Origin of the sequence: Streptomyces sp. NPDC057682, assembly GCF_042799575.1 — a bacterium.
In the GTDB taxonomy this organism is placed as follows: Bacteria; Actinomycetota; Actinomycetes; order Streptomycetales; family Streptomycetaceae; genus Streptomyces.
The window spans coordinates 108,885-163,993 of sequence record NZ_JBHVIN010000012.1; the positions used below are offsets into that span (position 1 = coordinate 108,885).

Annotated in this window: 54 protein-coding genes and 1 pseudogene (2 of these 55 cut by a window edge); 30 read left to right on the top strand and 25 right to left on the bottom strand. The window is 73.0% G+C overall.

Annotated elements, in window-relative coordinates; translation table 11 throughout:
* On the top strand, positions 1-1,142 hold the 3' portion of the coding sequence (locus tag ACFVDM_RS22520) for a PAS domain-containing protein (RefSeq protein ID WP_383642763.1). 196 nt of this gene lie to the left of the window's left edge; only the last 1,142 of its 1,338 coding nucleotides appear in the window; its start codon lies beyond the left edge, outside the window; it ends in the stop codon at positions 1,140-1,142.
* Positions 1,143-1,164: 22 nt separating this feature from the next.
* Here the strand turns inward: ACFVDM_RS22520 and ACFVDM_RS22525 are convergent, their stop codons facing one another.
* Positions 1,165-1,920: an SIS domain-containing protein gene (locus ACFVDM_RS22525; protein WP_383642766.1), complete on the bottom strand. Its 756-nt coding sequence runs from the start codon at positions 1,918-1,920 to the stop codon at positions 1,165-1,167.
* A 217-nt stretch (positions 1,921-2,137) separates the two neighbouring features.
* Between ACFVDM_RS22525 and ACFVDM_RS22530 the strand changes: the two genes are divergently transcribed.
* Positions 2,138-2,830 (top strand): metal-dependent transcriptional regulator, encoded by a 693-nt coding sequence (locus ACFVDM_RS22530; protein WP_383642769.1) that lies wholly within the window; start codon positions 2,138-2,140, stop codon positions 2,828-2,830.
* Between the two features lie 613 nt (positions 2,831-3,443).
* Positions 3,444-4,337 carry an alpha/beta fold hydrolase gene (locus tag ACFVDM_RS22535; protein ID WP_383643238.1) on the top strand — a complete coding sequence of 298 codons (894 nt, stop codon included), beginning with the start codon at positions 3,444-3,446 and terminating at the stop codon, positions 4,335-4,337.
* Between the two features lie 36 nt (positions 4,338-4,373).
* Here ACFVDM_RS22535 and ACFVDM_RS22540 read toward each other — a convergent pair whose 3' ends face one another.
* The 3 genes from ACFVDM_RS22540 to ACFVDM_RS22550 all read right to left on the bottom strand — a co-directional run bounded on the left by ACFVDM_RS22540 (position 4,374) and on the right by ACFVDM_RS22550 (position 7,584).
* Positions 4,374-6,026: a transporter gene (locus ACFVDM_RS22540; protein ID WP_383642772.1), complete on the bottom strand. Its 1,653-nt coding sequence runs from the start codon at positions 6,024-6,026 to the stop codon at positions 4,374-4,376.
* Positions 6,023-6,823 (bottom strand): ABC transporter ATP-binding protein, encoded by an 801-nt coding sequence (locus ACFVDM_RS22545; RefSeq protein ID WP_383642775.1) that lies wholly within the window; start codon positions 6,821-6,823, stop codon positions 6,023-6,025. Before ACFVDM_RS22545 ends, ACFVDM_RS22540 begins: the two co-directional genes overlap by 4 nt.
* A gap of 83 nt (positions 6,824-6,906) precedes the next feature.
* Entirely contained in the window at positions 6,907-7,584 is a 678-nt protein-coding gene (locus ACFVDM_RS22550) for a bifunctional DNA primase/polymerase (RefSeq protein ID WP_383642778.1), read from the bottom strand.
* Between the two features lie 300 nt (positions 7,585-7,884).
* Here ACFVDM_RS22550 and ACFVDM_RS22555 point away from each other — a divergent pair, with 300 nt between their 5' ends.
* Together ACFVDM_RS22555 and ACFVDM_RS22560 are read left to right on the top strand one after the other, a co-directional pair.
* Complete coding sequence (locus ACFVDM_RS22555; RefSeq protein ID WP_383642781.1) at positions 7,885-9,267, top strand: transcriptional regulator; 1,383 nt, start codon at positions 7,885-7,887, stop codon at positions 9,265-9,267.
* Between the two features lie 177 nt (positions 9,268-9,444).
* Complete coding sequence (locus tag ACFVDM_RS22560) at positions 9,445-10,929, top strand: hypothetical protein (protein WP_383642784.1); 1,485 nt, start codon at positions 9,445-9,447, stop codon at positions 10,927-10,929.
* 34 nt (positions 10,930-10,963) lie between these two features.
* On the opposite strand, the gene ACFVDM_RS22565 is transcribed toward ACFVDM_RS22560, so the two are convergent.
* The gene (locus ACFVDM_RS22565; RefSeq protein WP_383642787.1) at positions 10,964-12,244 is read right to left on the bottom strand and encodes an ABC transporter substrate-binding protein; all 1,281 of its coding nucleotides are present in this window, start codon (positions 12,242-12,244) and stop codon (positions 10,964-10,966) included.
* Positions 12,245-12,418: 174 nt separating this feature from the next.
* On the opposite strand from ACFVDM_RS22565, the gene ACFVDM_RS22570 reads away from it, so the two are divergent.
* Both ACFVDM_RS22570 and purU read left to right on the top strand, forming a co-directional pair.
* Entirely contained in the window at positions 12,419-12,865 is a 447-nt protein-coding gene (locus ACFVDM_RS22570) for a hypothetical protein (protein WP_383643241.1), read from the top strand.
* A 28-nt stretch (positions 12,866-12,893) separates the two neighbouring features.
* On the top strand, positions 12,894-13,772 hold the full coding sequence (gene purU, locus ACFVDM_RS22575) for a formyltetrahydrofolate deformylase (protein ID WP_383642790.1): 879 nt from the start codon (positions 12,894-12,896) through the stop codon (positions 13,770-13,772).
* Positions 13,773-13,841: 69 nt separating this feature from the next.
* On the opposite strand, the gene ACFVDM_RS22580 is transcribed toward purU, so the two are convergent.
* Both ACFVDM_RS22580 and ACFVDM_RS22585 read right to left on the bottom strand, forming a co-directional pair.
* The gene (locus ACFVDM_RS22580; RefSeq protein WP_383642793.1) at positions 13,842-15,302 is read right to left on the bottom strand and encodes a zf-HC2 domain-containing protein; all 1,461 of its coding nucleotides are present in this window, start codon (positions 15,300-15,302) and stop codon (positions 13,842-13,844) included.
* Positions 15,299-15,880, bottom strand: a complete 582-nt coding sequence (locus ACFVDM_RS22585) for an RNA polymerase sigma factor (protein WP_383642796.1) — start codon at positions 15,878-15,880, stop codon at positions 15,299-15,301. Before ACFVDM_RS22585 ends, ACFVDM_RS22580 begins: the two co-directional genes overlap by 4 nt.
* 303 nt (positions 15,881-16,183) lie before the next feature.
* Between ACFVDM_RS22585 and ACFVDM_RS22590 the strand changes: the two genes are divergently transcribed.
* Together ACFVDM_RS22590 and ACFVDM_RS22595 are read left to right on the top strand one after the other, a co-directional pair.
* Complete coding sequence (locus ACFVDM_RS22590) at positions 16,184-16,558, top strand: STAS domain-containing protein (protein ID WP_383642799.1); 375 nt, start codon at positions 16,184-16,186, stop codon at positions 16,556-16,558.
* 105 nt (positions 16,559-16,663) lie between these two features.
* On the top strand, positions 16,664-17,182 hold the full coding sequence (locus ACFVDM_RS22595) for an EF-hand domain-containing protein (protein ID WP_383642802.1): 519 nt from the start codon (positions 16,664-16,666) through the stop codon (positions 17,180-17,182).
* 423 nt (positions 17,183-17,605) lie between these two features.
* Here ACFVDM_RS22595 and ACFVDM_RS22600 read toward each other — a convergent pair whose 3' ends face one another.
* On the bottom strand, positions 17,606-19,144 hold the full coding sequence (locus ACFVDM_RS22600; RefSeq protein WP_383642805.1) for a class I adenylate-forming enzyme family protein: 1,539 nt from the start codon (positions 19,142-19,144) through the stop codon (positions 17,606-17,608).
* Positions 19,145-19,286: 142 nt separating this feature from the next.
* Here ACFVDM_RS22600 and ACFVDM_RS22605 point away from each other — a divergent pair, with 142 nt between their 5' ends.
* The 4 genes from ACFVDM_RS22605 to ACFVDM_RS22620 all read left to right on the top strand — a co-directional run bounded on the left by ACFVDM_RS22605 (position 19,287) and on the right by ACFVDM_RS22620 (position 23,669).
* Positions 19,287-20,480, top strand: a complete 1,194-nt coding sequence (locus tag ACFVDM_RS22605; protein WP_383642808.1) for an amidohydrolase family protein — start codon at positions 19,287-19,289, stop codon at positions 20,478-20,480.
* A gap of 6 nt (positions 20,481-20,486) precedes the next feature.
* Positions 20,487-21,644, top strand: a complete 1,158-nt coding sequence (locus tag ACFVDM_RS22610) for an acyl-CoA dehydrogenase (protein WP_383642811.1) — start codon at positions 20,487-20,489, stop codon at positions 21,642-21,644.
* Between the two features lie 7 nt (positions 21,645-21,651).
* Complete coding sequence (locus tag ACFVDM_RS22615; protein WP_383642814.1) at positions 21,652-22,602, top strand: acyl-CoA dehydrogenase family protein; 951 nt, start codon at positions 21,652-21,654, stop codon at positions 22,600-22,602.
* 485 nt (positions 22,603-23,087) lie between these two features.
* The gene (locus tag ACFVDM_RS22620) at positions 23,088-23,669 is read left to right on the top strand and encodes an ATP-binding protein (protein WP_383642817.1); all 582 of its coding nucleotides are present in this window, start codon (positions 23,088-23,090) and stop codon (positions 23,667-23,669) included.
* Here the strand turns inward: ACFVDM_RS22620 and ACFVDM_RS22625 are convergent.
* The gene (locus ACFVDM_RS22625; protein WP_383642820.1) at positions 23,588-24,514 is read right to left on the bottom strand and encodes a cyclase family protein; all 927 of its coding nucleotides are present in this window, start codon (positions 24,512-24,514) and stop codon (positions 23,588-23,590) included. The genes ACFVDM_RS22620 and ACFVDM_RS22625 overlap by 82 nt on opposite strands.
* An 83-nt stretch (positions 24,515-24,597) precedes the next feature.
* On the opposite strand from ACFVDM_RS22625, the gene ACFVDM_RS22630 reads away from it, so the two are divergent.
* Positions 24,598-25,515, top strand: coding sequence for an SDR family oxidoreductase (locus tag ACFVDM_RS22630; RefSeq protein ID WP_383642823.1), 918 nt, complete (start codon positions 24,598-24,600; stop codon positions 25,513-25,515).
* 132 nt (positions 25,516-25,647) lie between these two features.
* Positions 25,648-26,697 carry a Zn-dependent alcohol dehydrogenase gene (locus tag ACFVDM_RS22635; RefSeq protein ID WP_383642826.1) on the top strand — a complete coding sequence of 350 codons (1,050 nt, stop codon included), beginning with the start codon at positions 25,648-25,650 and terminating at the stop codon, positions 26,695-26,697.
* Between the two features lie 45 nt (positions 26,698-26,742).
* Here ACFVDM_RS22635 and ACFVDM_RS22640 read toward each other — a convergent pair whose 3' ends face one another.
* A complete protein-coding gene (locus ACFVDM_RS22640) occupies positions 26,743-27,741 on the bottom strand; it encodes a GlxA family transcriptional regulator (RefSeq protein ID WP_383642829.1) in 999 nt (332 codons plus the stop codon).
* Between the two features lie 204 nt (positions 27,742-27,945).
* Between ACFVDM_RS22640 and ACFVDM_RS22645 the strand changes: the two genes are divergently transcribed.
* Positions 27,946-29,145 (top strand): MFS transporter, encoded by a 1,200-nt coding sequence (locus ACFVDM_RS22645; RefSeq protein WP_383642832.1) that lies wholly within the window; start codon positions 27,946-27,948, stop codon positions 29,143-29,145.
* A gap of 69 nt (positions 29,146-29,214) precedes the next feature.
* On the opposite strand, the gene ACFVDM_RS22650 is transcribed toward ACFVDM_RS22645, so the two are convergent.
* Together ACFVDM_RS22650 and ACFVDM_RS22655 are read right to left on the bottom strand one after the other, a co-directional pair.
* Positions 29,215-30,432: an acyltransferase gene (locus tag ACFVDM_RS22650; RefSeq protein WP_383642835.1), complete on the bottom strand. Its 1,218-nt coding sequence runs from the start codon at positions 30,430-30,432 to the stop codon at positions 29,215-29,217.
* A 40-nt stretch (positions 30,433-30,472) separates the two neighbouring features.
* Positions 30,473-31,129, bottom strand: a complete 657-nt coding sequence (locus tag ACFVDM_RS22655; RefSeq protein ID WP_383642838.1) for a TetR/AcrR family transcriptional regulator — start codon at positions 31,127-31,129, stop codon at positions 30,473-30,475.
* Positions 31,130-31,226: 97 nt separating this feature from the next.
* On the opposite strand from ACFVDM_RS22655, the gene ACFVDM_RS22660 reads away from it, so the two are divergent.
* The gene (locus ACFVDM_RS22660; RefSeq protein WP_383642841.1) at positions 31,227-32,579 is read left to right on the top strand and encodes an MFS transporter; all 1,353 of its coding nucleotides are present in this window, start codon (positions 31,227-31,229) and stop codon (positions 32,577-32,579) included.
* Here ACFVDM_RS22660 and ACFVDM_RS22665 read toward each other — a convergent pair.
* Positions 32,569-33,183: a flavin reductase family protein gene (locus ACFVDM_RS22665; RefSeq protein ID WP_383642844.1), complete on the bottom strand. Its 615-nt coding sequence runs from the start codon at positions 33,181-33,183 to the stop codon at positions 32,569-32,571. The genes ACFVDM_RS22660 and ACFVDM_RS22665 overlap by 11 nt on opposite strands.
* A gap of 231 nt (positions 33,184-33,414) precedes the next feature.
* On the opposite strand from ACFVDM_RS22665, the pseudogene ACFVDM_RS22670 reads away from it, so the two are divergent.
* Positions 33,415-34,155 (top strand): annotated as a pseudogene (locus ACFVDM_RS22670) (phosphatase PAP2 family protein); the annotation flags it as partial.
* Between the two features lie 90 nt (positions 34,156-34,245).
* On the opposite strand, the gene ACFVDM_RS22675 reads toward ACFVDM_RS22670, so the two are convergent.
* Complete coding sequence (locus tag ACFVDM_RS22675) at positions 34,246-34,932, bottom strand: response regulator (RefSeq protein WP_383642847.1); 687 nt, start codon at positions 34,930-34,932, stop codon at positions 34,246-34,248.
* 73 nt (positions 34,933-35,005) lie between these two features.
* Positions 35,006-36,454 (bottom strand): sensor histidine kinase, encoded by a 1,449-nt coding sequence (locus ACFVDM_RS22680; protein WP_383642850.1) that lies wholly within the window; start codon positions 36,452-36,454, stop codon positions 35,006-35,008.
* A gap of 143 nt (positions 36,455-36,597) precedes the next feature.
* On the opposite strand from ACFVDM_RS22680, the gene ACFVDM_RS22685 reads away from it, so the two are divergent.
* Positions 36,598-37,161 carry a Uma2 family endonuclease gene (locus ACFVDM_RS22685; RefSeq protein ID WP_383642854.1) on the top strand — a complete coding sequence of 188 codons (564 nt, stop codon included), beginning with the start codon at positions 36,598-36,600 and terminating at the stop codon, positions 37,159-37,161.
* Positions 37,162-37,190: 29 nt separating this feature from the next.
* Here the strand turns inward: ACFVDM_RS22685 and ACFVDM_RS22690 are convergent, their stop codons facing one another.
* The 3 genes from ACFVDM_RS22690 to ACFVDM_RS22700 all read right to left on the bottom strand — a co-directional run bounded on the left by ACFVDM_RS22690 (position 37,191) and on the right by ACFVDM_RS22700 (position 41,906).
* Positions 37,191-38,102 carry an enoyl-CoA hydratase/isomerase family protein gene (locus tag ACFVDM_RS22690; RefSeq protein WP_383642856.1) on the bottom strand — a complete coding sequence of 304 codons (912 nt, stop codon included), beginning with the start codon at positions 38,100-38,102 and terminating at the stop codon, positions 37,191-37,193.
* A 136-nt stretch (positions 38,103-38,238) separates the two neighbouring features.
* A complete protein-coding gene (locus ACFVDM_RS22695; protein ID WP_383642859.1) occupies positions 38,239-40,467 on the bottom strand; it encodes an acetate--CoA ligase family protein in 2,229 nt (742 codons plus the stop codon).
* Between the two features lie 248 nt (positions 40,468-40,715).
* Positions 40,716-41,906, bottom strand: a complete 1,191-nt coding sequence (locus ACFVDM_RS22700) for a flavin-containing monooxygenase (protein ID WP_383642862.1) — start codon at positions 41,904-41,906, stop codon at positions 40,716-40,718.
* 147 nt (positions 41,907-42,053) lie between these two features.
* Here ACFVDM_RS22700 and ACFVDM_RS22705 point away from each other — a divergent pair, with 147 nt between their 5' ends.
* The 4 genes from ACFVDM_RS22705 to ACFVDM_RS22720 all read left to right on the top strand — a co-directional run bounded on the left by ACFVDM_RS22705 (position 42,054) and on the right by ACFVDM_RS22720 (position 45,323).
* Positions 42,054-42,506, top strand: a complete 453-nt coding sequence (locus tag ACFVDM_RS22705; protein ID WP_383642865.1) for a DoxX family protein — start codon at positions 42,054-42,056, stop codon at positions 42,504-42,506.
* Complete coding sequence (locus ACFVDM_RS22710) at positions 42,503-42,925, top strand: Zn-ribbon domain-containing OB-fold protein (protein ID WP_383642867.1); 423 nt, start codon at positions 42,503-42,505, stop codon at positions 42,923-42,925. The genes ACFVDM_RS22705 and ACFVDM_RS22710 overlap by 4 nt, the downstream gene beginning before the upstream one ends.
* Positions 42,926-43,535: 610 nt before the next feature.
* Positions 43,536-44,303, top strand: a complete 768-nt coding sequence (locus ACFVDM_RS22715; protein ID WP_383642869.1) for an SDR family NAD(P)-dependent oxidoreductase — start codon at positions 43,536-43,538, stop codon at positions 44,301-44,303.
* Between the two features lie 237 nt (positions 44,304-44,540).
* Complete coding sequence (locus ACFVDM_RS22720; protein ID WP_383642872.1) at positions 44,541-45,323, top strand: thioesterase family protein; 783 nt, start codon at positions 44,541-44,543, stop codon at positions 45,321-45,323.
* A 129-nt stretch (positions 45,324-45,452) separates the two neighbouring features.
* On the opposite strand, the gene ACFVDM_RS22725 is transcribed toward ACFVDM_RS22720, so the two are convergent.
* Positions 45,453-46,520 carry a hypothetical protein gene (locus ACFVDM_RS22725; RefSeq protein WP_383642875.1) on the bottom strand — a complete coding sequence of 356 codons (1,068 nt, stop codon included), beginning with the start codon at positions 46,518-46,520 and terminating at the stop codon, positions 45,453-45,455.
* A 248-nt stretch (positions 46,521-46,768) separates the two neighbouring features.
* On the opposite strand from ACFVDM_RS22725, the gene ACFVDM_RS22730 reads away from it, so the two are divergent.
* Together ACFVDM_RS22730 and ACFVDM_RS22735 are read left to right on the top strand one after the other, a co-directional pair.
* The gene (locus tag ACFVDM_RS22730) at positions 46,769-47,413 is read left to right on the top strand and encodes a DUF6232 family protein (protein WP_383642877.1); all 645 of its coding nucleotides are present in this window, start codon (positions 46,769-46,771) and stop codon (positions 47,411-47,413) included.
* A 174-nt stretch (positions 47,414-47,587) separates the two neighbouring features.
* A complete protein-coding gene (locus ACFVDM_RS22735) occupies positions 47,588-48,241 on the top strand; it encodes a hypothetical protein (protein ID WP_383642880.1) in 654 nt (217 codons plus the stop codon).
* Positions 48,242-48,247: 6 nt separating this feature from the next.
* Here ACFVDM_RS22735 and ACFVDM_RS22740 read toward each other — a convergent pair whose 3' ends face one another.
* Together ACFVDM_RS22740 and ACFVDM_RS22745 are read right to left on the bottom strand one after the other, a co-directional pair.
* The gene (locus tag ACFVDM_RS22740; RefSeq protein WP_383642883.1) at positions 48,248-48,838 is read right to left on the bottom strand and encodes a DUF1707 domain-containing protein; all 591 of its coding nucleotides are present in this window, start codon (positions 48,836-48,838) and stop codon (positions 48,248-48,250) included.
* Between the two features lie 22 nt (positions 48,839-48,860).
* A complete protein-coding gene (locus ACFVDM_RS22745; protein ID WP_383642886.1) occupies positions 48,861-49,265 on the bottom strand; it encodes a hypothetical protein in 405 nt (134 codons plus the stop codon).
* An 84-nt stretch (positions 49,266-49,349) separates the two neighbouring features.
* Between ACFVDM_RS22745 and ACFVDM_RS22750 the strand changes: the two genes are divergently transcribed.
* Positions 49,350-50,165 carry a Scr1 family TA system antitoxin-like transcriptional regulator gene (locus ACFVDM_RS22750; RefSeq protein ID WP_383642889.1) on the top strand — a complete coding sequence of 272 codons (816 nt, stop codon included), beginning with the start codon at positions 49,350-49,352 and terminating at the stop codon, positions 50,163-50,165.
* Positions 50,162-50,410, top strand: a complete 249-nt coding sequence (locus ACFVDM_RS22755) for a DUF397 domain-containing protein (protein ID WP_383642892.1) — start codon at positions 50,162-50,164, stop codon at positions 50,408-50,410. The genes ACFVDM_RS22750 and ACFVDM_RS22755 overlap by 4 nt, the downstream gene beginning before the upstream one ends.
* Positions 50,411-50,426: 16 nt before the next feature.
* Here ACFVDM_RS22755 and ACFVDM_RS22760 read toward each other — a convergent pair whose 3' ends face one another.
* The 3 genes from ACFVDM_RS22760 to htpX are packed head-to-tail and all read right to left on the bottom strand — an operon-like array spanning position 50,427 to position 52,554.
* The gene (locus ACFVDM_RS22760) at positions 50,427-51,002 is read right to left on the bottom strand and encodes a hypothetical protein (RefSeq protein ID WP_383642894.1); all 576 of its coding nucleotides are present in this window, start codon (positions 51,000-51,002) and stop codon (positions 50,427-50,429) included.
* 27 nt (positions 51,003-51,029) lie between these two features.
* A complete protein-coding gene (locus ACFVDM_RS22765; protein ID WP_383642896.1) occupies positions 51,030-51,614 on the bottom strand; it encodes a hypothetical protein in 585 nt (194 codons plus the stop codon).
* Positions 51,615-51,642: 28 nt separating this feature from the next.
* The gene (gene htpX / locus ACFVDM_RS22770; protein WP_383642899.1) at positions 51,643-52,554 is read right to left on the bottom strand and encodes a zinc metalloprotease HtpX; all 912 of its coding nucleotides are present in this window, start codon (positions 52,552-52,554) and stop codon (positions 51,643-51,645) included.
* Positions 52,555-52,724: 170 nt separating this feature from the next.
* Between htpX and ACFVDM_RS22775 the strand changes: the two genes are divergently transcribed.
* Both ACFVDM_RS22775 and ACFVDM_RS22780 read left to right on the top strand, forming a co-directional pair.
* Entirely contained in the window at positions 52,725-53,936 is a 1,212-nt protein-coding gene (locus ACFVDM_RS22775) for a cytochrome P450 (protein ID WP_383642902.1), read from the top strand.
* A gap of 26 nt (positions 53,937-53,962) precedes the next feature.
* The gene (locus tag ACFVDM_RS22780) at positions 53,963-54,142 is read left to right on the top strand and encodes a ferredoxin (protein ID WP_383643244.1); all 180 of its coding nucleotides are present in this window, start codon (positions 53,963-53,965) and stop codon (positions 54,140-54,142) included.
* Positions 54,143-54,275: 133 nt separating this feature from the next.
* Here the strand turns inward: ACFVDM_RS22780 and ACFVDM_RS22785 are convergent, their stop codons facing one another.
* Positions 54,276-54,944, bottom strand: a complete 669-nt coding sequence (locus ACFVDM_RS22785) for a pyridoxal 5'-phosphate synthase (RefSeq protein ID WP_383642905.1) — start codon at positions 54,942-54,944, stop codon at positions 54,276-54,278.
* Positions 54,945-55,002: 58 nt separating this feature from the next.
* Between ACFVDM_RS22785 and ACFVDM_RS22790 the strand changes: the two genes are divergently transcribed.
* On the top strand, positions 55,003-55,109 hold the 5' portion of the coding sequence (locus ACFVDM_RS22790; protein ID WP_383642908.1) for a hypothetical protein. The gene runs 67 nt beyond the window's last position; the window shows 107 of its 174 coding nt (coding positions 1-107); it begins with the start codon at positions 55,003-55,005; its stop codon lies beyond the right edge, outside the window.

Sequence of the window (55,109 nt, forward strand, 5' to 3'; positions counted from 1 at the left end):
CCGGGTTCGCCGGATGGGCGGTGCGGCGGGCCGACGCGGGGGAGGTGCAGGCGCGGCTGATGGGGGCGATGGGGGCGCCCGGCCGGCAGGTGCACGAGTTCGCGCTGCTGCGCAAGGACGGCGGGCGGGTGCTCGTGCGGACCCAGTCGGCGGGGGTGCGGGGCGCGGACGGGCGGCCGGCGGGGGTGTACTGCGCGTTCAGCGAGGTGCACGCGCAGATCGATCTGGAACGGGCCATCGCGCTCAGTGAGGCCCTGTTCGAGGACGCCTCCTGGGGCGTGGTCCTCGTCGACGTGGACCTGCGCCCGACCGTCGTCAACGCACACGCCGCCCGCGCCCTCGGCGGGGGCCGGACGACCCTGCTGGGCCGGCCGCTCGGCGAGATCGTCGTGCAGGGGGTGGAGGACCTGGAGGGCGCGCTCCAGCACGTGCTGGCCGAGGGCGCCCCGCCCGCGCCCGCCGATCTCTGGGTGACCCTGCGGACCGGCGACGGCGACCGGCGGCGGTGCTGGCGCAGCGGCTTCCTGCGGCTGGCCTCGCCGCTCGCGCAGGAGCCCGTGCCGCTGGGCGTCGGCTGGCTGTTCCAGGACGTGACGGCGGCGCGCCTCGCGGTCCAGGAGGCGGACCGGGTCCGCTTCCGCTCAGGGCAGTTGCACCGGGCCTCGCGGTCCGCCGCCGAGTGCGAGGACCCCATGGAGGCGGCCACCTCGTCCCTCGACTACGCGCTGGCCGGTTTCGCGGACCACGCCCTGGTCGACCTGGTGGCCGGTGAGCGGCTGGTGCGGGCGGCGGCGACCCCGTCCGACGCCCCGGGGCCGTGTCTGCCCGTCGCCGCGGGCGGCATCCCGCTCCGGTACGCGCCGGGGCACCCCGCCCTCCAGGCGGTCGACCGCACCGGTTCGGTCCGTGCGTCGGCCGGGGCGGCGGGCGCCGCGGAGTGGGCCGCGGAGCGGCGGTGGCCCGCCGACGCCGTGCACGCGCTGTGCGTCGTGCTGCGCAGCCGCGGACGGACCCTCGGCGTCGTGACCTTCCTGCGCTCCGCCCACCGGGCCGCCTTCGAGCGCCCGGACGCGGTGTACGCGGAGAGCGTGGCGGACCGGGTGGCGGCCTCGGTGGACCTGCACCGGGCGCTGGGCGGGTGAGGCGCCGCGCCCGGCCCCCGTGTCAGTGGCGGTAGAAGATGCGGTCCGCGTACTGGGTCATCACGCGCCCGTTCCACTCGTGGCCGCCGTCCACGTTGCCCGAGCGCAGCAGCGGCGGCTCCACGCCGTGCTCCAGCAGCCGCTCCGCCGCCGCGGCCATCATCGACTGCATGATCGCGCTGGTGACGACGGTGGAGGCGGGGGCGAACGGTGCCTCGATGCCGTCGACCTCCAGCTCCGCGTCGCCGATGGCGATCTTGCTGTCGAGGACGATGTCGCAGTGGTCCCGCAGGAAGCCGCCGGAGCTGTGCCGGGACCGGGTGTTCTCCGCGTACGCGACCGAGGTGATGCCGATGACCTTCATGCCGAGCGCCCGCGCGTTCATCGCCATCTCCACGGGCAGCGCGTTGCGGCCGGAGAGCGAGATGATGACGATGAGGTCGCCCTCCGTCGCGGGGCTGGAGTCGAGGACCGCGCCCGCGAGGCCGTCCACCCGTTCCAGGGCGGAGCCGAGTGTGGCCGGCATGACGTCGACGCCGAGGGCGCCGGGGACGGTCAGCAGGTTCATCAGGGCGAGCCCGCCGGCGCGGTAGACGACGTCCTGCGCGGCCAGCGAGGAGTGCCCGGCGCCGAAGGCGAAGAGCCGGCCGCCCGCCACGACGGTGTCCGCGATCGCGGCACCCGCTTCGGCGATGGTCGCGGACTCCTCGTCGCGTACGCGCTCCAGCAGGCCGATCGCTGCGTCGAAGAACTGTCCGGCCAGCTTGCTTTCGCTCATCGAGGAGCACCTTTCCGGCGGGAGGGGGCGCCCGGGGGGCGTCGATACCGTCGATCACGGTGCGGTCTGGACCAGTGACATGTCAATACCGCGCCGTCCCTTCCGGCAGCTGTTGCGGCCGGGGATCGGGGGCGGGTTCCGCCGGTGAGGCACGGTTGTCGGTGCCATGCGTCAGAATTGGTACAGGGCCAGCGCACGACTGCATCGAGGGGCACGAATGTCCGGACTGATCGACACCACGGAGATGTATCTCCGCACCATCCTCGAACTCGAAGAGGAAGGTGTGGTCCCCATGCGCGCCCGGATCGCGGAACGGCTCGATCAGAGCGGTCCGACGGTCAGCCAGACGGTGGCGCGGATGGAGCGCGACGGCCTGGTGCAGGTCGCGGGCGACCGGCACCTGGAGCTCACGGAGGAGGGCCGCCGGCTGGCGACCCGTGTCATGCGCAAGCACCGGCTCGCCGAGTGCCTGCTCGTGGACGTGATCGGCCTGGAGTGGGAGCAGGTCCACGCCGAGGCCTGCCGGTGGGAGCACGTGATGAGCGAGGCCGTGGAGCGGCGGGTGCTGGAGCTGCTGCGCCACCCGACGGAGTCTCCGTACGGCAATCCCATCCCGGGGCTGGAGGAGCTGGGCGAGAAGGCGGAGGCCGACCCGTTCCTCGACGAGGGCATGGTGAGCCTGTCGGAGCTCGACCCGGGGTCCGACGGCAAGACGGTGGTCGTCCGGCGGATCGGTGAGCCGATCCAGACGGACGCCCAGCTGATGTACACGCTGCGGCGCGCGGGCGTCCAGCCCGGTTCCGTGGTCAGTGTCAACCAGTCGCCCGGTGGCGTGCTGGTCGGCAGCAGCGGTGAGGCGGCGGAGCTGGACGACGAGGTCGCCTCGCACGTCTTCGTGGCCAAGCGGTAGGAAGCGGCCGCCGGGCGTACGCGGGAGATCCACGGACACGGACGCGGGAGACGCGGACCGGGTGTACAGCGCCCGGCCGGTCCCCTCGTCCGTTTTCCGTTTTTCCGTCCCCATTTCCGTGACGAACCGCAGCGCTCCGGCGGATGGCGTGCCAGGCTGTGGCGGAGGCATGCCTGAGAGTGCGGGCCGAGGGGGCCGCACGGTCGGGGAGGGAGCGGGGAATGCGCCCGTCGTACCAGCGTGTCCGGTCCGCGCACCGGGGTGGGACCGCCGCGTCCCCGTACGCGCACACGTCCCCGGAACAGCGGATGGCCCCGGCGCCGCAAGGCGCCGGGGCCTGTCTCCCCCTGTCCCGACCTGGAGCCCCGAGCTCTCTAGGTCGGTTCCCGCGGGCCCTCATCCCCGAGTGGCCCGCCTCCCGCAGAAGATCTCCCCTGCGGGGCCGTCGTCAATCCTGGGAGGCGGTCACTCGAACGAGCGGTGTTGAGTGCCGGAACCCAGTTTTCGAATAAAGGTTCGATAGTCTGGCCGTTGCGAGCCCATGTGATCGCGACCGTGATCGGGACAGTGACCGGGATGGTGGTCGGGGGACCAGAAGGGGGTGCCAGAACAGATGGTGCGGCGCATCGAAGTGACCGGAACCGACGGCGTACGCCTCGCGGCCTGGGAGTACGCGGACCCGCCCAAGGAGCGCGCGGACAGCGCGAGCCCCGGAGGGGTCTTACTGCTCCACGGGCTGATGGGCCGGGCGTCCCACTGGGCGGCGACCACCCGCTGGCTCGCCGAGCGGCACCGCGCGGTCGGCCTCGACCAGCGCGGACACGGCCGCAGCGAGAAACCGGCCGACGGGCCCTACACCCGCGACGCGTACGTGGCCGACGCCGAGGCCGCGGTCGAACAGCTCGGTCTCGCCCCCGTCACCCTCGTCGGACACGCGATGGGCGCGCTCACCGCCTGGCAGCTCGCCGCCAAGCGCCCCGACCTCGTCCGCGCCCTGGTCATCTGCGATATGCGGGCCTCCGCCCTCGGCGCCGCCTCGCAGCGCGAATGGGAGGACTGGTTCGCCTCCTGGCCGGTGCCCTTCGCGACGCTCGCCGACGTACGGAAGTGGTTCGGCGAGGACGATCCCTGGGTGGAGCGGCCCAATCCGGCCCGCGGCGAGTTCTACGCCGAGGTCATGGCCGAACGTGCCGACGGCTGGCGGCCGGTCTTCTCCCGGAGCCAGATGCTCCGCTCCCGTGCCACCTGGGTCTTCGACGCGCACTGGGAGGAGCTGGCCCAGGTCCGCTGCCCCACGCTGGTGCTGCGCGGACTCGACGGCGAACTGGGGCGGGCGGAGGCCCAGGAGATGGTCCGGGTGCTGCCCCGCGGGCAGTACGCGGAGGTCGCCGACGCCGGACACCTCATCCACTACGACCAGCCCGAGGGCTGGCGCGCCGCCGTCGAACCCTTCCTGGACCAGCTCACCGAGGACGCCGGCGACGACCGGGAGCCGGTCACCCCGTAGCACCCGGGCCCCGGCCCACCGCGGAACCGGCCCCGCTCACCCCTTGCTGACCGCCGCCAGGATCTCCGGCAGCCGCTCCGCCGTGCGCGGCGCGGCGATCCGCAGCCCCGCCCAGGCGATCAGCGCCCCGTACACCGCCCCCACCGGCACCACGACCCACAGCAGCTCCTCCGCGCCGGTGACGTGCAGCCAGACCGTCAGAGCGATCACCGGCGCGGAGAGCAGGGCCGCCGAGACCATGCCGCCGAAGACCGAGATCCAGGCCAGCCCGGCCTGACCGGGCGCCACGTTCTTGAAGCCCGCGTCCTGCGGCACCGAGTACGGGAAGTTCGCCGAGGCCACCGCCCCGGTCGCCAGCATCGCGCCCAGCAGGGCGAGCGACAGGCCCACCACACCCGGCAGTGCCTCCCAGTCCCCGAGCACCGCCGCCGTCACCACCGCGACCAGCACCGTGTACGGAAGGGTGATCAGCAGCAGCGCCAGCGCCCGCGCCCGTAGTTCGAGATAGGCGTCGCGGGTCGACGAGATGGTCATCGCGACCATCCAGAACGCGGAGGTGTCCTGGCCGAACTGGTTGTACATCTGGATCCCGAGCATCCCCGCGCCGAAGCACGCGAAGTAGACCGACCCGGTGCCCTGCACCGCGTTCAGCACCGGCACGATCAGCCCGATCGCCAGCGCCGTCACCCACGCGGCCTTCGTCTTCGGGTCCCGGGCGACGTAGCGCAGACTGCGCCGCATCACCGTGCCCGTACGCCCCTCGGGAAACAGCGACCAGAAGCCCGAGCCCTCCGGGGCCGACGCGGCGCGGCCCGGATCGGCGGCGGCCGTCGTCGAACCGTCCGGGGCCGTCATCAGCCGCTCCAGGCTGCGCCGCCACACCACCATCAGCAGGGCCAGCGCGGCGGCCGAGAGCAGCAACTGCACGGCGGCCCGCCCGTACGCGCCCTGCGAGGCGGAGTCCACCGAGCCGATCGCCGAGGCGGGCGGCAGCCAGCGCACCACATCGGCGACGGGATCGAGCGCGGACAGTCCCCCGGAGCGGCCGAGCCGCTGGGCGCCGAAGTTGACGACCTGGATGCCGACCGCGATGACCAGCCCGGACAGCACGGCCAGATCGCGCCCCTTGCGGGAGGTCAGCAGCCGGGTGTTGGCCGTGGCGACGGCCCGTGCCAGCGCCACGCAGACCAGCAGGGTCAGCGGGGCCGCCACCACGGCGAACGCCGCCCCGGCCGCGCCCCGGGCCGTCGCGGCCACCGAACCGGCCGCCAGGCACAGAGTGAAGAGCGGGCCGATGCCGACGAGCGAGGAGACCAGGAGCGCCGTCACCAGCGGGCGGGGGCGCAGCGGGAGCATCACGAGCCGGCCCGGGTCCAGGGTCTCGTCCCCGGCGGCGAAGAACAGCGGCATCACGGCCCAGCCGACGGCGAGGACCCCGGCGGCGAGGACGGTGACGGAGACGATGTGGTCCTCGCCGCGCATCGCGATCAGCCCCGCGACCTGGCCGAGGGCGAGCAGCACGGCGCCCACGAAGGAGAGGACGTACACGGCCCGGCGGCCGGCCGACTGGCGCAGCCCGTTGCGCAGCAGGGACAGCTTGAGGCGGACGAGGACCGGGATCAGGTCCGGGGCGGCCCGGTCCTCGTCAGTGCGCGGGCCGGAACCGGCCGGGGCGTCGAGGACGCTCATCGGGCACCGCCCAGCCAGTCCAGGGCGGCGCCGTTGTCGCGGTCGCCCGCGCCGACGAGTTCCAGGAACGCGTTCTGCAGCGAGGAGGCCTCGCCGCGCACCTGCTCCAGGGTGCCCTGGGCGCGGATGGTGCCCGCGGCCATCACGGCCACCCAGTCGCAGAGCGATTCGACCAGCTCCATCACATGGCTGGAGAAGACGACGGTCGCCCCCGAGCCGGTGTAGCGCTCCAGCACTCCGCGGATGGTCTGCGCCGAGACCGGGTCGACGCCCTCGAACGGCTCGTCGAGGAAGAGCACTTCGGGGTTGTGGAGCAGCGCGGCGGCGAGCCCGATCTTCTTCCGCATGCCCGTCGAGTAGTCGATGACCAGCTTGTGCTGGGCGCCCGCCAGGTCCAGCACGTCCAGCAGCTGGGTGGCGCGGCTGTCGACCTCGGCGCCGGGCAGTCCGCGCAGACGGCCGGTGTAGCCGAGGAGTTCACGGCCGGAGAGGCGCTCGAAGAGCCGCAGTCCCTCGGGCAGCACCCCGATCCGGGACTTGACCTCGACGGGGTCGCGCCAGACGTCGCGCCCGCCGATCTCGATCCGGCCCAGATCGGGGCGGAGGAGCCCGGTGACCATGGAGAGCGTGGTGGTCTTCCCCGCGCCGTTGGGTCCGACGAGGCCGATGAACTTGCCCGCGGGCAGCTCCAGATCGATGCCGGCGACGGCGGTGTGCTCACCGAAGCGCTTCCAGAGCCCTGTCACCCGCACCGCGGGCACGGCGGCCCCGTCCGACGCGTCCGTCCTGTCCGTCATGCCACTCGCCCTCCGAAGCCCGGGTCCGGGGCCTGTCGTCGGGCCGCCGTCCGCCGGGCGGCGACAGGCCCCCCGGGGACACCCTACGAAACGCGTCCGCGGGCATCGGCGGCTTCGCGGCCGCAGGCGTAGGCGAGCGGGCTGATCAGCTCCTCCGCCTCGGGCAGCCAGCGGTTGGCGGTGGACGGGCCGCGGGCCCACTGCACCGTGCCCGCCCCGCCCACCCGGGTCGGCGGCGCCGGGACGTAACTCCCCTCGCCGCGCCCGCGCAGACCGATGCCCGCCGCGTCCCAGCCGAGCCTGCGGACCAGGGTGTCGATCCTGGCGGCGGCGCCCGGCAGGACGAAGAACTGCATCCGGCGGTCCGGGGTGCGGGTGACGGGGCCGAGCGGCAGGCTCATCCGCTCCATCCGGGCCAGGGCCAGGAAGCCGGCCGCCTCCGGCACGTCGACGGCGTCGAAGGAGCGTCCGGTCGGCAGGAGGATCGAGGACCGGGGCTGCCGGCTCCACATCCGGCGGGCCGCCGCGCCGCTGCCCGTGGAGCGGTCCGCCCAGTCGGTCCGGGTCGGATGGGCGCCCGGCGCCGCGCACTTGGACTCACCGCACGAGCACCGCTCCGTGGGGCCGGCCGGCTCCAGCCAGGCACCCGGGCACACGTCCCAGTGCCGCTCCTCCGCGTACCGCACCGCGGCTTCCAGCAGGTGCTCGGTCCGCTGCTGGGGGACCGGCGCCGCTTCCCTGACTCCGATGGCTTCTTCCACGCACCGTACAACTGTGGCCAGCGCTCGGGGTTACGGGCGTACCGGAGCGGTTTGGGGGGTCCGCACCGGCACATGGGGCGCACCGATGCACGGGCGGGGGCGCGTGGGAGGGGCGGTGGCGGCGGAGGGGTAGCCACCTACCGGAGATCCGGCACAGTGGGCTCGGCATCTTAGGGTGCGTGCCGGGAGAAAGCGCAAGAGATGCGATGAAAGTGACCAACACGATGAATCGGCGCATTTCTCGGACACATGTCGGGCAGTGATCCGCTCACCGATCACTGCGGCCTCAGGGGGAGATACATGGCAGCCAGGCCTCTCGTCGCACGCCAGCCGAACGAACGGCTCCAGGCGCTCATTCAGGAAGCCGGATGCTCCAACGCGGGCCTCGCCCGCCGCGTCAACATGGTCGGGGCCGAGCGCGGACTCGACCTGCGTTACGACAAGACCTCCGTGGCCCGCTGGCTGCGCGGACAGCAGCCGCGCGGCAGGGCCCCGGGCATCATCGCCGAGGCGCTCGGCCGCAAGCTCGGCCGTACGGTCACGATCGACGAGATCGGGATGGCCAACGGCAAGAACCTCGCCTCCGGCGTCGGCCTCCAGTTCGCCCCGACGGTGATCGGGGCGATCGAGCAGGTCTGCGAGCTGTGGCGCAGCGACGTCGGCCGCCGCGACTTCCTGTCCGGCTCCGCCGTCGCCTCCTCGGCACTCGTCGAGCCCAGCCGCGACTGGCTGATCACCGGAGCCGACGCACAGGTCGCGCGGGCGGCCGGCTCCCGGGTCGGGATGTCGGACGTGGAGGCCGTGCGGGCCACCACGGCCGCGCTGGTCGACCTGGACCACCGCTTCGGCAGCGGCCACGTCCGGCCGGTCCTCGTGCACTATCTGAACAGCGTGGTCTCCGGGCTGCTCTCGGGGGCGTACCGCGAATCGACCGGGCGCCAGCTGTTCGCCGCGGTCGCCCGGCTCACCGAACTCGCCGGGTACATGGCGATCGACACGGGTCAGCCGGGGCTCGCCCAGCGCTACTACATCCAGGCCCTGCGCCTGGCGCAGGCCGCGGGCGACCGCGCCTACGGCGGCTATGTGCTGGCCGCCTCGATGAGCCATCTCGCCGCGCAGCTCGGCAACCCCCGGGAGATCGCCCAGCTCGCCAGAGCGGCGCAGGAGGGGGCGCGCGGCCGGGTCACGCCCCGGGCCGAGGCGATGTTCTACGCGGCGGAGGCACGCGGCCACGCCCTGCTCGGCGACGCCCGCACGACGCAGCTGGTCGCGAGCCGGGCGCTGACGGCGCTGGAGCAGGCGGACCCGGAGAGCGGCGACGACCCGGACTGGATCGGCCACTTCGACCACGCCTATCTGGCGGACGAGCTGGCGCACTGCCACCGCGACCTCGGCCAGGCCGAGGCGGCCGCGCGCCGGGCGAAGGAGGCCCTGGGCGGCCTTCCGGAGTCCCGGACCCGCCGCCGGGGCATCGGGCTGGCCCTCCTCGCCGCCGCCCAGGTGCAGCTGCGCGAGGTGGAACAGGCCTGCCACACCGGGACCCGGGCGATGGAGCTGCTGGGCACGGTGCGCTCCAGCCGGGGCGCGGAGTATCTGGACGATCTCCAGCAGCGGCTGGTGCCGTACGGGGACGAGCCCGCGGTGCGGGAGTTCGGGGCCCGGCTGGAACTCCAGGCGGCGTGACCGCGGGGGCGCCCCGGGCCGCCGGACCCGGGTGCCCCGTTAACTGCGTCCCGGGGCCGCCGGGCGTTACAGCGCCTGTGAAGGGATGGTGACCCCTCTCACGCGCTTGGCGAACGGCGGGGACCACCCGATAGCGTGAGCCGACGATTCCATAGGTTGACCACGTAGGAGTCCCCGGTGACACAGAGCGGACAGGGTGACGAGCAGCAGCTCCCTGCTGTACGACCCGCGCACGAGGGCGTCGTGCTGCCCGCGGGCGGCGGCGAGCCCTGGGTGCCCGGGGGAGCGGCGGACGGGGCGGCCCCGGCGGGCGGCCAGCCGTGGGGACAGCCCTGGGGACCGCAGACACCGCCCCAGCACGGCCCGGCACAGAACGGTCCGGCACAGGGCGCGCCCCAGGGCGCGTACGGACAGCAGCAGCCCCCGCAGTACGGACAGCAGCCGCCGCCCGCTCCGTACGGGCAGCAGCCCCCGCAGCACGGCACCTACGGGCAGGGGCAGCCGTCCCCGTACGGACAGACGCCGCCCGCCCCGCAGCAGCCGCAGCAGCCGCAGCCCTACGCGCAGCCGCTGCCGCCCGAGGCCGGGCCCGGCGGCGACGCCGACGCCACGCAGTACATCGCGCCGATCCCGGCCGGTCCCGGACCGGGCGGACTGCCGCCGGAGAGCCCGGCGGAGTCGACCACGATGCTCGGCCGCGTCACGCCGCGGAACCCCCGGCAGCCGGCCGCGCACCAGGCGCCGCCCGGCGGCCAGGACGCCGACGCGACGCAGTACATACCCCCGGTGCCCGGCGGCGCCCCGTACGGCATCCGGCCGGGCGAGCCCGGTGACCGGCAGCCGCCCGCCGAGTTCGACAACCTCTTCCGCGACGACGAGCCGGCCGGCGCCACCCAGCAGATCCCCCGCTTCGACCCGGCGCAGCAGCCGTACCACGGCGGCCCGCCGCAGCAGGGGTACCACCAGGACCCGCCCTACTCCGGCCCCGAGCACGGTCTGAGCCGGGACGACATGGACGACGCCCCGCGCAAGCGGCCCGCGCACGTTCCGCTGATCGCCGCGGTCGTCGTCGGCTGCGCCGTCATCGGGCTCGGCGCAGGCGCGCTGATGAGCGGGGGCGGGGACGACAAGGACAAGGACGCCAAGCAGCCGGTCGCCGCGGCGAGTTCGCCGGCGGCGAAGGAATCCTCCGAGCCGGCGGCCGACCCGGCGAAGCCGCAGGCCGAGGCGCTCGACAAGCTGCTCGCCGACAGCAACAACAGCCGGGCCGCCGTCATCGGCGCCGTGGAGAAGACCAAGAACTGCACGGACCTCGACAAGGCCGTCGCCGATCTCAAGGGCGCCGCCCAGCAGCGCCGCGATCTGGTCACCCGGCTCCAGGCCCTGACGGTCGACAAACTGCCCAATCACGACCGGCTGACCGCCGCGCTCACCAAGGCCTGGCAGGCCTCCGCCTCCGCGGACGACCACTACGCGGGCTGGGCGACACAGGCCAAGAGCAAGAAGGTGTGCAAGAACGGCAAGGCCCGGCCGACCTCGCACTACCGGCAGGCGAACGCGCAGAGCGGCGAGGCGACCCGGGCCAAGCAGCAGGCGGCCGCCCTGTGGAACGCCATCGCGACGAAGTACGGCCTGACGAAGCGCGCCGCCACCGCCCTCTGAGCGGGGAGCGGCCCGGCTGGGACCCGCCGCGGTCTCAGCCGGTCGCGCTGGCGTCCGACAGGGTCTCCGCCACGTCGACGAAGCCCTTCTTCTCGGCGACGAGCCGCCCGTCCCGCACCACCTGGAACGTCACCTTGCTGTTGACGATCCGCGGGTAGGAGTCCGAGCCGATCATGTCCTCGTAGCGCCAGCGCAGTTCGGGTGTGAGCCCGCCGGTGTCGACCGGGGTGCCCTCGTTGAGCGCCTTGGTGACCTTGCCGGCGGTGATCTCCGAGGTGTGCAGCGACTCGACGAGCGACTTCAGCACGGTGTACGCGATCCAGGTCGTCTGCACCCCGGTGTCCTCCGGGTCGATGCTGTTGTCGCCGAAGGCGTGCTCGCCGATCACCTTCCGCATGGTGTCCCAGCGGGCATCACCCGGCGCCGGGTACCAGCCGGTGACGTACGCGCCCTCGAAGGGGCTGTTCCGGCCGCCGGTGCGGTCGATGAGCGGCTGGCCGATGCTGCCGAGGACCGAGGAGACCCGTACCGAACCGTCCGACGGCTCCAGCCGGCGGAACGCGTCGAAGAAGGTCTCCGTGCGCTCCCCGAGCACCGCCGTCACACAGCCGCCGCGCGCCCCCGCGCCGTTCAGTGCCCGGCTGGCCGGTTCGTCGTAGGAGTTCGCGTCCTCCGCCGCCCGGACGTCCACGGGGGCGTGCTCGCGGGCCTCGGAGAGGCCGGTGTGCAGCAGCCAGGCCAGACCGTCGCCGCCCAGCGTGTCCGGCCGGACCAGGGAGACCCGGTCGCAGGTGCGGGCCAGTTGTTTGGCGTTGCCCGCCATGAGCGCCGACTGCCCGCCCGTCACCGGGTAGGACATATAGCTGCGGAACTCCTCCTCGGAGGCGCCGTAACCGCCTATGTAGGGGATCCCGGCGACTTCGAGCGGGGCCATGAAGGCGCGGCCGTGGCGGCTGTACGAGCCGACGACCGCGACGGCCTTCTCCTTGACGGCCCGGCGGGCGCAGTTGCCCGCGCCGACGGAGGTGTCCTGTTCGTCACAGGTGACCACGCGCAGCGTGTGGCCGTCGATGCCGCCCGCGCCGTTGATCCAGCGGGCGAAGGTCTGCGCCATCGCCGTCATGCCGGCCATGGTGTCGGCGTCCGGGCCGGAGGCGTCGCCGGGCGCCCAGGTCATGACGGTGACGGGCTCCCTGGAGCCCCCCGATGCCCCAGGGAGTACGCCGCAGCCGGTCAGCAGCAAGGCCCCTGCCGCCACCGCGCCGGTGAGCAGTCCGAGGGGGCGGGGAAAGAGGGGGCGTCGCCGTCCGGTCATGGACACAGACACTTCCGGCCGTCGGGTAACGCCGGAGTGTGCCGCGTTCAACACACGGTGACGCCCAGGTGAATTGCAGGGGGCCCGCCGACGGGTGATGAGGGGAACGTACGATCGACAACCGTGCAGCAAGGTTCCGAGAACTCTTCCCGTCGCGGCCGTCGCTCCTCCACCATGGGCGGCATGCCGCTCAACGACCTTCCGTGGTGGCGCTGGCGCAGCAACGTGCGCTCGGCGCTGCACATGCTCTCCGACCCCGTCTTCCACCACGAGTGCTGGCTCGCCGGCCGGGAGGGGTACGGCGACGTCACCGACGCCGTGTACCGCCTGGTCGAGGACACCTGGCTCGACAACTGGTCCGCCGAGAAGTACGTCGGCACGATCTTCCGCGACACCGGCGAGGCCGCCCTCGTCGACACCGCCGTGCTCCGGGTGCTGCGCATCATGCACCAGGTCGGCGCGGACGCCCCCGTCTCCGCCTACATGGAGCACCACGGCTGGCCGGAGGCCGTCCGGGCCGCCCGCGACGCCCATGTCCTCCTGGCCACGAACGACGGCGAGGACCCGGACGTGCCACCGCGTTCCCTCGACGTCCTCCGCATCATGACCAGATCTGCCTGATCCCCGGAGGGTGTGGCACGCTACGGGGATGACCGACCCGAAGCCCGCTGACACCGCCCCCGAGCAGTACGTCCTCACGCTCTCCTGCCCCGACAAACAGGGCATCGTGCACGCCGTGTCGAGCTACCTCTTCATGACCGGCTGCAACATCGAGGACAGCCAGCAGTTCGGGGACCACGACACGGGTCTCTTCTTCATGCGCGTCCACTTCTCGGCGGTCAGCCCGGTCACGGTGGACAAGCTGCGGGCGAGCTTCGCCGCCATCGGCGACTCCTTCGCCATGGACTGGCAGATCCACCGTTCCGCCGAGCGGATGCGCGTCGTGCTCATGGTCAGCAAGTTCGGCCACTGCCTCAACGACCTGCTGTTCCGGTCCCGGATCGGGGCCCTGCCGGTCGAGATCGCCGCCGTCGTCTCCAACCACACGGACTTCGCCGCGCTCGTCGCCTCGTACGACGTGCCCTTCCGCCACATCCCGGTGACCAGGGAGAACAAGCCGCAGGCCGAGGCGGAGCTGCTGGAGCTGGTCCGCGAGGAGAACGTGGAACTGGTCGTCCTCGCCCGCTACATGCAGGTCCTCTCCGACGACCTCTGCAAGCAGCTCAGCGGCCGGATCATCAACATCCACCACTCGTTCCTGCCGAGCTTCAAGGGCGCCAAGCCCTACCACCAGGCGCACGCGCGCGGTGTGAAGCTGATCGGCGCGACGGCGCACTACGTCACCGCCGACCTCGACGAGGGCCCGATCATCGAGCAGGAGGTCGAGCGGGTCGGCCACGGCGTCACCCCCGACCAGCTGGTCGCCATCGGCCGCGACGTAGAGTGTCAGGCCCTGGCCCGCGCGGTCAAGTGGCACGCCGAGCGCCGCATCCTGCTCAACGGCCGCCGTACGGTCGTCTTCGCCTAGGGCGTGTGGTGAAAGTCCCGCCTGCTCGGCGACGCCTGGCACGCACGCTCGCCACACGCCCTGGCGCGTTCACAGCCGGCTGAGCGAGGCCGCCGCGAAGAGCACGTCCCGGACCGCCTCGCGGTCCCCGCTCTGACCGGCGGCCGCCTCCACGGGCGGTACGTGCCCCGCCACCAGCCGGCAGAACTCCACCCCGTCCAGGGCGACCTGCGCCACGGTGTGCTCGGCGGAGCCGAGGGCGGCGGGGGAGTCCAGCGGGATGTACCAGTTCCCGCCGCCCGAGCCCTCCACCTCCAGATGCAGCGAACGCCCCGGCGACCCGGCCGTCACCAGCCGCCGGGCCGGAGCGGCGAGCCCCGCCCTGCGGCGCACGGCCAGCGCGGCCGGAAGCAGCCGCGCCGCCAGGTCGATCATCCGGTGCAGATGCGCGGCGGCCGGCGCCTCGTACGGATAGTCCACGGCCTCCGCGATGTCGCCCGCGTGCAGCCAGCATTCGAAGGCCCGGTCCAGCATCGCGTCCTGGAGCGGCAGCGCGAAGCCGCCGTAGGAGACGGAGAGGTCCGAGGCGCCGCGCCCCGCGAAGGACACGGTACGGATGAGCGTATGGCTCTGCGCGCGCCACGGCTCGCGCACGGCCCGGGTGAACGGACGGCGGGCCGACGACCAGTACGCCTCGGTCCGCCCGGCCGGCGAGGGCGGAGGCCCGTCACCGTCCCCCGGGGCCTGCGCCAGGCTCGCGGCGAGCGGATCGTCCAGCCCCAGCGCCGCAGTGACCAGCCCGTCGACCGCGGTCAGATGGCCGATGACGCCGGCCACCGTCGTCTTGCGGTTCACCCGGCGCTCGCCCTCGAACCACTTCAGACGCACCGGCGCGTGCCACTCGGAGTCCCCGATGTCGCGCAGCAGCGCGTCGAGCCGGGCCGTCTCCGCGTCGTACGGCGCGGCCCACTCCGGCACCGGGATCTTGGCGGGCCGGCGGCTCAGGCAGCTCTCCAGCACCCGGGTCCGCAGCGACGGATCGAGGTCCAGGGAGCGGTCGGTGTGCAGCAGGCCGACCGCGTCGCGCAGCCGCAGCGCCTCGTCCGCGCAGGGCGCGCACTCGGTGAGGTGCGCCTCCACGGCCTCGGTCTCCTCGGCCGAGCAGGCGGCCAGAGCCCAGGCGCCGAGCAGCGCCTTCAGCACACGGTGCGGCAGGCGGGACGGAGGCGGCGGTGACCCGTCGCCCCTCGGAGCCCGCTCCGACACGTCCACGACCGTTCCTTCTTCCCCTTCCTCCGCGTCCGATTCCTCGTCGTCGTCCCCGCCGTCCCCGTCGTCTTCGGTCCGGTCCCCGTTCCCGTTCCCGTCCCCGTCTCCGGTCCGGGGAGGCTCCCTCCGCTCCGGCGGAACGACCGGCCGTGCGAGCCGGCCTGCGTCGAGGTCGTCGGCGGCGGCCCGGGGACCCGGTATGCGCGGGGCGCCCCGCACCTCGTCGTCGCGCCCCGCCCCCTCCCGGCCGCCGTCGCCGTGCCCGTCCGTCGCGTCGCTCACAGCGCCCTTCCGTATCCCGGGGGCGAGGAGCCCTCCAGCGGCCGGGCGCGGGCGGTGGACAGCAGTTGGAGCCCCAGCCGGAGCCGGCGGCGCGCCTCGTCCTCGGTGACGCCGAGATCCGCCGCCGTCTGCCGGTAGTCCCGGCGCTGGATGTACGCCAGCTCCAGGGCGGCCCGCAGCGAGGCGGGCATGGACGCGACGATGTAGTCGGCACGGGCCGCGGCGCTGGCCCGGCGCACCCGCTCCTCGACGTCGACCGGCCCGTCGGAGCCGTAGCCGTCGTCGTCCCCGGCCGCGGCGTCGCGCAGCCTCCGCACGGACTGGCGGTGCGTGATCCGGGCGACCCAGGCGCGCATCGAACCCTGCTTGGGGTCGTAGGCGTCGGGGTTCTCCCACACGTACCCGAACACCTCGCGGGTGACGAGGTCCGCGGCGTCCTCGTCGTCGAGCATCCGGTTGGCCTGACTGTGGACGAGGGCGGCGAACCGGTCGTAGAGCTCGCCGAGCGCCGCCGCCTCGCCGCGGGCCAGACGCTGCTGCATCGTGCGGTCCCAGCGGGGTGGTGCGTTTTTGGCCATGCGACCCCCAGCCCTGTTGCCGTCGGGCGCTCCGGCCCGGTACCCCTCGTCCCGTCGAATGTAGTCGGCAAGGCTGACCGGGCACGTCCCTTTACGGCAAGTACGTCCCTGCGGGAGCCCTGGATGGTAGGGAATGGGACCCACCTGGTGACAGAATCAGACGGGAAGTGATCATTTATGCCCGAAATGGTTCTGGGCCTTCTTGGAGCGCCCCGTGTTTCATGGAGCGTGAGCCGGGGCAGCCGCGAGGGGGAACGGAAACTTCCGGATCAATGGGATTCCCCGGAACGAGAGGCCCGTCACGTGACACTGAAAGTGGCCGCGACCGAGCAGGGCGGGTGGACCGTGCTGCGCATGCGCGGCGAACTCGACCTGGTGACCTCGCCCATGGTCCGGCAGTCCGTGCACGACGCGGTCGCCGTCGGACGCCATGACGTCGTGCTCGACCTCTCCGAGGTCTTCTTCTGCGACTCCAGCGGTGTCGGCGTCCTCATCGCCTCCCGCCGCCTGATGCGCTCCTGCGGCGGCCGGCTCCGCCTCATCCTGCCCGCCCGGGGCGCGGAGGAGGGCTCGCACGTCAACCGGGTGCTCGCGGCGCTCGGCGTCCGCCGGCTGTTCGACGTCTACCCCGACTGCGAGGCCGCCGTCGACGGCGGGTCCCAGCCTCTTTCGGCCTGATCGCGGCCCGATCGCGGCCCGCGGGGCCCGGACCGGTACCGGGTTGTCACCGCGGTGAAGCGCGTAAGTGACACGTGACGCCTGCAGGCGTCGTACGCTCCCCGCATGGACAGCGCAGAGTACGAGCGCAAGATCGCCTTCCGCTTCGCCGCCTTCGACCAGGACGGCAACGGATACATCGATCGCGCGGACTTCAACGCCGCCGCGGCGCGGCTGCTCACCGAATTCGGCACCACGGCCCGATGCGACAAGGGCCAGGCGCTCTACAGCGGGGCCGAGGCGTTCTGGCAGGGGCTCGCGGGCATCGCCGACGTGGACGGGGACCAGCGGGTCACCCGCGAGGAGTTCGTGGGCGGCGCGGTCAAACGCCTCCGCGACAACCCCGAGCGCTTCGCGGAGATCGCCCGGCCCTTCCTCCGCGCGGCGCTGGCCGTCGCGGACCCGGACGACAGCGGTGCCGCCGCCGTGACCTCCGTCGAACGGGCCCTGAGGGTCCTCGGGGCACCGGCCGACACCGCCGCCCTCGCCGCCGGTGCCCTGGACACCGACGCCGACGGGCGCGTCACCGAGGCGGACGTCGTGACGGCCTTCGCCGCGTACTTCACGGTGATCGCGCCGGAGTAGGTGCGGGTGCCCTTCGGGGGTGCGGGGTGCGCCTCTGTTGGGTGGGTGGGGGCGGGGTCCCTCCGGGGTGACTCCTCAGAAATGGCGTGTTCACCCGGGTACGAGGGGCGGTCCGGGTCGTACGCCATTTCCTGCGGGGACACCCCTGCACGCCCCCACCCGGGCCGGTTGTGCGTCCTCACGCCGGTGAATCACGCTGTCGCAGACGCGCGACGGCCGGGTTCGGGGGCGTCCCCGCAGAACGACGAACACAGACCGGGACGCCCTTACGAGGTGCCCGCACGTTCGTCGTTTGAGGAGTCGCCCCGGAGGGACCCCGGACCCCACACGACGAACATCAGGCGCACCCCCGCGGGGAACCCGCACAACCAAGCCCGTCCGGCGATTGAGGACGGAACCCCGAACACGGGGCCCCGCACACGCTCACCCCCCGAACCGCTCCCGCAACCGGTACTTCAGGACCTTGCGGAGCGTCTCGTTGCGGGGTAGGGCGTCCACGATCTCCAGCTGCTCGGGCAGCTTGTGGACGGACAGCCCCTCGCCGCGGAGGTACGCGGTGAGTTCGGGCAGGGTGAGCGCGGAGGCCCCCTCCCGCTGCTCCACGACCGCGCAGACGCGTTCGCCGCGGGACGCGTCGGGGAGGCCGATCACCGCCGCGTCGCCGACGGCGGGGTGGCGGGCCAGCAGGTCCTCTATCTCCTTCGCGGAGATGTTCTCGCCCTTGCGGATGATGATGTCCTTGAGGCGCCCGGTGAGCACGACGTGCCCGCTGGGGAGGACGTGTCCGACGTCGCCGGTGATCAGGAATCCGTCCTCGTCGAAGGGGGAGGGCGCTCCCAGATAGCCCTGGCAGACCGCCTCGCCCCGCAGCCGGACCTCGCCGTCCGTGCCGTACGGGAGCTGCTTGCCGTCCTCGTCGGTGATGCGGACCTCCATGCCGGAGGGCGGACGGCCCTCGGTCTCGGCCAGGTGCTCGGGGGTGTCGTCGGGGGCGCCCATCGTGATCATGGGGACCTCGGTCATGCCGTAGCCGTGGGTGAGCTGGACGCCCATCTCGCGGACCACCGCGTGGTAGATCTCCGGCGGCTTCGGCGCACCGCCGCCCGCCAGCAGCCGGAGGGTGGGGATCAGCGGGACGTCCGGGGCCTTGCGCTGCTCGGCCAGGAACATGGAGTAGAAGGCCGTGGAGCCGCCGGCCACCGTCACCCTGTGGCGCCGGTACTCCGGCACCGCGTCGGCCATCGTGAAGTGCTCGAACAGGACGGCGGGGAAGCCGTACAGGAGGAGCATCACGGAGTAGTCGGGCCCGGCGACGTGGGCGAAGGGGAATGCCATGGAGCCGACGTCGTCCGGGGACAGGTGCAGCGCGTGCGCCAGGCAGGCGCCTCCGGCGATGAGGCTGCGGTCGGTGTGCAGGACGCCCTTGGGGTCGGAGGTCGTGCCGGAGGTCCAGTAGATCCAGCGCACCGCCGTGCCGTCGGTGGGCGGTGGCGGCAGGGTCGCGGGGTCGCCGTCGGGGAGGGTGTCGTACGCCTCGAAGACGTGCGGCGGCCGGTCGAGGCCCTCGGTGACGCGGGCGGCCATCGCCGTGTGGTCGAAGCCGCGCCAGGTCCCCGGCACGGCGAAGAACTCCGCCTGCGACTCGCGGAGCGCGAAGCCGACCTCGCGGTCGCGGTAGAAGGGGATGACGGGCGTCTGCACCGCCCCGATCCGGGCCAGCGCGAAGGACAGCAGGGCCGTCTCCAGCCGGGTCGGCAGCTGCCAGGCGACGACCGTTCCGGGGCGCACGCCCAGGGCGCACAGCCCGGCGGCCACCCGTTCGGCGCGGTCGCGCAGCCCGCCGAAGGTGAGTGTGCGGTCGTCCTGGATCAGGAAGGCCCGGTCCGGCGTCAGGGCGGCCCGGCGTTCGATCAGTTCCCAGAAGGTGCCCGATGCACCCAGGGCGTGTGCGGTCTCGTTCACGGCGAACCCCTCACAGCTGACGGGTAGTCAGATCGTGCGGAGAGCGTAGAGCGATGCGCCTTGTCGGTCCAGGGGTGCGGGGCTAGCCTGAGTGCGACGTCAATCTGACGGGTCATCAGAAATGTGCGCCGGAGGGGACACCATGACGGAACTGCCTCGGATCGTCAGCGTCGACGACCATGTGATCGAGCCGCCGCACCTCTTCTCCACCTGGCTCCCCGCCAAGTACCGCGAGCGCGGACCGCAGCCCCTGACGGCGGGCATCGGCGAGCTGGAGTACACCGGCGGCAAGTACGTCATCACGATGGACCCGGACGGCCCGCCGACCGACTGGTGGATCTACGAGGACCTCAAGTTCCCGTACAAGCGCAACATCGCGGCGGTCGGCTTCGACCGGGACGACATGACGCTGGAGGGCATCACCCGCGCGGAGATGCGGCGCGGCTGCTGGGACCCCGTGGAGCGGCTGAAGGACATGGACCTCAACCATGTCGAGGCGAGCCTCTGCTTCCCGACCTTCCCCCGGTTCTGCGGGCAGACCTTCGCCGAGGCGCACGACAAGGAGGTCGCCCTCGCCTGTGTGCGCGCCTACAACGACTGGATGGTCGAGGAGTGGTGCGGGGACAGCGGCGGACGGCTGATCCCGCTCTGCATCATCCCGCTCTGGGACATCGGCCTGGCCGTCGCCGAGATCCGGCGGAACGCGGCGCGCGGGGTGCGGGCGGTGACGTTCTCGGAGATCCCCACCTATCTCGGCCTGCCGTCGATCCACTCCGGCTACTGGGACCCGTTCTTCGCCGTCTGCCAGGAGACCGGCACGGTCGTCAACATGCACATCGGCTCCAGCTCCCAGATGCCGGCCGCCTCCCCGGACGCCCCGCCCGCCGTCCAGGCCTCGCTCTCCTTCAACAACGCGATGGCCTCGATGATGGACTTCCTCTTCAGCGGCGTCCTGGTGAAGTTCCCGCAGCTCAAGCTCGCGTACAGCGAGGGCCAGATGGGCTGGATCCCGTACGCCCTGGAACGCGCGGACGACGTCTGGGAGGAGCACCGGGCCTGGGGCGGGGTGCGCGATCTGATCCCCGAGCCGCCGTCCACGTACTACTACCGGCAGATGTTCTGCTGCTTCTTCCGCGACAAGCACGGCGTCGCCTCGCTCGACGTCGTCGGACGCGACAACGCCACCTTCGAGACCGACTACCCGCACGTGGACTCGACCTTCCCGCACACCAAGGAGGTCGCGCTGGACCACGTCAAGGGACTGGACGACGAGACCGTCTACAAACTGATGCGCGGGAACGCGATCCGGATGCTCGGCCTGGACCTCGACAAGTAGGCGGCGATGGACCTCTCGTACACGGAGGAGGAGGAAGCGTTCCGGGTGCGGCTGAGGGAGTGGCTGGGCTCGGTGCTCCCCGGACTGCCGCCGCGACCGGACCCCGGCGACTGGCCGGGGCGCCGGGCGTACGACGCCGGCTGGCAGCGGCTGCTGTACGACGCCGGCTACGCGGGCCTGCACTGGCCCGAGGACGCCGGCGGCCGGGGCGCCACCCCCACCCAGCACCTGATCTTCCTGGAGGAGACCGAACGCGCCGGGGCGCCCTACGTCGGCGCGAACTTCGTCGGGCTGCTGCACGCCGGGCCGACCGTCGCCGCCGAGGGCACACCCGAGCAGCGCGCCCGCTGGCTGCCGCCGGTGCTGCGCGGCGACGAGATGTGGTGCCAGGGCTTCAGCGAGCCGGACGCGGGCTCGGACCTGGCCTCGCTGCGGACCCGTGCGGTCCGCGACGGCGACGACTACGTGGTCAGCGGCAGCAAGATCTGGACCTCGCACGCCGAGGTCGCCGACTGGTGCGAACTGCTGGTGCGCACCGACCCCGGCGCCCCCCGCCACCGTGGCATCAGCTGGCTGGCCATGCGCATGGACAGCCCCGGCATCACCGTGCGGCCGCTGCGCACGCTGGCCGGGTCCACCGAGTTCGCGGAGATGTTCCTCGACGAGGTGCGGGTGCCCGTCGGGCACCGGGTCGGGGCGGAGAACGACGGCTGGCGGGTCACCATGGTCACGCTCTCCTTCGAACGCGGCACCGCGTTCGTCGGCGAGGTCGTCGCCTGCCGCCGCACCCTGGACGCCCTGGCCGCCGAGGCGCGGCGCACCGGCCGCTGGGACGACGCGGTGCTGCGCCGCCGGCTGGGCAGGCTCAACGCCGAGTTCCGGGCGCTGTGGCGGCTCACCCAGTGGAACGTCAGCGAGGCGCAGGCGAGCGGCGGGGTGCCCGGGACCGGCGGTTCGGTCTTCAAGCTGCGCTATTCGCACGCCCGCCAGGAGCTGTACGAGGCGGCGGCCGAGGTGCTCGGCGCGGGCGACGCCCTCGACCTGGACCGGGAATGGGTGCTGGACCGGCTCTCCTCGCTCTCGTACACGATCGCGGCGGGCACCTCGCAGATCCAGCGGAACATCATCGCCGAGCGGATCCTCGGCCTGCCGAAGGGGCGGTGAGCGGACGGTGGACTTCCAGCTCTCGGAGGACCAGCGGGCCCTGCGGGCGGGGATACGGGACCTGCTCGCCGGGCGGTTCGGCCGCGACCGGATGCGGGCGGCGCACGACGGCGGCGCGGGGGGTGTCGACCGGGGGCTGTGGCGGGAGCTGGGCGGGGCGGGCTTCTTCGCGCTGCGGCTGCCGGAGACGGCGGGAGGGGTCGGGCTGGGCCTTGCCGAATCCGTACTTCTGTTCGAAGAGATCGGGCGGGCGCTGCTGCCCGGACCGCTCGCCGCGACCCAGCTGGCCGCCGGGGCGGTGAAGGGCGCGGCCGAGGGGGAGGCCGTGGTGGCGCTCGCCGAGCCGGGGCGGCCGGTGGCGCACCTGGCGGGGGCCGACGCCCTGCTCGTGCTGGACGGGGAGCGGACCCGGCTGGTGACCGGCGCCGGGCTGCGAAGGGTGGTGGACGGGGCGCGCCCCGTGCGTTCACTCGATCCGGGGACACCGCTGTGGCGGGTGCCGGAGCTGTCCGGGACGGCGGGCGAGGTGCTGGAGGGCGGGGAGCGGCTGCGCCACGAGGGCACGCTGCTGACGGCGGCCGAACAGCTCGGCAACGCGGAGCGGAGCCTGGAGGAGGCGGTCCGGCACGCCCGGGACCGTGAGCAGTTCGGTGCGCCCATCGGATCGTTCCAGGCGGTGAAACACCTCTGCGCCGGGCAGTTGCTGCGCTCCGGACCGGCCAGGACGGCGGTCTACGCGGCGGCCGTCACCGGCGATCCGGTGGAGGCGGCCGGGGCCAAGCTGCTGGCCGACGAGGCGGCGGTGGGCAATGCCCGCGACTGTCTCCAGGTGCACGGCGGCATGGGCTTCACCTGGGAGTCCGATGTCCATCTGCGGCTCAAGCGGGCCTGGCTGCGGTCCGGGGAATGGCTCGCGGCGGCCGAGGCGGAGGAGCTGCTGGCGGCCGATCTGGCCTGAATCGTTACGGGTGGGTGGCTGGTGAACGTATGTGACGCGATGGACCCATGAGGTTCACTCTGCGCAGTGACTCAGTGCAGTCGGTGAGCGCCGATACCGGCTTGTGTCCTTTGCGTGATTCGTCACGGGCCGCAGTCGCCGTCGGCTCGGGTACGCTCCGTTGGATGCGAGTGGTTCTGGAACCTGTCGATCCGGTTGTGGCCTGTACGGCGACTCCGGTCCGCGAGAGGTGCCCTGCTCGTGATCCGCAGGGAGGCGCCGGGCCAGCCGGGGAAACGATTTCCGGGGCGGCTGCGCGCCTGTGTTCGAATCCCCGTGACACGCGTCGCACAGTATGCACTACGCGTACTCCTTCGCGCTGGAATATGCCCGAAGCGCTTGTTGCGGTGACTGTACGTCAACCATGCTGTCTCGTAAGGGAATCACGTTCCGTGATCCTCAGGAGGCGCGAGGCGATGTGTCCGCCGGTTCGGATGGTGTGAGCGGTGCAGGTGCTTCAGGTTCAGTTGGAGGTCGGGCCCGATCCGGCGGAGGTCGGACGGGCTCGCAGATGGGCGCGTTCGAGGCTCGTCGGGTCCGGGATAGGAGCTGACGAGCCACTGGCCGAGACGCTCATCCTGCTGATCTCGGAGCTGGTCACCAACGCGGTCGTGCACACCGGCTGTCCGGCCGTGCTGCGCATGCTGTTCGGTTCACCGGGGAGCGCGGGCAGCCCCGGGACCGTCCGGGTCGAGGTGGCCGACGCCAGCTGCCGCCCGCCGCTCCAGCGCCATGCCGAGGGCGACGACACCAACGGCCGCGGGCTGGAGCTCGTCGACGGGCTGGCCGACCGCTGGGGCTGGCAGCCGGAGGGGGCGGGCAAGCGCATCTGGTGCGAGGTCGACCGCTCGGCCCCGCTGATCCAGGTCCAGATGCGGCCCGGCCCGCACGCGGTGGCGACGCAGGGCGCGGGCGCCCCCGTCGTGGGCCCGCAGGCCACCGCCGATCAGAGGATCGCGACCGGGGCGACCGGAGTGCCCGTGGCACCGACGAACGGCTCCGGCATGGCGGAGAGCAGGAAGGCGTAGCGCCCCTCCTCCGCACAGGCGGTGGACAGGCCCTCCAGGTTCCAGTTCTGGCCCTGGAGCATGCCCATGTCCACCAGGTCGAGCGCGTGCACGCCCAGCCACAGATCGTCGATCTCCGGCGGGAAGATCTCGAAGGTCAGCGTGTCATTGGCGACCGCGGCCGCGTCCCGCGCCCGGAACCACTCGGGCGTCCGGATCGACAGCCCCGGTGAGGGGTAGCCGTACGCGTTCTTGTCCCCCGACAGATAGACCTGCACCTGTCCCGTCCGTACGAGCACGATGTCCCCGGAGCGCACCCGCACCCCGGCCAGCTCCTCGGCGGCCTCCAGGTCCTCGGGGGTGACCGCGTGGCTCCCGGGCAGCCGGTCCACGCCGTGGGCGCGGGCGACGTCGAGCAGGACGCCGCGCGAGACGATGTGCGGCGCCTTGTCGATCCCGCTGAACTGTGCGCCGCCGTGCGCGGTGATGGTGGCGGCGGGCCGGCCGTTGTAGATCCTCCCCGCGTACGAGGCGTGCGTGAGCGCGTCCCAGTGGGTGGCGGTCTGGAGGCTCAGGACGGCGGTGTCGTCGCTGGTGGCGACCGTGCCGGGGCCGAACAGCTCCTGGTTGATCTGGACCATGGTGTGCAGCGGGTTGACGCGTCCCGGGATCAGGCCGTTCTGCACGCCGTCCTGCTGGAGCGGGAGGGCGAGGGGGATGCGCAGCCCGGAGCGGACGGTGGCGGCGGCCTCGCGGACGACCTCGTCGGTGACGAGGTTCAGGGTGCCGATCTCGTCGTCGGCCCCCCAACGGCCCCAGTTGTTCACGCGCTTGGCGAGGTCGTGGAACTCGGCCGGCAAAGACATGGCGCCTCCTGGGGCTTGTGCCGGTGGACCTGATGACCCATAAAATCTAACGGTCCGTCAGAAACCGCGGGAAGGGGCCGGGCATGGGGAACTTCTTGGCAGGCAAGGTCGTCGCCGTGACCGGGGCCGGGCGCGGCATCGGCCGGGCCGTGGCGCTGGCCGCGGCGGCGGAGGGGGCGAAGGTCGTCGTCAACGACTACGGCGTCTCCGTCGAGGGCGGCGAACCCACCAGCGAGATCGCCGAGTCCGTCGTGAAGGAGATCGAGGCGGCCGGCGGCGAGGCGGTCGCCGTCGCCGACGACATCTCCACGATGGCCGGCGGGCAGCGGGTCGTGGACACCGCGCTGACGCACTTCGGCCGGATCGACGGCGTCGTCTGCGTGGCCGGGATCCTGCGCGAGCGGATGCTGTTCAACATGTCCGAGGAGGAGTGGGACCCGGTGGTCGCCACCCACCTCAAGGGCACCTTCACCGTTTTCCGGGCCGCGTCGGCCGTCATGCGCAAACAGGAGGGCGCCGGCACGCTCATCGGCTTCACCAGCGGCAACCACCAGGGCAGCGTCGCCCAGGCCAACTACAGCGCGGCCAAGGGCGGCATCATCTCGCTGGTCCGCAGCGCCGCGCTCGGCCTGCACAAGTACGGCGTCACCGCGAACGCGGTCGCGCCCGTCGCCCGCACCCGCATGTCCGCCAACGTCCCCATGGAGCTCAAGGAGATCGGCGAGCCGGAGGACGTGGCCGCGCTGGTCGTCTACCTCCTCAGCGACCGGGCGCGCGCCGAGAAGATCACCGGTCAGGTGTACACCATCGCCGGACCGAAGATCGCCGTCTGGGCCCAGCCGAGGGAACTGCGCGCGGGCTACGCGGAGGGTGAGGCCTGGACCCCCGAGCGCATCGCGGACTTCCTGCCGGGGACGGTGGGCCAGGACCCGATGCCGATGCTGGCGCGGCTGGAGGAGATGGCGGCGGCGGCGAAGGCGGCGGCCCGGCCGAACGCGTAGGAACGGGTCGCGTCGGTACGCGGTGGCCCGTTCGTGCGCGTACGCGTGGGCCCCGGTCGTGCCCGTACGCACGTGTGCCTTGAGGAACACCCCATCGCCGGGCGCGGGCTCGGCCTATCGAGGGAGCCGAGAATGAGAGGCGTCGTCTTCGACGGCAGAAGGACCGAGGTCGTCGACGATCTGGAGATACGGGATCCGGGACCCGGTGAGGTGCTGGTGGCGATCGCCGCGGCCGGTCTGTGCCACAGCGATCTGTCGGTGATCGACGGAACGATCCCCTTCCCCGTGCCGGCGGTGCTCGGGCACGAGGGCGCGGGTGTCGTGGAGGCGGTCGGCGCGGGCGTACGCCATGTCGCCCCGGGGGACCACGTGTCCCTGTCCACGCTGGCCAGCTGCGGCGCCTGCGCGCAGTGCGACCGGGGGCGGCCGACGATGTGCCGCAAGGCGATCGGCATGCCGGACCGGCCGTTCTCGCGGCGCGGCACACCGCTCTACCAGTTCGCGTCCAACTCGGCCTTCGCGGAGCGCACTCTCGTGAAGGCCGTCCAGGCCGTGAAGATCCCCGACGACCTGCCGCTGACCTCGGCCGCGCTGATCGGCTGCGGTGTGCTCACCGGGGTCGGGGCCGTACTCAACCGGGCCCGGGTCGACCGCGGCGACAGCGTCGTCGTGATCGGCACCGGCGGCATCGGGCTCAATGTGCTCCAGGGCGCCAGGCTGGCCGGGGCCCTGACGATCGTGGCCGTCGACTCCAACCCGGACAAGGAGGCGGTGGCCCGGCAGTTCGGCGCCACGCACTTCCTGACCTCCGCCGACGGGGTCCGCGAGATCCTGCCGCACGGCGCGGACCACGCCTTCGAGTGCGTGGGCCGCACCGAGCTGATCCGCACCGCGATCGACCTGCTCGACCGGCACGGCCAGGCGGTCCTGCTGGGCGTCCCGGCGGCCACGGCCGAGGCGTCCTTCCTCGTCTCCTCGATGTACCTGGACAAGTCGATCCTGGGCTGCCGCTACGGCTCCTCGCGGCCGCAGCGCGACATCGCCCTCTACGCGGACCTCTACCGGGACGGCCGGCTGCTGCTGGACGAACTCGTCACCGAGACCTACCCGGTGGAGGACTTCGCCAAAGCGGCGGACGACGCGCACCACGGGAGGGTGGCGCGGGGCGTCCTGGTGTTCTGACCCGCGCGGACCGTACCGTTCCCGCCCCCGCTGCCCGCACCGTTCCTATCCCCGCACCGCCGGCCGGTCCGTGGCCCGGAAGGTGCGGCGGTAGACGGTCGGGGACACGCCCAGGGCGGCCTGGAGGTGCTGGCGGAGCGAGGTGGCGGTGCCGAAGCCGGCGTCCCGGGCGATCCGGTCGATCGACAGGTCGCTGGACTCCAGCAGCCGCCTGGCCAGTTCCACGCGCTGCTGGGTCAGCCACTGGACGGGGCTGACGCCGACCTCCTCGCGGAACCGGCGGGTGAACGTCCGTACGCTCATCGACTCCTGCTGCGCCATGTCGCGCAGCAGGATCGGCCGCTCCAGCCGGCCGAGTGCCCAGGCGCGGGCGGAGGTCGTGGTGGCCAGGTCCGGATCGGGGACCGGACGCTGGATGTACTGGGCCTGGCCGCCGTCGCGGTGCGGCGGTACGACCGTGCGCCGGGCGACGTCGTTGGCGACGGCGGTGCCGTGGTCGCGGCGGACCATGTGCAGGCAGAGGTCGATGCCGGCGGCGACCCCGGCGGAGGTGAGGACGTCCCCGTCGTCGATGAACAGGACGTCCGGATCGACCCGGACGCGGGGGAAGAGCGACTGGAAGTGGTCGGCGGAGGACCAGTGCGTGGTGGCCGGGCGGCCGTCGAGGTATCCGGCCGCGGCCAGTACATAGCTGCCGGTGCAGATGGACACCATGCGGGTGCCGGGCCGGATGTGCGCGAAGGCGGCGGCCAGCTCGTCGGTGAGCCGGCCCTCGGTGTAGACCGGGCCGAGTTCGTAGCTGGCCGGGATGACCACCGTGTCGGCGGTGGCCAGGGCCTCCGGCCCGTTCTCGACGGTGATCGAGAAATCGGCGTCGGTGCGGACCGGGCCGGGCGGGCGGACGGAACAGGTCACGACTTCATAGAGTTTGCGGCCCCGGTTCAGGGGCTCCGAGCCGAGCGAACGGCCGAAGATCCTTTGAGGAATGCCCAGTTCGAAGGGGAGAAGCCCGTCCAGGGCGAGTACGACGACGCGGTGCGGCACAGCGGACTCCCTTCACCTCTAGCTGGTATAGACCATAAGCTGATACATGTCATCGGTGTGAAGGAAAAGTCAGCAGAGCCCGCGCACATTCCCGCCGCGGACCACGCGAGCGCGGTGCGGGCCCCGTCCCCGGCTACGCCCCCCTCGTCCCCGTCCCCGTCCTCCCCGCCCCGCTCCCCGTCCGGGGACCTGCCACCCCTGCCGGTGGAGCCGGACCGTCTCTGGAACCGCAACTTCCGGCTGTTCTTCGTCGCCCGCACGGTGGCGCTGCTCGGGGACGGCATGATCCCGGTGGCGCTCTCCGCCGGGCTGCTGGGCGCCGGACGGCCCGCCTCCTCCGTGGGGTACGCCCTGGCGGCCTGGATGGGCCCGCTGGCGCTGTTCGTCCTCTTCGGCGGCGTGCTGGCGGATCGTTTCACCCCGCGCCGGATGATGATCATCGCTGATGTGCTGCGGCTCGTCGGGGCCTCGGTCCTCGCGGTCCTCTTCCTCACCGGCAACCCGCCCCTGTGGGCGGTGTACGCGCTCAGCGCGGTCGCCGGTGTGGGCGCGGCGCTCTTCCAGCCGGGGGTCGCGTCGACCACGCCCCGGGTGGCGGCGGACGTGCAGCGCGGCAACGCGGTGCTGCGGGTCTCCGAGGCCCTGATGACGATGGCGGGCCCGGCCCTCGCCGGTCTGCTGGTCGGGCTGGCGAGCGCCGGCGCGGTCTACGTGGCCAACGCGGCGACCTTCCTCGTCTCCGGCGTCTGCCTCTTCCTGCTGCGCCTCGCTCCCGCCCCCTCGGACGAGGCGCCGCGCGGCACGTTCACCGCGGAACTCGTCGACGGCTGGCGGGAGTTCCGGGCCCGCAGCTGGCTGTGGGGCGTGATCGCGATCTGGACGGTGTACGGCTTCACCGTGCTCGGCCCGATGCTCCCGCTGACCGCCGTCGAGGTCACCGAGGCGCACGGCTCGGGGACCTACGGCGTGCTGATGGCCGTCAACGGCGCGGGCAGCGTCGTCGGCGGCCTCCTCGCGCTCCGGCTGCGCCCGCGCCGCCCCCTGACGGCCGGCGCCTTCTCCCTCACCGGTGTCTGCCTCAACCTGGTCGTGCTGGGGCTCGGCCTGCCGGTGGCCGCCCTCGGGGCCGGACAGTTCGTGGCCGGCGCCGCCTTCGCGTTCTGGCTCGTCATGTGGTCCACCACCGTCCAGACCCACGTCCCCCCGGAGGCCCTCAACCGCCTCCACGCCTACGACGTCGCCGGCTCCCTCCTCATGGTCGCCGCCGGCCGCGCCCTCGCCGGCCCCGTCGCCGAACAGCTCGGCACGTCGGAGGTCCTGCTGGCCGGTGCCGTCATCAACATGCTGGCGGTGGGCGTCCTGCTGGCCGCGAGGCCGATCCGGCGGCTGGAGCGGATCGGCTGACGGGGGTCACAGGACCCGCCCGACGGCCAGTTGGCGGCGGGCGGGCCCCGTGACGCCCGGTTCCCGCCGTCACAGGACCCGCCGCAGCAGGGGGAACCGGCGCAGGGCCGCCGCGAGGAGGAAGGCGGCCGGGAGCGCGGTCAGGGAGGCGGCGGCCCAGGCGGCGGCTGCGGGGAGTCCGCGGCCGGCGAGCGCGTACTGGACCGCGACGACCAGGGGGACGTGGACGATGTAGACGGCGTATCCGTCCTGGGCCAGTTCCCTCAGGAAGGGGCCGCTCGCGGTGGCGGCCTCGCGGAACAGGGTCGTCAGCCCGACGCACAGCGCCACGCAGACGAAGCTCTCGTAGGCCGCCCACAGGGCCGACGGTCCGTTCGCCCCGCCCGCGCCGAAGGCCGGCGCGTCGGTGCCGACCGCCGCGAGCACGGCCACCGCGAGGAGTCCGCCCATCAGCCACAGCCATCCGGTGCGGGCGTCGAAGCGGCCCAGCCAGCCGTGGCGGTGGGCGAGGACGCCCAGGACGAAGAAGGCCGCGTACTGCGGGAACCGGGCGGGTTCGACCTGGAGGAAGCCGAGGAACGGGATCCAGGAGTCCAGCGGGTACCGCAGACGGACGAGGAAGGCGGCCGACGCGAGCGCCGCGGTGAGCGCGAGCAGGGCGCGATGGCCGGGCGGCGCGGCGGGGGCGGGCGCCGGTGTCCGCGTACCGGCGCGGCGGCGTCCCACGCGTACGGCCACGGCGCGGCACACCGCGTACAACAGGCTGTAGGCCAGCAGGTTCTGGACGAACCACAGGTGCCCGAACTGAAGATCCGGCCACGAGGGGCCCGTCCAGCCCGCCGGTTCGTTGCCCAGTCCGAGGTACACCTCGGTGAAGTAGCGCCCGAACGTGATCGGCGGGCGGTCGCGGTAGTGGACGTAGTACGCATACATCAGCCCCGGCACGATCGTCAGCGCGCCCGCCACCACCGGGACCCCGAGTCGGACGAGCCGCCCCGTCACGAAGTGCCGGGCACCCCGCCGTTCGTACGAGGCGGGGACCAGGACCGCCGAGACGAAGAAGAACAGGCTCATGAAGAACGCCCCGTCGACGGCCGAGAGCGTCGCGAGCGCCGGGGAGCGGGAGCCGCCGCCCTGCACGTACCACCAGTCCGAGGGGCCGTACGGCTGCGCCGCGTGGTGCAGGACCACCAGCACGGTGAGGGCGATGCGGAGGTTGTCGAGCCAGGCGAGGCGGAGGGCGGGGTGTGTGCCGGGGACAGCGGGTCCCGATGTGGGTGTGTGCATATGAAGAGAATCCTCAACAGGTGTACACATCGCACTGGTGCTACCCCCCGTCGCCACCCTGGGGGCAGCCGGAGGGCGCATCGGCCGCCGGGCCCGTGACGGAGCCGAAGAAGCCGTGCAGGAGCAGGCGTTGGTTGGCCGCGCTGCGCCGTGCCAGCGGCTCCGGCGCGAACATCGGCTCGTCCAGACCGGGCTGCATCACCCGCTCCAGCAGGAGCGGGCCGAGGATCAGGCACAGCATCTGGAACGGGGCCCACTCCTCGTCCACCCCGCCGCCCGCCCCGCCGTGGGCCGCCGACAGCCGCGCCAGCTCGGCGCCCGCCCCGCTCAACAGCCGCTCGAACAGTGCGGCACCCGCCTCGCCGCCCTCCGTGAGGGCGTGCCGCAGATAGCCGCGCAGGACCGGATCCGCGCCGAAGAGCCCGGCCGACACCCGGCCCAGCGACTCCAGTACCCCGGCGTCCGGATCCACCGCGGCCAACTGCTCGGAGATCCGCAGCAGTACGTGCTCGTCGACGGCCGCGCGCAGCCCCTCCTTCGAACCGAAGTGCCGGGTCACCAGCGCGGGCGACAGCCCGGCGGCCGCCGCGACCGCGCGCGTCGACGTCGCCTCGAAGCCCCGCTCGGCGAACAGTTCGAGCGCCGCCTCGCGCAGCCGTGCCCGTCCGGTCAGGTCGCTCTTCTCCACCGCGTGCATCTGCGCAGCGTAGCCAAGCGGCCGGAGCCGGGCCCCTGGCCCGAATCCTGCGAACCGTGTCCCTCGGGCCACTCGTGAGGGCGGCGGCGGGCGCCGGATGCTGGGTGGCGTGACCCAGACAATCGAACCCGCCACCCGTGACGAGGGCGCCGAGGCGCCCGGGGCGCGGGCGCCGCGTCCCACCCGATTCCGTGTGCACCGCGCCTGGATCGTCGCCGCCGTCGCGTTCGTGACGATCATCGGCGGCGCCGCGTTCAACGCCCTGCCGGGGCTGCTCATCGACCCGCTCCACGAGGAGTTCGACTGGTCGCGCGGGCAGATCGGCCTGGCCGTCTCCATCGACATGGCGCTGTACGGGCTCAGCGCGCCGTTCGCCGCCGCGCTGATGGACCGTTTCGGCATCCGCCGCGTCGTGGTCGCCGCGCTGACGGCGGTCGCCGCCGGGGCGCTGGCGAGCGTGTGGATGACCGCCGCCTGGCAGCTGATGATCTATTGGGGGCTGCTCGTCGGCCTCGGGACCGGTGCGATGGCCATGTCGTTCTCGGCGACGGTCACCAACCGCTGGTTCGTCGCCCGGCGCGGCCTGGTGACGGGCATCCTCACGGCGGCCGGTGCGTCGGGGCAGCTGGTCTTCCTGCCGCTCTGCGCCTGGATCGTCGACCGGCACGGCTGGCGGCCCGCGTCCGTGACCGTCGCGATGGCCGCCCTGGTCGTCGTCCCGTTCGTCTGGCTGCTGCTGCGCGACCACCCGGCCGACGTGGGCCTCGCCCCGTACGGCGGCACCTACGCCGAGAAGCCCGCGCCCGCCCGGGGCGCCGCGCGCCGGACCCTCCGGGTGCTGTTCGACGCCGCCCGCACCGGACCGTTCTGGCTGCTGGCCGGATCGTTCGCGATCTGCGGGGCCTCCACCAACGGCCTCATCCGCACCCACTTCGTGCCCTCGGCGCACGACCACCACATGCCCATCACCGCCGCCGCCTCGCTCCTCGCCGTGATCGGGATCTTCGACATCATCGGCACGGTCTTCTCCGGCTGGCTCACCGACCGCTTCGACGCCCGCCGGCTGCTGGCGGTCTACTACGCCCTGCGCGGGATCTCGCTGCTCTTCCTGCCGATGCTGCTCCAGCCCACGGTGGAGCCGCCGATGGTGTTCTTCATCGTCTTCTACGGCCTGGACTGGGTCGCCACCGTGCCCCCGACCCTCGCCCTCTGCCGCGAGCAGTACGGCGACGACAGTGCCATCGTCTTCGGCTGGGTCCTCGCCTCCCACCAGGTCGGCGCGGCGCTCGTCGCCTTCCTCGGCGGGGTGGCGCGCGACCACTTCGGCTCGTACGACGTCGTCTGGTACACCGCCGGCGCGCTCTGCGCGACGGCCGCGCTGATGGCGCTCCTGATCCACCGCGGCGGAAGCGAGGAGCCCGCCCCGGTCGGCGAGGGCCTCACGCGCTGAAGCGGCCGAACGCCCCCCGGTGGAACAGTAGCGGCCCCGTCGCGTCCGCCCCGTCCGCCGAGCCCAGCGCCTCCACCCGGCCCACCACGATGAGGTGGTCGCCGCCGGTGTGGACGGCCTGGACGCGGCAGTCGATCCAGGCGGGTACGGAGGCGAGCCGGGGCGATCCGGTCACGGGGGCGGGCGAGTGGGCCACCCCGGCGAACTTGTCGGCCCCGCTCACCGCGAAGCCCCGGCAGAGCGCGCCCTGGTCCTCGCCCAGGATGTTGACGCAGAAGACCCCGGCACGGGCGATGCGCGGCCAGGTCGTCGACGTACGGGCGACCATGAACGCCACCAGCGGCGGATCGAGCGACAGCGAGGCGAACGACTGGCAGGCGAAGCCCGCCGGCCCCTCCGGGTCGGCCGGGTCGTACGCCGTGACGACGGTGACACCGCTGGCGAAATGCCCCAGCACCCGGCGGAACTCGGCCGGATCGAGTGGTAGCCGCTCGTCCTCGCCGACGGCCCGCAGCGAGGGACGCGGCATCGCGTCCACCCGCCCGGCCCCGGCGGCCGTCGGAGCGCCGACGGAGCGGAGGTAGCGGACGGCGGTCGCGGCCATTCCTGCGTGTCCCATCATCCCGCGTGTCCCCTCGCTCCTTCGTAGCCCATCATGCTTTCGATTAGAGCTGACGGGGCGTCAGATGGGAAGGGCGGCGACGGACCCGCCCGGCGGAACCCCGGGGAGCGGGCGGCCGGGCGCGGTTCCCCGGCCGGCCCCCGACCTTCGTCAGGGGTCGGCCCTGCCCTTCGGCCCGGGGAATCCGCCCCAGCCGCTCCTAGGTTCGGCGCCATGAGACGAGAGAACGCACGCCGCACCCGGCCCGCCCGGCCCCTGCTCGCCTGTGCCGTCCTGGGTGCCGGAGCCGCCGCGGTCCTGGCCCTCACCCCCGGCGGCCTGGGCACGGAACACGCGGTACGCGTGACCGACGGCGCCTCGGCGTCCGCGTACCGCGCGGTGACGGAGGCGGTCGCCCACGCCCCCTCCTGGACCGGCCCCCTGCTGGAGGCGGCCTGCGACGGGACGCTGGTGATTCTGGGGCTGGTGTGGGTGTGGGTGTGCTGGAGTGCGGTACGGGGACTGGGTGTTCGGGGCGTACGCAGGGGGAGGGGTACCGTGTCCCCGGCCGACGGACGCAACGTACGCACGGTACGCACCGGCGCCGGCACCGATCCCGCCGTACGCACCGGCCTCGACCCGCGCACCGGATCCACCGTACGTAGCGGCCCCGACTCCGTCCGCCTCGCCGCCGGGGTCGTGCTCACCGGTATCGGGACCGTCCTGGCCTACGCGGTCAGCGAGGCCCTGAAGCTCGTCGTGGACGAGGAGCGCCCCTGCCGGGTCCTGCTGCGCGGGGCGGCGGCGGTCGCCGAGTGCCCGCCGCCCGGCGACTGGTCCTTTCCGAGCAACCACGCCACCCTCGCCGCCGGGCTGGCCGTCGGACTCGCCCTGACGCGCCCCCGCCTGGCGGCCCTCACCCTGCCTCTGGCCGTCGTCGCCGCCGCGCTGCGGGTCGTCGTCGGGGCGCACTACCCGCACGACGTGCTGGCCGGAGCGGCGCTCGGCGGTGCGGTGGCCGCGGCCGTCCTGCTCGCGCTCCTGCCGGTCGCCGGGGCCGCGGTGTCAGTGCTCGCCGGGCGGCTGCGCGGGGACGGCCACCCCGGCCTCGTGGGCGACGACGGCCGCCGCGGCCCGGTTGTCCACGCCCAGCCGGGCCAGGATCGAACTGACGTGCGCCTTGATCGTTCCTTCGACGAGGTGGAGGCGGCGGGCGATCTGCGCGTTGGACAGGCCGCCGCCGAGGAGGGCCAGCACATCGCGTTCCCTGGCGGTGAGGGCGCGGACCCGTTCCCGGGCGGCGGTGCGCCGGCCGGCCAGGGCGCCCGCGCCCGTCGCCGAGAGATGGGCGACGACGCGCGCCGCGACCTTCGGTGACAGATAGGCGGCGCCTGCGGCCACCGACCGGACCCCCGCGATCAACTCCTCGGGTTCGCCCGACTTGATGAGGAACCCGGCGGCCCCGCCGGACAAAGCCCGCAGGATGTAGTCGTCCTCGCCGAACGTCGTCAGCATCACGACGCCCGTCCCCGGCACCGTGCGACGGATCTCGGCCGCCGCCTCGATGCCGTGCGTCCCCGGCATCCGGATGTCGAGCACGGCCACGTCCGGGCGGTGCCGCTGCACGAGGTCCACCGCCTCGTGCCCGTCGCCGGCCTCCGCGACGACCTCGATCCCCGGATCGGTGGACAGCACGGAGCGCACCCCGGCACGGATCATCGGCTCGTCGTCGGCGACGAGGACCCGGATCATGGACGGACACCCTTCCTGGGGGTTTCTGCGGGACGTCGTGGGGCCGGCGCCCCCATGGAGCTTCTACGGGTGTTCACGGGGCCGGCGCCTCCTTGGACATCAGTCGCCCGTCCCGGAAACAGAGGCGGTACGCGTCGCCGGAGCGGTCGTCGAAACGGTCCGCCGTCATCGCGTAGTACGCGCACGACACACCCGCCCCCGCCGGCTCACCCGCCACCCGCCGCTGCCTGGTCTCCCGGACGGGCAGCAGGCGTTCGACGGCGGACCGCTCCTGGCCCACCCGCAGCCGCGCGTAGTCGCCCGGCTCCAGGACGGACTGCCGGGCGGAGTGGACGTCCCAGCCCAGGAGCGCCGCGCTGAGCAGCGCCCACACGGCCAGGGGCAGCACGACGGCCAGGGCCAGCGCCCGGCGGACCCGGCCCCGGGCGTGCCGGTGCTCGGGCGGCAGGGCGTCCGGGCCGGGCAGGGGCGTGGCGGCCGGTGGCCGGGCGGGGGCGGTGTGCGGAAGGCGGGCGGTGACCGCGAAGCCACCGTCGTACGGGCCGTGGGCGAAGGTGCCGCCCGCCCGGCGGACCCGCTCGTCCAGTCCGATCAGCCCGCGTCCGTTGCCGGGGAGACCGAGGAGTGCGTCGTCGTACGGCGGGGAGTACGGGTGCGCGCCCGGGGGGCCGCTCTCGACGCGGACCGTCGTCGCCTCCGGTGTGTGCGCCAGCCGGACGGAGACCGGGGCGCCGGGCGCGTGCTTGGCCGCGTTCGTCAGGGCCTCCTGCACGACCCGGTGGGCGGCCCGCGCGGCCTGAGCGGGCAGCGCGGCGGGGTCGCCCTCGATGTGCAGGGCGACCGGGAGGCCGGCGGCCGAGGCGTCCGCGACCAGGCGGGGGATGGTGGCGCCGGGCGGCCCGTCCTCGGCGTCGTCGCCGGTCTCCTCGCGCAGCAGCCCGATCACCTCGCCGAGCCGTTCCACGGAGGCCGCCGCCCTGGCGCGGATCTCCCCGGCCGCCTCGCGGTGGGCCGCGTCCAGATCCGGGGCGAGCTTGAGGGCGCCCGCCGACAGGGCGATGAGACTGAGGTCGTGCCCCAGCAGATCGTGCATGTCCTGGGCGATACGGGCCCGTTCGCGCGACCGCGCCTGCTCGGCGACGAGCCGCTGTTCGCGTTCCAGCCGCGCCGCCCGCTCCCAGCCCGCCCGCACCAGCTCCTGGTACTGCCGCCAGAAGCGGCCCGCGCACCACGGCAGCATCGCCGCCACCGCCACCACCGCGACGAACCGCCCCGCCATCAGCAGCCACGACGGCACCAGCGCCACCGCCACCACCCCGCCCGCCACCACCGCGACCAGCGCCAGCAGCGTCGGCCCCGTCCGCCCCGGCTCCCGCCCCGCCAGGAACGCCGCCACCGCCGCGGGCAGCGCCCACCACGCACTCACCGCGCTCAGCCCCACACAGACCGCCGCCACGGCCGTCAGCACCCGCCCCCGCACGACCGCCCGCCGCACCGCCCCACCGCTCCTCGCTCCGTCCACCCCTCCGACCGTACGCACCACCGGGCGTGTGCGGCACTGCCGAAAGTCGGGGGTGGGGCGGTGCGACGGGAAGGGCGACGACATCGGGTACGGCAGCGGCTACGCTGAGTGGTCAAGGGTGGTGCGGCGGAAGGGGACGAGAGATGACCAGTGCGCCCGACTACGGGCAGGGTCTCGACTCCGAGCGTGCGCTGAAGTTCGCCGTGCAGCGCGTTCGCGGCGATCGCGTCCAGATCATCGAGGGGATCATCGAGGCCGTGTCACCGACCTGGGACCATGAGCGTGCCGTGCGCGTGATCCGCCGCCAGATCGACGATCGCGTCGACGAGCTCGGGTGCGTGGAGGGCTCCGGCAACCTGGACCTCCCCGGCTCGTCGAACTGGTACGTCCCTGATATTGCCGTCGTTCCCGAGGAACTCGCCAGGGGCGGCGGAGCGCTGCTCCCCGACCAGACGCTCCTCGTCGTCGAGGTCACCTCCGAGTCGAACGCGGAGACCGACCGGGTCGTGCAGAGACGCCGCTACGCGGAGTACCGCGCGCCCCTGTATCTCCTGGTCGACCGGATCGAGGGGAGTGTCACGCTCTTCTCGGAGCCGGGCGGCCTCGGCTACACGAAGGTGGACGGACCGCACCCCTTCGGTACGGTTCTGCGGCTCCCCGCCCCCTTCGATCTCGACCTGGACACCGGCGGGCTGACGCCCCTCTGACCGCGCGCCACGTCCCCCGGTACTTCGCCCTACATCCCCCGGTACTTCGGCGTCCGCCGCTCCACGAAGCTCGCCACGCCCTCGTTGGCGTCCTGGGTGGTCATGTTGATCTCCTGGGCCATCGCCTCGGCCGCGAAGGCGGTCGCGCGGTCGGTGTCGAGGGAGGCGTTGACCAGCTGTTTGGTGAGGGCGATCGAACGGGTCGGGCCGTCGGCCAGGCGCTGGGCCCAGGCGCGGGCCGTGGCGTGCAGGTCCCCGTCGGGGACGGTCCGGTTGACGAGACCGAGGCGTTCGGCGTCGGCCGCCGGGAGGGCGTCGCCGAAGAACATCAGCTCCTTGGCGCGCTGCGGACCGATCAGGCGCGGCAGCAGATAGGCGCCACCGCCGTCCGGTACGAGGCCGCGGCGGACGAACACCTCGATGAACCGGGCCGATTCGGCGGCCAGCACCAGATCGCAGGCCAGGGCGAGATGGGCGCCGATGCCGGCCGCGGTGCCGTTGACCGCGGCGATCACCGGCTTCTCGCAGTCCTGGACGGCGGCGATCAGCCGCTGCGCGCCCAGCCGGATCGTACGGGCCACGTCGCCGGGGACCCGGTCGCCGGTGGGGGAGGAGGGACCGGTGGGGGAGCCCGTGGCGGAGGGACCGGTGGCGGGGGCTCCGCGCAGGTCCGCCCCGGCGCAGAAGCCGCGCCCGGTGGCGGTGAGGACGACGGCCCGGACGGCCGGGTCGGCGGAGGCCTCGGCGAGCAGCGCGATGATGCGTTCGCGCTGGTCCCAGGTGACGGCGTTCATCGCATCGGGCCGGTTGAGGGTGATCCACGAGACCCCGTTGTCAGTGGCGTGGAGTATCAATGAATCAGGCGATCCGGACGGATCGGACCCGTCGGCGCGCCCGTTCGCGTCGCGGGGGGTCGTGGTGTCTTCGGGGGAGGACGGCATGAGGCAGCTCCTGGACAGGTGGCGGACGCGGACGCGTGGCCGCGGTGGCGGCCGTGCGCGGTGGCGGTGGGCGGTGGGCCGGCGCACCGGTGCGCGGGGCGGCGGCGGGCCGTCGGTGGACCGCCGGCCCGCCTCCTCAGCGGCAGACGGCCAGCGCGTCCAGGGCGACCGCGCCCTGCCCGCGCCCCAGCACCATCAGCGGATTGATGTCGAGTTCGCTGAGGTCGTCGCCGAGTTCGAGCGCCATCCGCTGGACGCGCAGGACGACTTCGACGAGTGCGTCCACATCCACCGGGGCCCCGCCGCGTACGCCTTCCAGCAGGGCCCGGCCGCGCAGTTCGCCGAGCATCGCCCGCGCCTGGTCCTCGCCGAAGGGCGGCACCCGCACCGCCGCGTCGTGCAGCACCTCGACGAGCACACCCCCGAGCCCCACCGTCACCGTCGGGCCGAACAGCGGGTCGTGCGTGACCCCGACCATCATCTCGACGCCCCGCTCCACCATCTGGCAGACCAGGATGCCGTCCAGCTCGATGCCCTCGTAGCGGGCGATGTCCGTCAGCTCGCGATAGGCGTCGCGCACCTGGCTGGCCGAGGTGAGCCCGACCTTGACCAGGCCCAGCTCCGTCTTGTGGGCCAGCCGCGCCCCGGACGCCTTCATGACGACGGGGTAGCCGACGAGCCCGGCCGCCCGGACGGCCGCTGCCGCGCTGGTCACCAACTGCTCGCGGGGCACCCGGATCCCGTACGCGCGCAGCAACTGCTTCGCCGCGTGCTCGCTGAGCTGGTGCCCCGGCCGCATCAGGGCCTGCGCCTTGCGGAAGGACGGGGACGGGGTGCGCGGGGCCTCGTCGAAGGGCGAGCGGTAGGAGGCCGCGAAGCGGTGGTGGTCCAGATAGGCCTTCACGGCGGTGATGCAGTTGCCGAAGGTGCGGAAGGTGGCGACCCGGGAGGAGCCGAGCAGTGTCGTGCGGTACGCCTCCTCGGTGCCGACGGGCGACCCCCACACCACGCACACCAGCTTGTCCGTGGTCTCCGCCGCGTCCACCAGGTCCTGGGCCAGCTTGTCGCTCATGGGCGGGAAGGGGCCGGTGATCGGACAGATCAGCACCCCCACCTCCGGGTCCGCGAGGATCGCGTCGATGATCTTCCGGCCCCGCCAGTCGCCGACCGGGTGACCGCCGTTGTCGACGGGGTTGGCCACGTTCAGGTAGTCGGGGATCCAGGTGTGCAGTTCGGCCTGCTTGGCCTCGGACAGCACGGGGAGCGAGAGTCCGGCGTCCGTCGCCAGGTCCGAGAAGTGCGCGCCCGTGCCGCCCGAGATCGAATAGACGACGACGCCCTCGGCCCGCGGTGTGCGGGCGCGGGCCAGCAGGGCCGCGGTGTCCTGGAGTTCGTCGAGCCCGTCCACCCGGATCACGCCGAACTGTCGCATCGCCGCGTCGACGACCTGGTCGGCCCCGGTCAGCTTCCCCGTGTGTGAGGCGGCCATCCGGGCCCCCGCCTCCGTCCGGCCCACCTTCACCGCCACCACCGGAACCCCCGCCCGCGCCGCCCGGTCCGCCGCGAGCAGGAAGGAGCGCCCGTCCTTGAGCCCCTCCACGTAGCAGGCGATGGCCCCGACCTCGGGCTGCTGCGAGAAGTACGCGATGAAGTCGGCGGTCTCCAGATCCGCCTCGTTGCCGGTGGGCGCCCAGTGCGAGAGCCGCACGCCCAGCTCCTGGAGGGTGTAGACGGGGCGCCCCTGGTGGCCGGACTGGGTGATCAGGGCGATCGCCGGGCCCTCCAGGTCCTCGCGGAACTCCTCGAAGGCGTTCAGGTTGGTGTTGGGGCCGAGCAGGCGCAGCCCCGAGCGTTCGACGGCGGCGGCCAGCCGGGCCTGGGTGGCCGCGCCCTCGGCCCCGGTCTCGGCGAAGCCGGAGGCGAAGGCGACGGCGAACCGCACCTTGGCCTGGGCGAGTTCCTCGATGACCGGAAGCGGGTCGCCGACCAGCAGGACCGCCAGATCGACCTCCTCGGGCAGCTCCGCGACGGACGGGAAGCAGTCCCGGCCGAAGACGGTGGTGCGGGTGGGGTGGACGGGGTGGAGGCGGGCGCCGACGCGTTCGGCCCAGGCGATGAGCTGGCGGGTGATGCCGGTGTTGGGCCGCCCCTCGGCGTCGGAGGCGCCGACGACGGCGACCGACCGGGGCCGGAAGAAGCGGTCCAGGTCCGGTACGGGGGCGTGCAGCGGCCGGCCGCTGACGTCGAGGTCGCCCTCAGCGGCGGCGGCCGCCATGCTGTGGACGGCGGCGTGCGGTTCCTCGCCGCAGGCGACCACCCGGGCGCGGAAGTCGGTGGTGAGGGTGCCGTGAGTCGATCCAAGCATCGTTCCGCCCACTCCTGCTCGACAGTGCTTCGGCACGCGGGGTGCCCGGACCATATAGCTGACGCTCTGTCAGGTTACTGAACTGACGGCCCGTCAGGAATGGGTGTGCAGGGAAAGACTGAGAGCGGCGGCCCGGAAGGGTCGGGGCCGCCGCTCTCGTGGGGGACGGGGGTGGTTCGGGGGGCTATTCGGTTGGGTGGGAGGCCGGTTGGCCGGTTGGGTGGCCCAGGGTGGTAGCGGGTGGCCGGTCAGGCCGTGCGGGCCAGGCGGTGGGCGATCTTGCGGGCGTCCAGGGCCATTTCGCGGAACATGCCGCTGATGGGGTTGGTGAACCCGGTGAAGTAGAGGCCGGGGGCCTGCTTCGGGGTACGGGCGCCGTGGACGACCGGGCGGCCCCGGTCGTCCAGGACTCCCAGATGGCCGACCAGCGGTTCCAGCGCCCGGAGGTAGCCGGTCGCGGCGATCACCGCGTCCGGGGTGACCCGGGTCCCGTCGGCCAGGACCACCGCGTCCCCGTCGAAGGAGGCGACGGCGGCCACCGGCTGGACCAGGCCGCCCTTGACCGCGTCGATGAGCCCGACGTCCTGGACCGGGATCGCGCCCTCCTTGACCCGGGAGTAGAGGCCCGTGTCCGGCCGGGGCAGCCCGTGCTTGGCGAGGTCGGGCACCGCGACCCTGGCCATCAGCCCGCCCGCCCGGTCGACGAGGCGCACGGGCAGCCGGCGCACCAGGATGCCGGTCGCCTGGGCGGGCCAGCCCGCCGTGGAGCGACGCACGATGTGCGGGGCGGTGCGCACCGCGAGCCGTACGCGCCCGGCGCCGCCCTCCACGAGGTCGACGGCGATCTCCGCCCCCGTGTTGCCGACGCCCACGACGAGGACGTCCTTGCCGGCGTACGGGGCGGGGTTGCGGTAGGCGGAGGCGTGGACCAGTTCGCCGGTGAAGCCGGAACGGCCGGGCCAGTCCGGGATGCGCGGGGTGTGGTTGAAGCCGGTGGCCACGACGACCGCGCGGCCGGTCAGTTCGCGTCCGCCGGTCGCGGTCAGCCGCCATCCGGAGCCGTCGTCCGCCCGGTCGACGCGGGAGACCTCGACCCCGGTCACGACCTCCAGGCCGTGGTGCTCGACGTACTTCTCCAGGTAGCGCACCACGTCGTCCCGGGAGACCCAGCGGCCGAACCTGCGGGGCATCGCCAGCCCCGGCAGGGCCGACCAGCGCCGCGTGGTGTGCAGATGCAGCCGGTCGTAGTGGCCGCGCCAGGAGGCGCCGACGTCCGCCGCCTTCTCCAGGACCACCGCCCGTACGCCCTGCTCGCGCAGCGCGGCAGCGGCGGCCAGACCGCCGGGTCCGCCGCCGATGACGTAGACGGGGCGGTCCTCGGTGAGGTCGGTGGGAGCCGGGAGGGGAGTGGTGCCGGAGGGGGGTGTGCTGTCGGACATGGTTCGGAGCGTAATGGCGTGATTTGTTGATGGGTCTCGGTCAAGCCCGGAATGGATTGCGAATTGATCACGGGTGCGCACCCCTTGCGGAGTCCGCCGCCATCCGGTGAACTGACGTACCGTCAGATCCGGTGAACGGAGGACCTCATGCGGACGGTCTGGCTCGACGGGGCCCAGTGGCTCGCCGTGCTCCGAATCGGCCTCGGCCTGTGGTGGCTGGAGAGCTGGCGCCACAAGGACAAGAAGGGCTGGTTCGAGCGGGGCACCGGCATCGCCTGGGCGGCCGACGTCGCGGGCAAGCACCGCTGGGCGGTCGTCCGCACCGGCTTCACGAAGGTCGTCGCCCCGCGCCCCAAGCTGATGGCGTACGTCGTCGTGTACGCGGAACTCGCCCTGGGCCTCGGCCTGGTGACCGGCCTCCTGACCCCCGTCGCTCTGGTCGCCGGGCTCCTGCTGAACCTCCTCTACCTGGTCCTGATGGTCCACGACTGGGCCGAGCAGGGGCAGAACGCGATGATGGCGCTCATCTCGCTCGTCGCCCTGTTCGCCATGGCCTGGCAGACCTGGTCCCTCGACCACGCGATCGGACTCTTCCTGTGAGCGCCGCGAGCCCGTCGCCGGGCCCCCGCTACGACCTCCCCGAACCCGACGCGTTCACCCGGCCCTACTGGGACGCCGCCGCCGAGGGGCATCTGCTGCTGCGCCGCTGCGGGGGGTGCGGGCGGGCGCACCACTATCCGCGCGAGTTCTGCCCGTTCTGCTGGAGCGAGGACGTGGCCTGGGAGCGGGCGAGCGGGCGCGCCACGCTGTACACCTGGTCCGTCGTCCACCGCAACGACCTGCCGCCCTTCGGTGGCCGCGTTCCGTATGTCGCCGCCGTCGTGGACCTGGCGGAGGGGCCCCGGATGATGACGCGGATCGTGGAGTGCGAGGAGGCGGCGCTCGCGATCGGGATGGAGCTGCGGGTGACGTTCGAGCGGGAGGAGGGGCGGGAGGCGGTGGCGGTGTTCCGGCCCTGACGTGTGCGGGGTGCGCTGTGTGCGGGGTGCTCTGGGCTCGGGGTTCCGTCCTCAATCTCCCCCATAGCCTTAAAGGCATGGGGGGACCCCCTCGACGGGCTTGGTTGTGCGGGTTCCCCGCGGGGGTGCGCCTTCTGTTCGTCGTGTGGGGTCCGGGGTCCCTCCGGGGCGACTCCTCGAACGACGAACGTGCGGGTTCGACGCAAGGGCGTCCCGGTCTGTGTTCGTCGTTCTGCGGGGACGCCCCTGCACGCCCCCGGCCCCGGCCGTCGTGCGTCTGCGACAACGTGATTCGCCGGCGGGGGAGACCGCTTGTGGCAGCGGGTCCACCGGCGTGAGGACGCACAACCGGCCCGGGTGGGGGCGTGCAGGGGTGTCCCCGCAGGAAATGGCGTACGACCCGGACCGCCCCTCGTACCCGGGTGAACACGCCATTTCTGAGGAGTCACCCCGGAGGGACCCCGCCCCCACCCACCGGACACGGGCGCACGGGCCCACCCCCCGGACCCCGTCCCGGTGGCCGGGACCGGGCGCCGCAGGGTCTGCGCGTGGTGGTTTGGATGAGGGCCGGACGGAGTCCCGTCGTCACCACGGCACACAAGGAGCGCGTATGTCACTCACCGGACGCGTCGCGATCGTCACCGGCGCCGGGGACGGGATCGGGGCCGCCGTGGCCCGTGCGTACGCGGCCGAGGGCGCGCACGTCCTGGTCGCCGAGCTGAACGAGGAGAGCGGCCGGGCGGTGGCCGAGGAGACGGGCGGGCTGTTCGTCCGGACCGACGTCGGGGACAAGGCGCAGGTGGCCGCGATGGTCGATGCGGCCGTACGGGAGTGGGGCCGGGTCGACATCCTGGTGAACAACGCCTGGGGCGCGGGCGATGTGGGCCGGGTGGAGAACAAGACGGACGAGATGCTGGAGCGGGGCTTCGGTGTCGGGTTCTACGGCCCGTTCTGGGCGATGAAGGCGGCGTTCCCGTACATGAGGGAGCGCGGCTGGGGCCGGGTGGTGAACATGTGCAGCCTCAACGGCGTCAACGCGCACGTCGGCACCCTGGAGTACAACGCGGCGAAGGAGGCCCTGCGCACCCTGACCCGGACGGCGGCCCGCGAGTGGGCGCCGACGGGCGTGGTGGTGAACGCGATCTGCCCGGGGGCGAAGAGCGCCGCGTACGCCCGGATGATGCGCGAGCACCCGGAGCTGGAGGCGCAGGCGAACGCGGCGAACCCCATGGGCCGCATCGGCGACCCGGCGGACGACATCGCCCCGGCCGCGCTGTTCCTGGCGAGCGAGGGCGCGCGGTACGTCACCGGCAACACGCTCTTCGTCGACGGCGGGGCGCACATCAACGGCGTCGCCTGGGCCCCGGAGCTGCCGTAGCGGTCCGGTCCGGGGCTGCCGTGACGCTCCGGTCCGGGGCTGCCGTGACGCTCCGGTCCGGGGCTGCCGTGACGCTCCGGCGGGGCGCCCCCCGGCGCGGGGACCGGCGCCCCACCGCGCCCGCCGCACGGCGCGGCGGGCATGCGTGGCCCATACACCGGACCCGCCGACCGGCCGCTCATCGCGCGATGTCACGCTGGGGGCTCCTGAACCGTACGGCCGCGAGGGAACGACGCCATGAGCACCGGCAGCTACTACGAGCGCATCGACGACCACCGCTACAAGCCCACCGCCCACGCGAGCGGTGCCTGGAGCACGGACGAGGTGCACTTCAGCCCGTTCGGCGGCCTGGTCACGCACGCGATCGAACGGCATCTGGCGGACCGGCCGGGCGAGGGGCTGCTGCTGTCCCGGATCAGTTTCGACATCCTCGGCCGGATCGCGCTGGACGAGGTGGAGATCCGGGTCGAGACGGTCCGCCCCGGCCGCACGATCGAGCTGCTGGAGGCCGTCGCGAGCATCGCGGGCCGCCCCGTCGTACGGGCGCGCGCCTGGTGTCTGGCGGCCGTGGACACCACCGCCGTCGCGGGCGGCGGGGACGACCGGCTCGCCCACCCCGACACCCTCGCGTCCTGGGCGATGGCCGACCTCTGGCCCGGCGGCTACATCCGCTCCGTGGACGTCCGCCCGGTCGGGACCCCGCGCCCCGGCCGCGCCACCGCCTGGATCTCCACCACGCTCGACCTCGTCGCGGGCGAGAAGGCGGGCCCGCTCGCCTCGTTCATCGCCCTCGTCGACACGGCCAACGGCATCGCCGTCCGCGAGCAGCCCACGGCCTGGATGTTCCCGAACGTCGACCTGACCGTGCACCTGCACCGTCTCCCCGAGGGCGGCTGGACCGGCCTGGACACCACGGTCGTCTTCGGCCCGGCCGGCCAGGGCCTCACCAGCACGGTCCTGCACGACGTCCACGGCCCGGTCGGCCGGGCGGAGCAGATCCTCACGGTCCGGCCGCTGTAGGGCTCGTACCGGGCTCCCGTCTGCGTACCGAGGGCCGGCTCGCACGCAGGTCTGTCCGCACTGCCCCAAGCCGCTGATCGAGCAGGGCGCCCCGGTGGAGAGTGGGAGGGGGGCTCCGGCGAGGCGTGGTCAGGGCGCCTCGGCGAACGCGGCGGACGGCTCCTCGCCGTTCTGGGCCTGGCGCGCGCGTTCGGTCACCATGCCCGCGATGCCTGTCAGGACCGACGAGTTGAGCTCGTCGTAACCACCGCCGTACGCGACCCGGATCACCACGGTCCCGGCCCGGACGACCGAGGCCATGGAGTACTTGTACGCCGAGCCGGTGTACTCCTTCCGGGAGAACGCGGCGCTCACGTCCCCGAGTTGGTCCAGGGACATCGACGCGATGCCGTCCCCCGCGCCGATGTCGCGGACGCGCGTCTCGTAGCCCGTGGCCGCCGCGTCGGCCGACTCGTACGTCTCGACCAGGATCGACGCCAGGTCGGACGTCCCGGAGGGCTCGTATATCACCTGGCCCTTGCTGAGCAGTCCGCCGCAGTCGTCCGAGCAGATGTCCGGCTTTCCCTCCGTCTCGGCCGCCTCGGACACCGACCATCCCGACGGCATGCTCCGAAGGTCAGGGAGGATGCCCTTCGCGAGCTCCAGGTCCGTCACGGGCGCGGTCTTCCCGCCCCGGCCCGTCCCGTTCTCGCGCTGCTCCGCATCGACGCCCGAACCGTCACCGTCCATGGCTCCGCTCGCCCCGCCGGTGGCCGACAGCGGTACGCCGTCGTCACCGCCCAGGGCCTGGACGATCCCGTAGACGGCGAAGCCGAGGACCAGCGTCACGACCAGGAGCAGCGCCGTGACGGTGAGCGGCGCCCGGTCCTTGCGCAGGGTCAGTGGACCGAAGGCGATGGTGTTGTGCCTGGACCGGTCACCGATCGTGGCCTGGTACACATCGCGCCCGGCGGACGGTGCCGCCGAGGGCCGCTGCCGCGCCGCCTCGTGCAACTGCTCCAGCCGACGGGCGAACGCGGGGTCCTCCGTGAGCACGGTGGTCAGGAGCCGCGCGGCCTCGTCCGGGTCGCCGTCCGCCGGGTCGAGAGCGGCACGCCCTTCGGGGGAGGATCCCAGCCGCTCCCGCACCAGACGAGAGGCCTCGGCCCCGGCCGCGCCGCCGATGGCACCCGCCGCGCCACTCGATGCCTGGGACAAGAGGGCCGTGATCCATGTGGTTAATTCGCTGGGTTCCATGGGGCTGATTATCGGCATGGTGATGTCCGGCCCGGCCGTTGCTTTCCGGCCTTGTCCGCGCCCGGCTCCCACCGCCTGGACAGATCCTCGCGGTCCGGCCGCTGTAGGGCGAACATCCGGCCAACGAAACCGGGTTGGCCACTTCTCGTCTGCCGTACGGCGGGCCGGTGCCGCTTAATGGTCATCCCGTCACGAGAGCTGGGGGAGCCATGGCCGACAACGGCAACGCCGGGACGCCGCCGCCGGACGAGCCGCCCCCGCCCGTACCCCCGGTTCCGCCCCAGGCCCCGCCTCCGATGCCGTCCCCGGGCCCCGTCCCGCTCCCGCCGCCGCCCCTCCCGGCGGCCACGCGCAAGGGCCGGGTGCTCGATCTGTGGATCGACCGCCGGGCCCTGCGGGTCGGGTCGGCCGCGATACCGCTGGCCGGCATCACGATGGTCGACGCCTTCAGGTTCGGGCCCGACTGGGGCGAGACGGTGATACGCGTACTGAAATGGCTGGCCGGCGCGATCGTCGTCGTCGCCGTCATCAGCTCCACGCAGGACGGCGACATCGGAGTCGGCGAGAACGGCAACGTCCTGACCCTCGTCGGCGTGGCCGCCCTGATCGTCGTGGTCCTGAGCATCGGCACGGCGAAGCCCGTCCTCGTGGTGGAGACCGCCGGGGGCTCCCGCCTGGTCGTCACCCGGTCGAGCCTGGAGGACCTGCGACTGATCGCCGACGCGATCCTCTTCGCGATCCAGGTCCCGGACACGGAGTTCCACACCACGGTGCGTCCGCTCAACGACGCGAAGAAGTACGGGTCCGTGATGGTGATGAACGGCGGGCGGGGGGTGTCCGGGCTCCGACTGTGAGCCCGGCGTCAGCGGCGGGCCGGGGGCCTGGCCCCACCTTGTCGTGGGTGGCGAAACCACCCCCGCCGTCCGGTGTCCAGGCCCAGTGACCGGCCCGGCCCGCGCCGGAAGAATTCATGGTGTCGCATCCACATCCACGCGGAACCCACCGCACGGATCAGCAGGGGGACAGCCATGAACGAGACCACCGCCCGGCGCCTGACGGGCTTCGCCGGGATCGCCGCCGCAGCCGCCTTCATCGTCGAAGTGCCGCTGTACTTCATCTACTCGGGACCGCCGCCGGACACCAACGTCCTGGCCCGCCTGCTGATCGGGATCTTCGCGCTGGCCTTCCTGCTGCTCTTCGTGACCGCGTTCCGGGAACTCGTCAAGGCCGTGAGCCCCGCCCATGAATGGGCGGGCAACCTGGCCTTCGTCGCCGGACTGGTCTATACGACGGTCACCCTGGTCTCCAGCGGACTGGAGGCCGGTGCGGTCATCGCCGCCGACCGGCCGATCGACCCGACGATCACCGTCAGCGGCACCTACATCCTGTACGGGACGATCGGCCGGCTCATGCTCGCGCTGTTCCTGACCGCCGTGGGCCACGCCATCGCGCGCACCGACCTGCTGCCGCGCTGGACCGCCCGCTCCGCGTACGTCCTGGCGGGGATCAATCTGGCCTTCGTGCCCTCGCTGTTCTTCGGCAACACCCCCGCGCACTTCTACGCGGCGAACGGCTGGGGCACCACCGCCCTGATGGGCGCGGTCTTCAGCTACTGGATGCTCGCCCTCGGCGTCAGCATCCACCGCAGCGCAGGCCGCCGCGCGCCCGTCCCGCAGCACTGATCCGGGTCAGCGCGGAAGCTCCTTGCGCTGCTTGCGGCGTTCCCGGCCGCTGGAGTGGCGGATCACGACCCCGCCCATGCCGCACGTGCCCGAGAGCCTGAGCAGCGGGGTGCCGGGCAGCCGACCGCCGGAGGTCTTGTCCTTGAAGCCGCCCATGCCGGGATCGAGCGCGTCGGTGTCCGCACCCCAGCCCTCGGGGACGACGAACACCACACCGGCCATCTGTGCGTCCACCTCGACCTCGATCTCCCGCAGCCGGCACTCCGTCTGCGTGAAGTCGAGCAGGACCCCGCCCATGCCGCCGTACGCGACGATGCGCGGCGGCACCTTCCAGCGGCCCGTACGGGACACGCTGTGCATGCCGCCCCGGAGCGTGAGCGGTTCGCCGGAGTCCACGGTCACGGGCCCCAGGTCGTCGGTGAGCGGGGCGAGTTCGCCGTACGTCTTCGCCGTCAGCGCGGCACCGACCCGCTCGTTCAGCTCGTCGAGGTCGATGCGCCCCTCGGCCGCCGCCTCCCGCAGCTGTTCCACGACCGCCTCGCGGTCGGCGTCGGAGGCACGCATGCGGCCGGGGGACCGGTCGGGTTCGGCAGTCATGGACCCGATGATACGGACGGGCCTACTCCTCCGGTACGAGCTGGGCGCTGACGACTCCGTGCAGCAGCTCCGCGTCCACGAAGTCCCCGGCCTCGGGTGCCCCGCACCGCCAGCTCAGCGGATACGTGTTCCCCTCCGCCGCCGGAATTCCCACGTACTGGTCCCGCACCGCCGGCCCGAAGCACCGCGCCCCCGGCGGCCAGTCGTAGTCCTCGCTCGCCCCCGGCTCCAGCAGGAAGTACGTCCACCGCGCCCCCGCGATCTCCCGCACCACCGGCCCGGGGTCGCCGTCCGTGAGCGCCGCCAGATGGTGCACGACGGCCTCGCCTCGTACGCCGCGCAGGCGAATGGCGTCGAAGTGGATTCCGGCCAGGTGGAGTTGGTGCCCGCTGGCGGGTACCCATTCGGGGAGTTTCTTGTGCGTCATGGCTACGAGCATTCCGCCGGATGCGTAGCGTGACCAGCAGGACGCGATCCACATCGGGGCGATGTGAGGAGGGCGGTGAACGCTGTGGGGAAGAGCGACGAGATCTCGCACGGGCGGCGGCTGATGGGGGAGTTGATCCGCATCTACCGGGTGCGGGCGGGATACACGCAGAAGGAGGCCTCGGAGCGGCTGCTCATCTCGGAATCGCTGATGGGCGCGGTCGAGCGGGCCGAACGGATCCCCACCCGCGATCTGCTGCTGGAGTCCGAGACGCTGTTCAACGCGAACGGTGCGCTCAAGGCGTGCTGCCCGTTGGCGGACGACGAGAAGTACGCTCCGAAGTTCGTGGACTGGGCGAGGCTGGAGCGGACGGCGCGCGTTATCAATGCGTACGAGACCATGCTGATTCCCGGGCTCCTTCAGACGGAGGCATACGCCTACGCGCTCCACCGCTCGCGAGTGCCCGCGTACTCCGAGGCCGAGATTGCCCAGCATGTGGCGGCCAGGCTCGAACGTCAATCAGTGTTGGACCGTACGCCACCACCACGTGTCGGTTACGTCATCGAGGAGTCCGTACTCGACCGGGCGCTCGGTGGCCCCGAAGTCCTCAAGGGGCAGTTGCTGCACCTGCTTGCCTGCGTTGAGCGCTACAACCACCTGACTGTGCAGGTGATGCCTGCGGATCAGCACACCCACGCGGGGCTCATGGGGCCCATGCAGTTGATGGTTACGGAGGAGGGGCGCAGTCTGTGGTACGTGGAGGCGTTGGGCGGCGATAGGTTGATCTCCAAGCCGGAGCAGGTGAGCGACATGTTCGACCTCTTCGGCATTCTGCGGGCCCAGGCGCACAACCCGTGGAAGTCGGCGGAGATCATTGAGGCGAAGGTGAAGCAACTGTGAGCCACACACCCGGACTGACCTGGTTCAAGTCCAGCTACAGCGGCAATGAGGGCGCGGCATGCATCGAAGTCGCCTACGCCTGGCGCAAGTCCAGCTATAGCGGCAACGAGGGCGCCGAGTGCGTCGAGGTCGCCACCTGCCCCCACACCGTCCACGTCCGTGACTCCAAGGTCACCGACGGCCCCACCTTCGCCGTGGCGCCCGCCGCCTGGACGACGTTCCTCCAGCACGCCGTCAACGGCTGACACGGCGCCGCCGCCCTCACCGCCCGGGTGCCCCGATCACCTGGGCGGTCGTCTCGAAGCGGTGCGCGGTCGGCTTCAGGATCTCGTAGAGCCGGCCGAAGTAGGCCGTTTCGGCCGTCCCCGTGAGCACCGCCAGGACGAAATCGACGCAGCGCATGGCGTGGGGCTCCCACAGGGGTCCCCGCCCCTCGTTGAAGAGGAGCGTCCACGCGTCCGGATGCTGTCCGGGGCGCACGAGCCAGTAGAGGAACGCGCCGGAGCCCTCCTCGAAGGCCCAGGGGATGACGTACGCCCCCTCCTCCAGCAGGCCGTCCGGTTTTTCCTCGTCCATGAGCCACAGGCTCTCCAGGACCCCGTCGCGCTCCGTCCGCTGCTCGTGCAGATTGGACAGGTCCGCCGTGGCCTCCGGACTGAGCAGCCAGATCGTTTCGTCGAAGAGTCCGTCCCCGTAAGCCTCCACGAGCCGTTTGTAGTCCTCCGGCAGCCCCGTGCCCAACCGTTTCTCCGCCGCCGCCCAGTCGGGCGCCGGGGGCGGATCTGCGGGCGGCGGGCAGAGGCGGAGGAGGGCGTCGAGCGCGGCGGGGTCGGTCATGGGGCGGACCGTAGCGGAGGACCCGCCTCACAGCCCCGGCGCCCCCCACACCGGGAACCACCGGGCCAGGTCCTTTTCCACGCGTAGGTCGTCGCCGAGGGCGGCGCGGACGGACAGTTCCAGTTGGTTGTCGCGTTTCTCGGCGCCGCCGGGGAGTGGGGCGAAGGGGTAGAAGGTGCCGCGTTTGTAGAGGTAGACGAGGGCCAGGGAGCGGCCCGTGTCGTCCCGGAAGGCGATGAGGGAGCAGAGGAGCTGGGGGCCGAAGCCGCCGTCCTGGAGGAGGGTGTTGACGGCGTGGAGGTCGTTGACGAGGGCGGCGGTGTCGTCGGGGGACTGGCGGGCGAGGAGCCAGGTGTAGCCGTAGGAGTCGCGGCTGAACTCGACGGGGATGCCGCCGCGCGCGGTGTCGGCGTCGAGGAGGTCGCGTACGTCCTGCTGGAGGCGGGCGAAGGCGGCGCCCTCCACGCCCGCGAAGCAGACCGAGCCCAGGCCGGTGGGGGTGAAGCCGGTGGCGGCCTGGAGGGTGAGGGCGGCGGAGGGGACGGCGAAGAGCTGGTCGAGGTCGGGGCGGACCGGTTTGCTGCGGCCGAGGATGGTGTCGAGCAGGCCCACGGGGACTCCCTGGGGGGCGGGGACGGTTCTACGGGCGGGACAGGTCGGCGGAGATGCGGGCCAGCTGGTCCAGGCGCTGTTCGAGGGTCGGGTGCGAGGAGAGCAGCCGGCTCAGGCTCTCCTTGGAGGAGAAGGCCGGGACGAAGTAGAAGGCGTTGTACGGCTCCGCCTTCCGCAGGTCCTCCGTGGGGATGCGGGCCATCTGCCCGCTCACCTTGGTGAGGGCGGAGGCCAGGGCGGAGGGGCGGCCGGTGAGGAGGGCCGCGGCGCGGTCGGCGGACAGCTCGCGGTAGCGGGAGAGCAGCCGGGTGAGCAGGAAGCTGAGGGCGTAGACGACCGCGCTGACCAGCGGGATCAGCATGAGGACGATGCCGGAGGGGTCGTTGCTGCGGCCGCCCCGGGCGAAGCCGCCCCAGAGGGCGACGCGGGTCATGATCCCGGCGAGGACGCCGAGGAACGAGGCGATCGTCATGACGGCGACGTCCCGGTGCGCGACGTGGGACATCTCGTGGGCGAGGACGCCCTCCAGCTCCTCCGGCTCCAGTCTGCGCAGCAGACCGGTCGTGGCGCAGACGAGGGCGGTCTTCTCGTTGCGGCCCGTCGCGAAGGCGTTCGGGACGTCGCTCTCCGCGATCGCCACCCGTGGTTTGGTCATATCGGCAAGGGCGCAGATCCGGTCGATCGCACCGTGCAGTTCCGGGGCCTGTTCGGGGGTGACCTCGCGGGCGCCCATGCTGAACGCGGCGATGCGGTCGCTGAACCAGAACTGGGCGACGAACATGCCGCCGGTGATGATCAGGATGATCGGCCAGGCGCCCCGCAGGACCGCGAGCAGTACGCCGACCAGCACCACGTACAGCAGGCCGATCAGGAACATGGTGGTGACCATGCGTGCCGTGAGCCCCCGGTCGGAGGCGTAGCGGCTCCGGGTTCGGGTCATGGGTGACCTCCAGTCCTCGCCTGTCTTCCATGGTGCTCCTCGGCGGCCGAAAGTGGACGTGGGCACTCCGTTCGGGCGGTTTGGCCGAACAGCACCTGGTTGTTTAGGTGCCTCAGGCATCTAGTGGGGAGTGATCGGTACGACACCCCCCTCTCCCTGCGAGGTCCGCCGTGACAGAGACACCCACCGAGACCCCTGGCGTCGTCTTCCCGCAGAACCGCAGCTGTCCCTACCACCCGCCGTCCGGCTACCCCCGCCCGAGCCGGGGCGACGGGCCCGTCTCCCGGGTCCGGCTCTTCGACGGCCGTACGGTCTGGCTGGTGACCGGACACGCCGAGGCACGGGCGCTGCTCGTGGACCCGAGGCTGTCCTCGGACCGGGAGCACCCGGAGTTCCCGGTCTTCGCCCGGCGGCTGGCCGACACCACCCAGCGCCGGGTGGAACTGCTCGGCGTCGACGACCCGGAGCACCACACCCAGCGCCGGATGCTCATCCCGAGCTTCACGCTCCGCAGGACCGCCGCGCTGCGGCCACGCATCCGCGAGATCGTGGACGGGCTCCTCGACGCGATGGTCGCGCAGGGACCGCCCGCCGAACTGGTCACGTCCTTCGCGCTGCCCGTCCCGTCCATGGTCATCTGCGCGCTGCTGGGCGTGCCGTACGAGGACCACGCGTTCTTCGAGGCGCAGTCGCGCAAGCTGCTGCGCGGGCCGGAGGGCTCGGACGTGGAGGCGGCCCGGGACGCGCTGACCGAGTACTTCCGGACGCTGATCGCGCACAAGCGGCGGGAACCGGGGGACGGGCTGCTCGACGAGCTGATCGCCCAGCGGCTGGAGACCGGGGAGCTGGACCTGGACGCGCTGGTGCGGCTGGCCCAGATCCTGCTGGTGGCCGGTCACGAGACCACCGCCAACATGATCTCGCTGGGCACCCTGACTCTGCTCCAGCACCCGGAGCAGCTGGCGCTGCTGCGGGCGGCGGGACCGGACGGGGTCGGGACGGCCGTGGAGGAGCTGCTGCGGTTCCTGTCCATCGCCGACGGGCTCTCCCGGATCGCCGTCGAGGACATCGAGGTCGGCGGGGTGGTGCTGCGCGCCGGGGACGGGGTCCTGCTCTCCACGGCGGTGAGCAACCGGGACGCGACCGTGTATCCGGCCCCGGACGCGCTCGACCTGGAGCGCGGTGCCCGCAACCACGTGGCCTTCGGCTTCGGCATCCACCAGTGCCTGGGGCAGAACCTCGCCCGCGCCGAGCTGGAGATCGCGCTGCCCGCGCTCTTCGAGCGGCTGCCGGGGCTGCGGACGGCGGTGCCCGTGGCGGAGATCCCCTTCAAACCCGGGGACACCGTCCAGGGGCTCCTGGAACTGCCGGTGACGTGGTGAGCGCGGAAGGGGAGGCGGCCGTGGAGCTGCGGATCGACATCGACAAGGACGTGTGCATCGGGGCCGGGCAGTGCGCGCTCGCCGCGCCCCGGGTCTTCACCCAGGACGAGGACGGGCTCAGCGAACTGCTCGCCGACGCCGAGCCGGGCCCCATGGTCCGCGAGGCCGCCCGCGCCTGCCCCGTACGGGCGATCACGCTCGGCTGACCCGGCGGGCGGGGCCTTCGGGGCGGTGCCCTCCGCCTGCCCCGCCCGTCCGCCGGCCCCGCCCGCCCGTCCGCCGGGCAGGGCCTCGGGAACCGAGGAATCCGGGGCCGGAGGAATCCGGGGCCGGAAGAATTCACGGCCAGAGCAGTTCACGGATCCAGGCGGCGCCCTCCGCGCGGTACCGCAGCCGGACGTGCCGGAGGCGGGCGTCGCCCTGGAAGAACTCGGCCTCGCGCGGCTCCACCACGTACCGCGTCCAGCTCGCCACCTCCGCGTCCGGCTCCGCCCCGGCCCGCTCCCACGCGGCGTCCGAGGCGCGCTCCAGCTCCGCCACCGACCCCAGCACCTCGCTCTGGCGCCCGACCAGTGCCGAGGCCAGGGCGCCCGTCGAGCGGGCGTGCAGATCGGCCGCGCTCTCGGCCGGCGAACAGACCGCGACCGGGCCGCGCACCCGCACCTGCCGCCCGAGCGCCGGCCAGTAGAAGCCGAGCGCCGCCTGCGGACGGGCCGCCAGTTGCCGCCCCTTCGCGCTCGTGGCGTGCGTCGCGAAGTGCCACCCCCGCCCGTCCGCCCCGTGCAGCATCACCGTCCGTACGTCCGGCAGCCCCTCCTCGTCCACCGTCGCCAGGCTCATCGTGTGCGGCTCCGTCTGCCCGGCCGCGACGGCGTCCGCGAACCAGGCGTGGAAGAGGGGAAGAGGCGCGGCTGGGGCCGCCTCCGGGTCGAAGCCGGGCAGCTCGACGTCCCAGACCCGCTGGGCGTGGAGCAGGGCGGGGAAGCGGTGCGATGCGTCGGTGGTCATGGGGTCATTCCACAGGGTGCGGCGGGGGCTGCGCGATGCGGTGCGCCATCCTGGACGGATGGTGGAGACGACGCGGCAGGGCTTCCCGGGCCGGTCCGCAGAGGAACTGGTGACCCGCCACCGACGGTTGCCCCAGGTGGACGGTGAGCTGATGCGCCACGAAGC

Bases quoted from the DNA above. Each gene is read 5' to 3' on its own strand.
- ACFVDM_RS22525 (WP_383642766.1), bottom strand. From the start codon at position 1,920: ATGAGCGAAAGCAAGCTGGCCGGACAGTTCTTCGACGCAGCGATCGGC.
- ACFVDM_RS22530 (WP_383642769.1), top strand. From the start codon at position 2,138: ATGTCCGGACTGATCGACACCACGGAGATGTATCTCCGCACCATCCTC.
- ACFVDM_RS22535 (WP_383643238.1), top strand. From the start codon at position 3,444: ATGGTGCGGCGCATCGAAGTGACCGGAACCGACGGCGTACGCCTCGCG.
- ACFVDM_RS22540 (WP_383642772.1), bottom strand. From the start codon at position 6,026: ATGAGCGTCCTCGACGCCCCGGCCGGTTCCGGCCCGCGCACTGACGAG.
- ACFVDM_RS22545 (WP_383642775.1), bottom strand. From the start codon at position 6,823: ATGACGGACAGGACGGACGCGTCGGACGGGGCCGCCGTGCCCGCGGTG.
- ACFVDM_RS22555 (WP_383642781.1), top strand. From the start codon at position 7,885: ATGGCAGCCAGGCCTCTCGTCGCACGCCAGCCGAACGAACGGCTCCAG.
- ACFVDM_RS22565 (WP_383642787.1), bottom strand. From the start codon at position 12,244: ATGACCGGACGGCGACGCCCCCTCTTTCCCCGCCCCCTCGGACTGCTC.
- ACFVDM_RS22570 (WP_383643241.1), top strand. From the start codon at position 12,419: ATGGGCGGCATGCCGCTCAACGACCTTCCGTGGTGGCGCTGGCGCAGC.
- purU (WP_383642790.1), top strand. From the start codon at position 12,894: ATGACCGACCCGAAGCCCGCTGACACCGCCCCCGAGCAGTACGTCCTC.
- ACFVDM_RS22585 (WP_383642796.1), bottom strand. From the start codon at position 15,880: ATGGCCAAAAACGCACCACCCCGCTGGGACCGCACGATGCAGCAGCGT.
- ACFVDM_RS22595 (WP_383642802.1), top strand. From the start codon at position 16,664: ATGGACAGCGCAGAGTACGAGCGCAAGATCGCCTTCCGCTTCGCCGCC.
- ACFVDM_RS22605 (WP_383642808.1), top strand. From the start codon at position 19,287: ATGACGGAACTGCCTCGGATCGTCAGCGTCGACGACCATGTGATCGAG.
- ACFVDM_RS22610 (WP_383642811.1), top strand. From the start codon at position 20,487: ATGGACCTCTCGTACACGGAGGAGGAGGAAGCGTTCCGGGTGCGGCTG.
- ACFVDM_RS22625 (WP_383642820.1), bottom strand. From the start codon at position 24,514: ATGTCTTTGCCGGCCGAGTTCCACGACCTCGCCAAGCGCGTGAACAAC.
- ACFVDM_RS22630 (WP_383642823.1), top strand. From the start codon at position 24,598: ATGGGGAACTTCTTGGCAGGCAAGGTCGTCGCCGTGACCGGGGCCGGG.
- ACFVDM_RS22635 (WP_383642826.1), top strand. From the start codon at position 25,648: ATGAGAGGCGTCGTCTTCGACGGCAGAAGGACCGAGGTCGTCGACGAT.
- ACFVDM_RS22650 (WP_383642835.1), bottom strand. From the start codon at position 30,432: ATGCACACACCCACATCGGGACCCGCTGTCCCCGGCACACACCCCGCC.
- ACFVDM_RS22655 (WP_383642838.1), bottom strand. From the start codon at position 31,129: ATGCACGCGGTGGAGAAGAGCGACCTGACCGGACGGGCACGGCTGCGC.
- ACFVDM_RS22660 (WP_383642841.1), top strand. From the start codon at position 31,227: ATGCTGGGTGGCGTGACCCAGACAATCGAACCCGCCACCCGTGACGAG.
- ACFVDM_RS22665 (WP_383642844.1), bottom strand. From the start codon at position 33,183: ATGGCCGCGACCGCCGTCCGCTACCTCCGCTCCGTCGGCGCTCCGACG.
- ACFVDM_RS22675 (WP_383642847.1), bottom strand. From the start codon at position 34,932: ATGATCCGGGTCCTCGTCGCCGACGACGAGCCGATGATCCGTGCCGGG.
- ACFVDM_RS22685 (WP_383642854.1), top strand. From the start codon at position 36,598: ATGACCAGTGCGCCCGACTACGGGCAGGGTCTCGACTCCGAGCGTGCG.
- ACFVDM_RS22690 (WP_383642856.1), bottom strand. From the start codon at position 38,102: ATGCCGTCCTCCCCCGAAGACACCACGACCCCCCGCGACGCGAACGGG.
- ACFVDM_RS22695 (WP_383642859.1), bottom strand. From the start codon at position 40,467: ATGCTTGGATCGACTCACGGCACCCTCACCACCGACTTCCGCGCCCGG.
- ACFVDM_RS22700 (WP_383642862.1), bottom strand. From the start codon at position 41,906: ATGTCCGACAGCACACCCCCCTCCGGCACCACTCCCCTCCCGGCTCCC.
- ACFVDM_RS22705 (WP_383642865.1), top strand. From the start codon at position 42,054: ATGCGGACGGTCTGGCTCGACGGGGCCCAGTGGCTCGCCGTGCTCCGA.
- ACFVDM_RS22715 (WP_383642869.1), top strand. From the start codon at position 43,536: ATGTCACTCACCGGACGCGTCGCGATCGTCACCGGCGCCGGGGACGGG.
- ACFVDM_RS22720 (WP_383642872.1), top strand. From the start codon at position 44,541: ATGAGCACCGGCAGCTACTACGAGCGCATCGACGACCACCGCTACAAG.
- ACFVDM_RS22730 (WP_383642877.1), top strand. From the start codon at position 46,769: ATGGCCGACAACGGCAACGCCGGGACGCCGCCGCCGGACGAGCCGCCC.
- ACFVDM_RS22735 (WP_383642880.1), top strand. From the start codon at position 47,588: ATGAACGAGACCACCGCCCGGCGCCTGACGGGCTTCGCCGGGATCGCC.
- ACFVDM_RS22740 (WP_383642883.1), bottom strand. From the start codon at position 48,838: ATGACTGCCGAACCCGACCGGTCCCCCGGCCGCATGCGTGCCTCCGAC.
- ACFVDM_RS22745 (WP_383642886.1), bottom strand. From the start codon at position 49,265: ATGACGCACAAGAAACTCCCCGAATGGGTACCCGCCAGCGGGCACCAA.
- ACFVDM_RS22760 (WP_383642894.1), bottom strand. From the start codon at position 51,002: ATGACCGACCCCGCCGCGCTCGACGCCCTCCTCCGCCTCTGCCCGCCG.
- htpX (WP_383642899.1), bottom strand. From the start codon at position 52,554: ATGACCCGAACCCGGAGCCGCTACGCCTCCGACCGGGGGCTCACGGCA.
- ACFVDM_RS22785 (WP_383642905.1), bottom strand. From the start codon at position 54,944: ATGACCACCGACGCATCGCACCGCTTCCCCGCCCTGCTCCACGCCCAG.